Source organism: Pseudomonas sp. MWU13-2517, from assembly GCF_023242545.1.
GTDB lineage: Bacteria > Pseudomonadota > Gammaproteobacteria > Pseudomonadales > Pseudomonadaceae > Aquipseudomonas.
Genome location: NZ_JALMFA010000002.1, coordinates 453,818 through 509,404, shown reverse-complemented (window position 1 = coordinate 509,404; position 55,587 = coordinate 453,818). Strand labels below are relative to the sequence as shown.

Here is a 55,587-nt window from a genome sequence, read left to right as displayed (position 1 = left end):
AGGCGGGTAACGATAACGGCGTCCAAACCGCAGCCCTTGGTGTAATGATTGCCGCACTGTTCGTTGCGCCGATCGGTATTGTCCACGCAGGCACCGCGCTACTGACACCGGCGTTGATTCCTGTCGCCATCGGTGTCGCCATTCTATCCACCGCCTTGCCTTACACCTTGGAAATGGTCGCCCTCACGCGCCTTCCCGCCCGCACCTTCGGTACCCTGATGAGCATCGAACCCGCTTTCGGTGCACTTTCCGGCCTGTTCTTCCTGCATGAGCACTTGTCCCTGGCGCAATGGCTTGCCATCAGTTGCATCATCCTGGCTTCCGTAGGCGCCACGTTGACGATGCGCAACGACTCCAAACCGTTGGTACCGGCCGATTGATCCGCTCAAAAGGTAGCTCTGGTATTTACCGTTCATTTAGGCCATGTTTAGCCGGCAAACAAATGTCATCTATGGAGAATTTCGACAAGGACAGCCTGAACGCTACAATCGAGAGCGAGTAAAGCCTGCATCGAGCCTTTTGCGAAGCGGCTATAAGGATAGGAATGAAACGAATTTTGATACTGTTAGTGATCGTCGGCATAGCTGGCTGTGCTGCGACCACCAAGAGAGAAGTGAAACGGGGCAAAAAAGGGCTGCATATCAACTGTTCCGGCCTGTCCTCCTCCTGGGACCAGTGCTACACCAGTGCATCCAATTCATGCGGCGCCAAGGGCTATCGGATCATTGCCAAATCCGGTGACAACTCCGAGGAGCCGGGGGATTATCCCTTCGGAATCAACCCGGCCGGCTATACCAGCCGTAGCATGATTGTGATCTGCAAGTAACGCCCCGAGCAGTCCCACGTCGACTGCTCTTATTAAACTCCTGTCACGACCCTGCCCCTTCGCACGCTGCGTCTAAACTCCTGCTCGACCCCTTGAGCCAACGGAGTTCTCATGATGCACAACAAGAAAATCGTATTGGTAGTAGGCGCCGGCGACGCCACTGGCGGCGCCATTGCCAAACGCTTCGCCAAAGAAGGCTACGTGGCCTGCGTCACCCGCCGAAGCGCCGACAAACTACAGCCTCTGGTAGACAGCATCCGCTCCACGGGCGGTGAAGCCCACGGCTTTGCCTGCGATGCGCGCAAGGAAGAAGACGTTATCGCACTGGTCGAACAGATCGAAACCGAGCTGGGGCCCATCGAAGCGTTCGTCTTCAACATCGGCGCCAACGTGCCTTGCAGTATCCTGGAAGAAACCGCGCGCAAGTACTTCAAGATTTGGGAGATGGCGTGCTTCTCCGGCTTCCTGAATGCCCGCGAAGTGGCCAAGCGCATGGTGACCCGCAACCGCGGCACGATCCTGTTCACCGGAGCTACCGCCGGTTTGCGCGGAGGCGCCGGGTTTGCCGCATTCGCCGGCGCCAAGCACGGCATCCGGGCGCTCGCGCAGAGTATGGCGCGTGAACTGGGCCCCAGGAATATCCATGTTGCCCACGTCGTAGTAGATGGTGCTATCGACACTGACTTCATTCGCGAGAATTTCCCACAGAAGTACGCGCTTAAAGATCAGGACGGCATCCTCAACCCTGAGCACATCGCCGACAATTATTGGTACCTGCACAGCCAACCAAGGGATGCCTGGACCTTCGAACTGGACCTGCGCCCCTGGAATGAACCCTGGTAAGCACGCCCCATAACAACAAACAGCGAGCCTCGACCATGAGTAAAACCCTGGAGTTCTTCTTTGACCTCGGCAGCCCCGCCACCTACCTGGCCTACACCCAACTGCCCGCGCTGTGCACCGACACCGCTACGCAACTGGTGTATCAACCGATGCTGCTGGGTGCTGTATTCAAAGCTACCGGCAACGCGTCACCGATTACTGTTCCTGCCAAAGGTCGCTATATGCTTGATGACCTGGCCCGATACGCCAAGCGCTACAACGTGTCGCTTAAGTTCAACCCGCACTTCCCGATCAACACCCTGGTATTGATGCGCGCAATTACCGGCATACAAATGCGCCACCCCCAACACTTCCAGACCTTTATTGACTGCCTGTTCCGTGCTCTGTGGGTGGAAGGCCAGCACTTGGGCGATCCCGCCGTCGTAGCGCGCGTACTCACCGAACACGGTTTTGATGCAGAGGAGGTGCTGGCCCTGGCCAACGATGAGGAAGTTAAAGCTACCCTCAAGAACAAAACCGAACAGGCCATTCAGCGCGGCGTGTTCGGTGCACCCAGCATGTTTGTAGGCAACCAGTTGTTCTTCGGTCAGGACCGTCTGGAATTTGTACGCGAGGCCCTAAGCTAGAACTCACCACCAGCCTCGGGGCGAGGCGTTGGTCGACTACATCGCCGACGCTTTTACCCAGCCCCGCGAACCGCAGCCGCTCAAATAGCGGCTGTACGTACCCGTAGCCACTCCAGCGCGGCACCACTGAGCAGTGGGCTCAAGCGCTCACGCACTTCAGCATGATAGGCGTTGAACCATTCACGCTCGTCCGCCGTCAGCAACGACGGTTCCAGGCAACGGGTGTCGATCGGGCATAAGGTCAGGGTTTCAAACTTGAGGAACTCACCAAACTCAGTCTTGCCCGCTTCACGGTTCAACACCAGATTCTCGATGCGCACGCCCCAACGACCTGGTCGATAAGTACCTGGCTCGACCGACGTAATCATGCCTGGCTGCATAGCCGTTTGCGGTGCAGTGGCGGCTTGGTAGGCGATCACTTGCGGGCCTTCATGCACATTCAGGAAATACCCTACGCCGTGACCCGTGCCGTGGCCGTAGTCCACACCCTCGGCCCAGATCGGCGCACGCGCGATCGCATCCAGCAATGGCGACAGAATGCCCCTGGGAAAGTGCGCCCGCGACAAGGCGATCACGCCCTTGAGCACGCGCGTGCAATCACGCTTCTGCTCATCGCTCGGCGTGCCGATCGGGACCATTCGCGTGATGTCCGTGGTGCCGCCCAGGTACTGGCCGCCCGAATCGATCAGCAGCAGGCCATCACCTTCAATGACTGCATGCTCCTCTTCGGTCGCATGGTAATGGGGCATGGCGCCATTGGCGTTGAATGCAGCGATGGTGTTAAAGCTGAGCGACACATAATCCGGACGGCGGGTACGCGCAGCCGTCAGGTGTTCATCAATGGTCAGCTCGGTAATACGTTCGCGACCCAGTGCGCTGTCGAGCCAGGCGAAGAATTCGCACAGTGCGGCGCCGTCCTGCTCCATGGCTCGGCGGATATGCTCCGCGTCGGCCAGGCTCTTGCGAGACTTGGCCAAGGTGGTCGGGTTCAGACCCTCCACCAGCTTGACGCCAGCATCGAGGTTGTCCAGCAAACCAGCGGTCACGCGCGCCGGATCAATGAGCAGGCTTGCCCCCGACGGTACGGCACGCAGCGCTTGCGACACTTCGCTGTAGTCGCGCAGCGTCACGCCATCCTGCCCCAATACCGCACGCAGTGCGTCATCGACCTTGTCCAGCGCAACAAACAATGTGGCCTGCACCTGGTTGATCAAGGCAAAAGACACAAATACCGGGTTAAACGACACATCGCCGCCGCGCAGGTTGAATAACCAGGCGATGTCATCCAGGGTGGCGATGAAATGCCAATCGGCACCCTTTTCCTTCAAGCTGGCGCGAAGCGCCGCGAGTTTTTCGCCACGGCTGACAGTGGCTTGCGGCGGCAAGTGTGGGTAGAGCGGCTGGTTCGGCAGCGCTGGGCGGTCTTTCCAGACTTCATTCAGAAGGTCGATATCCGTGCGCAAGCGCGCGCCCCGCTCTGCCAGCTTTGCGCTCAACGTCCGCGCCGAGGCCACGGCCATAACCGCGCCATCCACCGCCACCACACCGCCTTCCGGGGTCTGCTCGGCGAGCCATTCCAATGGGCCGGGTTGGCCTGGCTGCAACTTCACCAGTTCAATGCCACTGCCCTTGAGTTCCTTGGTCGCCTGCTCCCAATACCGGCTATCGGCCCAGACACCGGCAAAATCCGCCGTGACAATCAATGTTCCCACCGAACCATGGAAGCCGGACAGCCATTGGCGCCCCTGCCAGTAACCCGGCAAGTATTCGGACAAATGCGGGTCAGCCGACGGCACCAGCAAAGCATGAATGCCCTCGCGGCTCATCAGTTCACGGGTATGCGCCAGGCGCTGGGGAACCGTTCCATGGGTCAAAGGCTGCGTACTCATTGTGTCTCCTGCTAACCACTAATAATTGTTATGTGAATCAAACCGTCCAAAACGCGGGTGCACTGGCAAGGGCTGCCTTGATCAGTTGCACGGCCGCGTCGATATCCTGCTCGGTGGTGAACCGCCCCAGGCTCAAGCGAATCGTGCGACCGGCGCTGCGAGCGTCATGGCCCAGCGCCAGGAGCACGTGAGAGGGCGCATTGCTTGCCGAATTGCATGCCGAGGTTGCCGAAAATGCGATGCCCGCACTCAATGCACCTGGGTTGAACTCCCCTTCAGTGAAGGTAAGGCTGAGTGTATGGGGAATGCGCTGTGTCGGGCTGCCATTGAGGCACACGCCTGCAACAGATGCCAATTGGTCGAGCAGACGCTGACGCAACGCGACGATCAGGTTTTTTTCTTCAACAAAGGACTGCGCAGCCAACGCGAACGCCGCCCCCATCCCCGCGATCTGGTGAGTCGCCAGCGTGCCGGAGCGCAAGCCGCCCTCGTGGCCACCGCCGTGAATCTGCGCCAACACTTTCTGCTGCGCACGCGGGCCGACATACAACGCGCCGATACCTTTAGGGCCGTAGAGTTTGTGTGCGGAAAACGACATCAGGTCCACCGGCCAATCAGCCAGGTCAATGGCGACCTTACCGGCGCCCTGCGCCGCATCCACATGCAACAGCGCGCCATGTTCACGGACGCGCGCGCCGATGGCCGGGATATCGTTCAAGGTGCCCAGTTCATTGTTTACCAGCATCAGCGACACCAGAAAGGTGTCCTCGCGTAACGCTTCACTCACTGCATCGGCGCTGATCAAGCCCTCGGCATCCGGCACCAGGTAGGTCACGGCCACCCCGGCTTCCTGCAACTGCCGCGCGGTGTCCAGCGTAGCCTTGTGCTCGATCTGGCTGGTGATGATATGCCCACCCGCCACGCCGCGCGCCTGGGCCACGCCCTTGATCGCGAGGTTGTTGGATTCGGTGGCACCGGAGGTCCAGACGATCTGCTCAGGGCTGGCACCGACCAAATCAGCCACTTGGCCACGCGCCAGTTCAACCGTTCGCCGGGCCGCCTGGCCGAACGCATGGGAACTGGACGCCGGATTGCCGAAATTGGCATGGAAACCCAGACACTCGACCATCACCTGGATAACCCGCTCATCCACCGGCGTGGTAGCGGCGTAGTCGAAATACAACGGACGTTTATTCATGACGTTAAAGACTCGCAGAGCGTGTTCCCGAGAGCAACGTCTCAGGGGCATCGATGGGAACAGAGGTCGTCAGGTTTAACCGATCGAATGCCATTGAAGAAGGATCACTGTAGGCAAATGTGCGTAGGAACGCTCCTGAAATCCAGCTTAACAGGCTGAAGTGACGTCATGGCAAACAAAAAGCCCGAGGTTCCTTGTGGGAAACCTCGGGCTTTTTGCCACTGGGCGCGGGCTCAACTGGGACGACCATGCAGGGTCACGGCGCGCTCGGCATTCATTTCGCCCTGGCGGTCGAAGCCGAAAGGCTTCTGTGGTTGGCCAGTCAAAGCGGCACGCTGCTGTTGATATTCATCAAACGACAGGCCGCGACGGCTCAGTGCTTCCAAGGCCAACTCCTTGCTCTCTTCAGCGGTGTACGGGCGCAGCTCAGGCGAAGGATGAGTCGCACAACCGGCGAGCACGGAGCTGACAACCAATAAGCAAACAGCGAGTAAACGGTTCATGGCGGAGGTCCTGGGAAGAGGTTTCAAGTCGATGAACACAGGCTACTCCCGCCCTTGCACGGTTAAAAATCATCGCCCGTGATAGTCGCTATCAGCCATTCAGGCACCTTCGATAGCATCCGTAGATTATTCAATATAGCTATATAAATATGGAAATATGTTCGTTTACGGAATAAAAAACACTCTCTATAAATGACTGCACAGCGCCACCAACTGTTCGTCAGGCAACTGTTGCCCAGGCAACAGCCATTCAACAAAAGATCAGGCACACAACAGTTTCGTTTTCAGCAGCGTGGCCGCAGCCCTTTCCCCTCAAGGCTTGCAGCCGTTGGTACAGCTCTTGCTCAACCCATCGCACTGCCCCGAACCTCGTTGAAAAAGGAACTTGCTCATGACCCGTCCCCTGAATGTCGTCGCCCTGTCCGGTGGAACCTGGCGTCCGTCCCGTACCCTGGTGCTGACCCGAGCCCTGCTGGCCGAACTCGCCACTTTGCTGCCGATCCAGACCACCCTGATTGAACTGGGCGACATTGCCCGACCGTTAGGCGGTGCGCTGTCGCGTGATGAATTGCCGGCCGAGGTCGAATCCCAACTGTTGGCCATCGAACAGGCCGACCTGCTGATCGTCGCCGCGCCGGTCTATCGCGGCTCCTATCCGGGATTGCTCAAGCACCTGTTCGATCTGGTCGGCCTCAATGCGCTGATCAACACGCCCATCCTGCTCGCCGCCACTGGCGGCAGTGAACGTCACGCACTGGTCCTCGATCACCAACTACGCCCGTTGTTCAGCTTCTTCCAGGCGTTGACTCTGCCGATTGGCGTGTACGCCACCGAAGCAGACTTCACCGACTACCACATCACCAGCGAGCCGTTGAAAGATCGCATCCGCCTTGCCGCAGAACGCGCAGCACCTTTGTTCGCCGCCCACGCTCCTTCTCTGCTGAAAATCGCCTAAGGAGTGGTCATGGACGTTTTCTGGTTTCTACCGACCCATGGCGACGGCCACTACCTGGGCACCGCCCAGGGTGCTCGCCCCGTCACGCTCAACTATCTGAAGCAAGTCGCCCAGGCCGCCGACAGCCTGGGTTACCACGGCGTGCTGATTCCTACCGGGCGCTCGTGTGAAGACTCCTGGGTCATCGCCTCGGCGCTGGTGCCACTGACCGAGCGCTTGCGTTATCTGGTGGCGATTCGCCCGGGCATCATCTCGCCCACGGTCTCCGCGCGCATGGCAGCCACCCTGGATCGCCTATCCAATGGTCGCCTGCTGATCAACGTGGTCACCGGCGGCGACCCTGACGAGAACCGAGGCGATGGCAGCTTCCTCAATCACAGCGAACGCTATGAAGTCTCCGACGAATTCCTCAGAATCTGGCGCCGCGTGTTGCAGGGCGAATCGGTAGATTTTGAAGGCAAGCACCTGCGCGTGCAGAACGCCAAGGCCCTTTACCCACCGGTGCAGAAGCCTTATCCGCCGCTGTACTTCGGCGGCTCATCCGACGCCGCCCACGACCTGGCGGCCGAGCAAGTGGACGTTTACCTGACCTGGGGCGAGCCGCCTGCCGCCGTCGCGGAAAAATTCGCGGATGTGCGGGAACGTGCCGCCCGTCATGGCCGTACCCTGAAGTTCGGTATTCGTCTGCACGTGATCGTGCGTGAAACCGAAGAAGACGCCTGGAAGGCCGCCGACAAACTGATCGAACACATCAGCGACGAGACCATCGCCGCCGCGCAAAAATCCTTCTCGCGCTTTGACTCCGAAGGCCAGCGCCGCATGGCTGCCTTGCATGGCGGACGCCGCGACAACCTGGAAATCGCCCCCAACCTGTGGGCCGGGGTCGGCCTGGTACGCGGCGGTGCCGGCACCGCATTAGTGGGCAACCCCCAGCAAGTGGCCGAGCGCATTAAGGAATACGCCAACCTGGGGATCGACAGTTTCATCTTCTCTGGCTATCCGCATCTGGAAGAGGCTTATCGCTTTGCCGAATTGGTGTTCCCGTTGCTGCCGCAACCTTATGCCAGCCTCGCCGGGCGCGGCGTCACCAACCTCACGGGGCCGTTTGGCGAAATGATTGCCAACGATGTATTGCCCGCCAAAGCCTGAAGACGATGCGTTCGACTTTGCGCCTCATTGCAGAAAAATTGAGGAATACCGTGTGACAGCCAAACCCCACAGCGTCCTGCCCTCCCCCCTGCAGACCGCCAAGTTGCTGGCCGCCGAATTCGCCCTCACCGCTGTCGAGCGAGACGAACGCGGCGGCACGCCCAAAACCGAACGTGATGCCTTGCGTCAGAGCGGCTTGCTCGCACTGAGCATTCCCACCCAATACGGCGGCCTCGGCGCACGCTGGAGTGAAACCCTGGGGATCGTGCGCGAATTCGCCAAGGTCGACAGTTCCATCGCCCATGTCTTCGGCTTCCACCATTTAATGCTCGCCACTGTGCGACTGTTTGCCCGCCCAGACCAATGGCAACCCTGGTTCGAACAGACCGCGCGCAAAAGCTGGTTCTGGGGTAATGCCCTCAATCCTCTGGACACTCGCACGGTGGTCAAGGATTTCGGCGGCTGGCGAGAATTCTCCGGTAAGAAAAGCTTCTGCTCCGGCGCCAGCGATTCCGAAATGCTGATTGCCTCGGCGGTGGATGAAAGCGCCGGGGGCAAGCTGCTGATTGCCGCCATCCCCAGCGGGCGCAGCGGCATCACGCTGCATAATGACTGGAACAATATCGGCCAGCGCCAGACCGACAGCGGCAGCGCCAGCTTCGAGCGGGTGCGCGTCGAGGAATCGGAGCTGCTGCTCGACCCCGGGCCGCTGAGCACACCCTTCGCCTGCCTGCGCCCGCTGATCGCCCAGTTGACCTTCACCTATATGTTCCTTGGCATTGCCGAAGGCGCCTTTGAAGAAGCACGTCATTACACCCTCACCGAAGCCCGGTCGTGGCACAAATCCACGGCCGACGACGTGCGCCAGGATCCTTACGTGCTGCATCACTACGGCGATTTCTGGGTGGCGCTGGAGGGTGTACGCCTGCTGGTGGAGCGCGCCGGCGAGTTGCTCGACCAGGCCTGGGCCAAAGGTCCTAGTCTGAGCGAACACGAGCGCGGCCAATTGGCCATTGCGATTGCCACCGCCAAGGTCGCTACCACCCGCCAGGGCCTGGATTTGTGCAGCCGCCTGTTTGAAGTCACCGGCGCACGATCGACCCACGCCTCGCTACGCCTGGACCGCCACTGGCGCAACCTGCGCACCCAGACCCTGCACGACCCGGTGGACTACAAACTCCATGAACTGGGGGACTGGGCATTGAACCAGTCCCTGCCGATTCCGACGTTCTACTCCTGAGAGAGGTGCCCATGCAGCTTTTAACCCTACCGCCCTCGCCCGCCCTCGCGACCTCGATCCGCGCCACGGCCCAGGTCTTCGAAGACCCCAAATCCCAGGCGCTGCTCGACCACATCCAGCAAGTCGCCCCCAGTGAAGCCAGCGTGTTGATTATCGGCGAGACCGGCACCGGTAAAGAGCTGGTGGCGCGGCATATCCATAACCTCAGCGCACGGCGCAACCGGCCGTTCGTGGCGGTGAACTGCGGGGCGTTCTCCGAATCCCTGGTTGAAGCCGAACTGTTCGGCCACGAAAAAGGCGCGTTTACCGGCGCCCTCAGCGCCAAGGCCGGCTGGTTCGAAGAGGCCGACGGCGGCACCTTGTTCCTGGATGAAATCGGCGATTTGCCGATGGCAATCCAGGTCAAGCTGTTACGCGTCCTGCAAGAGCGCGAAGTCGTACGCCTGGGCTCACGCAAGAGTATTCCGATTGACGTGCGCGTACTCGCCGCGACCAATGTGCAATTGGAAAAAGCCATCAATGCCGGGCATTTCCGCGAAGATCTCTATTACCGCCTCGACGTGGTCAGCCTGGAACTCAGCCCATTGCGCGAGCGCCCCGGCGATATCCTTCCGCTGACCCGACACTTCATCGAAGCCTACAGCCAGCGCCTGGGCTACGGCCCGATCACCATCAGCCGCGAGGCCGAGTACAAGCTCAAGAGCTACAGTTGGCCGGGCAATATTCGTGAACTGGAGAACGTGATTCATCACACACTGCTGATCTGCCGTAACGGCGTGATCGAGCGTGACGATTTGCGCCTGTCGAACATGCGCATCGAACGCCAGGACGACAGCCAGCATGCCACCGACAACAGCGCCAACGCGCTGCTGGAACGCGCTTTCCAAAAACTCTTCGAGGAGCAGGCAGGCGCGCTGCATGAGAAAGTCGAAGACGCTCTGCTGCGCGCCGCCTACCGTTTCAGCCATTACAACCAAGTACACACCGCGAACTTGCTGGGCCTGAGCCGCAACGTCACGCGCACACGCCTGATCAAGATCGGCGAACTGGCGGTGAACAAGCGCCGCCCGGGGGAAAATGTACAGGGCGAGCGGATGCTGCACCTATCCATTTAAACGGCAATGCAAGGCGTTGTCGTGGCTACGCTCGAAGCTGCGCAACACCTGGAACGAACCGAAGGTCACCGCCGTGGCCTGATGGGCGCGGATCAATGTCCAGAAATCTTCTTCGCCGTGCTCAAAACACTTGAACGCCGCCTCGCCGTCTTCCCGCGAGCGCCACTGCAGGTAATTGAGCACTCGCCGCCCATCGTCACTGACTTGCACACTCGCATTGATAAAGCCGCCATGGCGCTGGGCCAGGCGCTCGCTCTGAGTGGACAAGGCCGCCACCAGGGCGAGTTGTTGCCGGGGTTCGATCTGAAATTCGATCAATTGAGTGAAGCTGCGATTCTTCTCTGATACCTGCATGAACACTCCCCTTTCTCTGTAGGCAGAATCTTGCGATTCGATGTCCCGCAGGGTAAAACCTCTAGTTAGGTCAAGGTCAAGCGCGAATTCGGAGATTGTCATGCTCAACAAAGAACTCACCGTCGGCCAGTTGGCTGCCCGCAGCGGCGTGGCCGTCACGGCCTTGCACTTCTACGAGACCAAGGGGCTGATCACGAGCAATCGCAATGCCGGCAATCAACGGCGTTACCCAAGGGATGTGTTGCGGCGTGTCGTGGTAATCAAGATCGCCCAACGCCTGGGCATTCCGCTGGCGACGATTGGCGAAGCGCTGCAAACCTTACCCAACGGGCGTACGCCCACCGCCGAGGATTGGGAACGTTTGTCGGCGTTGTGGCGGGAGGACCTGGATGAGCGCATCAACAAGCTGATGCTGCTGCGGGACAAACTCAGCGGCTGTATTGGCTGCGGGTGTTTGTCGCTGCAGGCGTGCCCGCTGCGCAATCAGGACGACAAGCTCGGTGAGTGCGGCCCGGGCGCTCAATTGCTGGAGCCCACGCCCTGAGCCTTAGAGAGTGGACGCGGAGCGTGGAGGTCGGCAATCCACGCCAATCGACCGTTCACCATTGCCTGGCCGACATCTCGTCGGTTGACCGCAGGCCACGGTTGGCGTGGCCTATAGTGAAACAGCCGTACCTCCCTGAACCACCACCTGAGGAGAACGAGATGAGCGTTAAACCTATTCCTGAGGGTTTTCATACCCTCACCCCCTACCTGGGCGTCGAAAAAGCCGTCGAAGCCATTGAGTTCTACAAGAAAGCATTCAACGCCACTCAAGTCATGCGCCTGGATATGCCCGATGGCAGGGTTGGTCATGCTGAACTACGCATTGGCGACTCGCCGATTATGCTCGGCTCGCCGTGCGATGAAAGTCCCTTCGGTAGCCCGCGTGACGGCTACACCAGCGTCGGCCTGCATTTATATGTGAACGATGTCGATGCGCAGTACAAACAAGCCATCGCCGCCGGTGGTATTGCGGTCTCCGAACCCAAGGACCAGTTTTATGGCGACCGCAGCGGCACGCTGAAAGACCCGTTCGGTCATATCTGGTTTCTGGCCACGCACAAAGAAGACCTCACCGAAGCGCAAATCCACCAACGCGCCGAAGAGCTGTTCAAGCAAAGCTGAGCCCGCAGGAGCGAGCTTGCTCGCTCCTGAATCACACTTCATGAACACCCCCTCCACGTTTTCCTCCTTGCCCCGGGCGCGGTGTGATTCCAGGATGCAGGCAATCATCACAAGGAGTCATTCCATGTTCGCCGGATTCCAAAAAGACCAGCGCCACGTCAACGGCGTCAACATCAGTTACCGCAAAGGCGGTAGCGGTCCCGGCCTGCTCCTGCTGCACGGGCACCCGCAAACCCATGTGATCTGGCACAAAGTCGCCGAACAGCTGGCCGCGCATTTCACCGTGGTGGCCGCCGACCTGCGCGGTTATGGCGACAGCAGCAAGCCGCCCGCCAACGAAGGGCACACCCACTATTCAAAACGGGAAATGGCCAGAGACGGCGTTGAGCTGATGCAGGCGTTGGGCTTCGACACCTTCTCGGTACTGGCCCATGATCGTGGCGCCCGTGTCGCCCATCGCCTGGCGCTGGACCATCCCCAGGCAGTGCAACGCATGGTGCTGCTGGACATCGCACCGACCTTGTCGATGTACGCACAAACCGATGAAGCCTTCGCCCGTGCCTACTGGCACTGGTTCTTCCTGATCCGCCCGGCGCCACTGCCGGAAGCGCTGATCGAGAGCAATCCCGAGCTGTACCTGCGCAGCGTGATGGGCAGCCGCAGCGCCGGGCTCAAGCCATTCACCGATGAAGCCTTCGCTGAATACCTGCGCTGCCTGAAGCTGCCCGGCAGCGCCACCGGCATTTGCGAAGACTACCGCGCCGCCGCCGGTATCGACCTTGAGCATGACCAGGCCGACATCGACGCCGGCAACCACCTGAACCTGCCATTGCTGGTGATGTGGGGCGCCGAAGGCACTGTCGGACGTTGTTTCGAGCCGCTCAAGGAATGGCGCAAAGTCGCTACCGATGTACGCGGCAAGGCTCTGCCGGCCGGCCATTACATCGCCGAAGAAGCGCCTGAATTATTGCTGGGCGAAGTCCTGACCTTCCTTCGCTGAAGCCCTGATCCACCACCCCCCGCGCAGGCGCGCCAACGCCTGCGACGGGGTCTGCTTGCCCAAAAAAGACCGCGAGATAATAACAATGACAATCAGAAAACTGCTGGGAACCCTGTATGTGCAGGTGCTCATCGCCATCGCGCTGGGCGTGTTGATCGGCCATGTATGGCCCCAGATCGGTATCGACCTCAAGCCGTTGGGCGACGGGTTTATCAAGCTGATCAAAATGATCATCGGCCCGATCATCTTCTGCACCGTGGTCAGCGGCATCACCAGCATGCACGATGTGAAACAGGTGGGCCGGGTCGGTGGCAAGGCGTTGCTGTACTTCGAGATCGTCTCCACCATCGCCCTGCTGATCGGTGTCCTGGCCGCACACCTGCTGCACCCGGGCGTGGGCTTCAACATTGACGTAAAGACCCTCGACAGCTCGGCTATCGCAGGGTTTGTCGGCCAGGCCGAACATGGCGAAGGCATCACCGGGTTTCTGCTGAACGTGGTCCCCACGACGTTCTTCGACGCATTCTCCAAGGGGGAAATCCTGCCCGTGCTGTTCGTCTCCGTGCTGTTCGGCATTGGCCTGGTGATGGTCGGCGAAAAGGGACGGCCACTGGTCGGCGTGATCAATCAGGCCAGCGAAGTATTTTTCCGCATCGTGGGCATCATCAGCCGCGTGGCGCCCATCGGTGCCTTCGGCGCCATTGCCTTCACCATCGGCAAATACGGCGTGGGTTCGCTGCTGCCGCTGCTCAAGCTGGTGGGCACTTTCTATGTCACCGCGTTTTTCTTTGTCACCCTGGTGCTGGGCAGCATTGCCCGCTACGCCGGGTTCAGCATTTTCAAGCTGCTGGGCTATATCAAGTCGGAGTTGTTGATCGTGCTCGGTACCAGTTCTTCGGAATCGGCGCTGCCGCAATTGATCCAGAAGCTCGAAAGCCTGGGCGCGTCCAAGGGCGTGGTGGGTATCGTGGTGCCGACCGGCTACACCTTCAACCTGGACGGCACCAACATCTATATGACCTTGGCGGTGCTGTTCCTGGCGCAGGCCACCAACATCCACCTGCCGCTGGAACAACAACTGACCCTGCTCGCGGTCGCCATGCTGACGTCCAAGGGCGCCGGCGCGGTGGTCGGCGCGGGCTTTGTGGCGCTGGCGGCAAGCCTGGCGGTGGTGCCGACCGTGCCAGTGGCGGCGATGGTGCTGATTCTCGGTGTCGACCGCTTCATGGCCGAATGCCGTTCGCTGACCAATATCATCGGCAACGCAGTCGCCGCCCTGGTGGTGGCTGCCTGGGAAGGTGAGCTGGATCGCGACAAGATGGCGCCGATTGCACTCAAGCATGGCCGCCATGCCCGAGCTGCAGCACGGGCGAAAATCGCCGCCGAGTAAGCGGTGCTATTCTGGCGGCTCATGCCGCCAGGTCTGCTTTTTGATGACTCATAAGAAAGATACCGTGCCCCTACCCGAAGACCTGCGGGTGTTCCTGACCGTCATCCGCAAGGCCGGCTTCGCCGCTGCCGCCGATGAGCTTGGGCTGTCGCCGGCGTATGTCAGCAAACGCATCCAGATCCTCGAAACCACCCTGGCCACCCGCCTGCTGCACCGCACCAGCCGCCGCATCGCCCTGACCGAAGACGGCGAGCGGGTACAGCGCTGGGCCGTGCGCATCCTCGAAGATTTCCAGCAATTGTCCGATGAGCTGTCCGACGCCCACGGCAGCCCCCGCGGCCATCTGCATCTGTGCAGCAGCTTCGGCTTTGGCCGCAACCATGTGGCCCCCGCCCTGTCGTTGCTGGCCGAGCAGTACCCGGACCTGGAAGTCCGCCTGGACGTATTCGACCGCGTGGTGGATATCGTCAGCGAAGGTTTCGACTTGGAGATTCGTGTCGGCGATGACATTCCCGGCCAACACATCGGCCGGCGCCTGGTGAGCAATCGCCGCGTACTCTGCGCCGCGCCCGCCTACCTGGAACGCCGAGGCACGCCGCAACACTTGAGTGACCTGGAGCAACACGACTGCCTGGTCCTCAAGGAGCGCGACAACCCGTTCGGTATCTGGAGCCTGGAGCGCGACGGCAGCCATGAAAGCGTGCGCGTACGCGGGCCGTTGTCCTCCAACAGTGGCGAAATCGTGTTGCAGTGGGCATTGGATGGGCGCGGGGTGCTGCTGCGCTCGATGTGGGATGTAAAACCGTTGCTGGAACAAGGCAAGCTGGTGCAGGTGCTGCACGGCTACACCCAGAGCGCCAACGTGTGGGCGGTGTACCCGACACGGTTGGCTTACTCCGGGAAGTTGAGGGCGTGTGTAGAGTTTTTAGAGGAGCACTTCAAGGATCTTTCGATCTAAATACGCCGTGTGCCCCCACCAAACAATGTGGCAGCTCAGTTGAGCCAGGGGTTGGCCGCGAGGTGTCGGCGTTCGAAAGCCTTGATCTCATCACTGCGCTGCAATGTACTGCCGATTGCATCCAGCCCCAGCAACAACGCCGTCTTGCGCAGGCTGTCGATCTGGAACGGGATCACCTGGCCGTCGGCCAAGCCAATCTCTTGAGTTTCAAGGTTGACGCTGATCTGCGCCTGATCGGGATGGCTGACGATTTGCCCGAGTTTCTGTAACACCGCGGCTTCCAGGGTAATCAGCAATACCCCGTTGCGCTGGCAGTTGTCATAGAAAATCCCGGCAAAGCTGCTGCCGATGAGCGCACGAATGCCCATCTGCTTCAGGCCCCACACGGCGTGCTCACGGCTGGAGCCGCAGCCGAAATTCGGCCCCACGACCATGAAGCGTGCGCCCTGCCAGGCCGGTTGGTTGAGCACAAACTCAGGGTTGGGTTCGCCGGACGCCAGAAAGCGCAAATCGAAAAACAGCCCTCGGTCCAGGCCACTGCGGTCGATGCCCTTGAGAAACTGCTTGGGCATGATCACGTCGGTGTCGATATTTGCCGCCAGCATGGGCGCTGCCTTGCCGGTGATCAGGGTGAACGGTTGCAGGCTCATAGACGGTCTCCAAAGTGACGTATATCGGTGAGGCGGCCGGTGACGGCGGCGGCGGCGACCATCGCCGGGCTCATCAGGTGGGTGCGTGCACCGGCCCCCTGGCGGCCTTCGAAATTGCGGTTGGTGCTGGAGGCGCAGCGGTCGCCGGGGGCCAGCACGTCGTCGTTCATGGCCAGGCACATCGAGCAGCCCGACTGACGCCATTCGAAACCTGCCGCGATAAAGATCGCCGCCAGCCCTTCGGCTTCGGCCTGGTCGCGTACTTCAGTGGAGCCCGGCACGATCATCGCCCGCACGTGCTCGGCCACGTGTTTGCCACGCACCACTCGGGCCGCGTCGCGCAGATCTTCAATACGGGCGTTGGTGCAGGAGCCGATAAACGCATGGCTGATCACGATATCGCTCAACGGCATGCCGGCCTGCAGGCCCATGTAGCTGAGGGCTCGGCGCATGTCCTGGCGCAAGATCGGGTCGCTGATGTCTTGCGGGTCGGGCACGCGGGCGCCGATGGGCGCGGCCTGGTCGGGGCTGGTGCCCCAGGTGACCATGGGTTCCAGCGTGCCGGCATCCAACTGCACTTCCTGATCGAACACGGCGTCGGCGTCCGAATACAGCTGGCGCCAGCTCACCAGGGCCTGTTCCCACAATTCGCCCTTGGGTGCGCGGGGTTTGTCTTTGAGGTAGGCGAAGACTTTTTCGTCCGGCGCCATGAATGCGCCGCGCGCGCCCGCCTCCACGGCCATGTTGCAGATAGTCATGCGCGCTTCGACGCTTAATGCATCGAGGGTGGAACCGCAAAACTCAATGGCGTAACCGCTGGCGCCGGAGGCGCCGATCTTGCCGATCAACGCCATGATCACATCCTTGGACGTCAGGCCCGCGCCCAACGTACCGTCGACGGTCACCCGCATGCTTTTCAGGCGTTTGTAGACCAGCGTCTGCGAGGCCAGCAGGTGCTCGATTTCAGAGGTGCCGATACCAAAGCCGAACGCGCCCAGCGCACCGTAGGTGGTGGTATGGCTGTCACCGGCGGCAATCACCATGCCCGGCAGGATAAAGCCCTGCTCCGGCGCGATAACGTGTTCGATGCCCTGGCGTTTATCGAGAATGTCCAGCAACTCGATGCCGAAGTCCCGGCAATTTTGCGCCAGGTAAGACACTTGGCGCGCACCGCCCGCATCCGGCATCGCCGCAATGCGCTTGGGCGTGGTGGGGTTGACGTGGTCGACCACCGCCAGCGCCGTGCCTGGGCGCCACACGGTGCGCCCGACCTCGCGCAGACCGCTGAACGCCTGGGGGCTGGTGTATTCGTTGATCACTTGACGGTCGATATACAGCAGGACATGGCCCTGATCATCCAGGGCACACACCGTATGGGCGTCGATGTGTTTGTCGTAGAGGGTTCTGGCAGTCATTTTTCTCAAGGCTCACTCAACGGTATACGCCCATCCTACGCAGCGCCCCGGCCCCATCAATGGCAACCGGGTGATGGCTGGGAACATGTTTCGTGTTCAATCCAGGCTTGAATACGCAGGAAACTCGAACCAGAAACATTTTCTTTCATTTCCCGCTTAGGGATTTCCCATTCTCATTCGTCTTAATTTAGATACAGCCCGTCGCGTCAGCAAAAGCTACGACCGGCCTTTTCCGGGCCTCCTTTGCCCCTCCGTTCAAGACCCGCATTCACATGTCGAAGAAGTCACGCTCAAAACTCTGGTTTCTCATACACAGCTGGCTGGCATTGCCCATCTGGTTCTTTGTGCTGATCGTCTGCGTCACCGGCACCCTGGCGGTGGTCAGCCAGGAGATCGTATGGCTGGCCAACCCGGATATCCGCGCGAGCAAACCGTCGGATGACGCCCAACTGCTGAACTTCGACCAGGTGATCGCCGCGATCAAACAGGCCGAACCCCAGGTTATCGTGCAGTCGATCATCCGCCCGGATGAATCGCACTTCGCCCTGAGCGTCGGCCTCACCTACCCCGACGGGCGCTCGGTGGAGGCCTACGTCAACCCGTATTCCGGGGCAATCCAGGGCCTCAGTCCGTCATTCGATTTCAAGCAATTCACCCGCGCCCTGCATGGCTGGTGGCTGGTGCCGTTCACCAACGGCTACAGCTGGGGCTGGTACCTGGTTTCGCTGCTCGGCCTGCCGCTGCTGGCATCACTGGTCACCGGGCTGGTGGTGTACAAGCGTTTCTGGAAGGGCTTTTTCAAACCGACCCTGCGCATCCGCCACGGCGCGCGGATCTTCTGGGGCGACTTCCACCGCCTGAGCGGGATCTGGTCGATCTGGTTCATTGCGGTCATTTCCATCACCGGCACCTGGTTCCTGATCCAGGCGATCCTGGCTGACAACCAGATTTCCATCTCCAGCGAACCTATCGTGCCAGTGATTGCTCGCGAGAAAGTGCCGCTGTCGGCCCCCGGCGTGCCGGCGCCCATGATCACTCTGGACGACGCAATCAGGATTGCCGGCGAGCGTATCCCGGGGCTGGACGCCACCTTTGTGTTCCTGCCCAGCAATGCCTACAGCCACCTGCAGATCGGCGGGCGCGGCTGGTACCCCTTGATGTTCCAGACCGCACAGTTGAATCCCTATAACGGTGAAATCGGCGTCTCGCACCAATTGTCCGACCGCACCGCGCTGGAGTTCGTCACCGAGTCCATGCGCCCGCTGCATACCGGCGACTTCGGCGGCCTGTGGATCAAACTGATCTGGGCGCTCTTCGGCCTGGTGCTGAGCATGATGGTGTTGAGCGGCCTGCTGATCTGGACCAAACGCACGGCCCTGGCCACCCTCAATGCCCTCAGGCGCGAGGCCAAGGCCCCGCGGCGATCGGCGCTCATTCAAGCGTTGCAGGTTGAAACCACGGAGGGCAACTGATGAGCAAGACCGTCCCAGCCGCACCGCCTTCGCCACTGCGGGCCCTTTGGCTGAAATGGCGCTTCCATATCAACATTCTGCTGATCCTCGTGCCGCTGGGGTTCATGCCCCGCTACTTTTCCGAAGCGGCCCTGTTTCGCGGAGACGCCGGTATCGGCGAGCGAGTGGCCGCAGACGTGCAGGTCGGCCCCTGGAGCCTGACCCTCGCCGAATTTCGCAACGAAGGCCCGCGACCGGACCCGGCCGGCCCGATGAAACAGTTCAACGCCGCCCTGTGCGCCACGTGCATCGAGCAGGTCAAGGCCACCTACCTGCGCATCGGCAAACCGCGCAGCCTGCGCGCCGCCGGGGTGATCTTCTTCGGCACGCCCTACCGCATGGGCGCGCTGTTGCCGGTGCCGGAACGCACGCCGCCCGACGCCGAACTGTGGATCACCATGGAAGGCTGGGACGGCAGCATGCACCAGGGTTCCATCCCGCTGAGCCAGGCCTCGCCTGCCACCATTGCCTGGCTGAACAAGCAAGGAGTCAAACCATGATTTTGAAGCGTCTATCCCACGCAGTGCTGGTGCTCTGCGCCGGTTTCAGTAACGTGGCCCTGGCCCACAACCCGATGTGCGAATGCAAGGAAATCCCCGGCGAGCAGATCCAGTGCACGGGTGGTTTTTCTGACGGCAGCGGCGCCCCGGGCGTGACCCTGGACGTGATCGGCTACGACGAAACCATCCTGCTGCCCGGCAAGCTTGGCCAGGACTCGACCCTGACTTTCAAGAAGCCCTCCGCCGAGTTCTACGTGCTGTTTGACGCCGGCCCCGGTCACGTCGTGGAAATCGACCAAGCGGACATCCAGCCACAATGAGTACCACACAGGTTGTACGCCCCGCCGGGGCCGGCCACGAAACCCTCTACGTGTTGCTGCTGTGCCTGATCATCCTCGCAGTGGCCGGCACGGTGGTGTCCCTGCATGGCGAACCCCAGGAGATTGCCGCGGTGCCCAGCCACCAGTTGGATGCCCGTCGCGACCTGAGCGCCGCCGAACAAGGCATCTACGCCGACCTGCGGGTGACCCTCGATGAAATCCAACTGCTGCAGCAAGAGCAGAACGCCCTGCCGACGCCCGAACACCTGGCCGAAGAAGGTTTTGCGCCATTTGCCCAGGACGCCAGCTCAGTCAGCCGCGGCGGCCATCGCTGGCAATTGCTTGAGCCGGCAGCCTATCTGGGCTTGAGCCAGGTGCCCGGCACCAGCGGTTCATTGTTGATGCGTGTGCACGGCGCCGAGCCGGATGTGTGGATCAACCGTCAAGCCAATCTTGCCGCCCCTACCGACCTGACCGACCCGGCCCTGATTGCCGCCGGTTGGCGGCAGGTAGTTACGCAATTCGATGCCGGCGTGACCCGCCAGCACCGTCACTGAACGAGAAGACCGATTACCCATGTCTATTTCATCGCCCCTGTTACGCCTGTTGCTGGTTGGCCTGTTGAGCCTGATGCTTGCTCCATTGGCCAACGCCGAGGCAGCCAAACGTCTGCGCGTCGGCATCACCCTGCACCCTTATTACAGCTACGTGGCCAATATCGTCGGCGACAAGGCCGACGTAGTGCCGTTGATCCCGGCCGGTTTCAACCCCCACGCCTACGAGCCGCGCGCCGAAGACATCAAGCGAATCGGCACCCTGGACGTGATCGTACTCAACGGCGTCGGCCATGACGATTTCGCCGATCGCATGATCGCCACCAGCGAGCGACCCGACATCCCGGTGATCGAAGCCAACGCCAACGTACCGTTGCTGGCCGCCACCGGTAACGCGGCACGTGGCGCCGGCAAGGTGGTCAACCCGCACACTTTCCTGTCGATCAGCGCGTCGATTGCCCAGGTCAACAACATCGCTCGCGAGCTGGGCAAGCTCGACCCGGACAACGCCAAGACCTACACCCAGAACGCGCGTGCCTACGGCAAACGCCTGCGCCAGATGCGTGCCGACGCGCTGGCCAAGCTGACCAGCGCGCCCAACCCGGACCTGCGCGTGGCTACGGTGCATGCGGCCTACGACTACCTGTTGCGCGAATTCGGTTTGGAAGTCACCGCCGTGGTCGAACCGGCGCACGGCATCGAGCCCAGCCCCAGCCAGTTGAAAAAAACCATCGACGAACTGCGCGCCCTGGATGTGAAGGTGATCTTCTCGGAGATGGATTTCCCGTCCACCTACGTCGAGACCATCCAGAGGGAATCCGGGGTGAAGCTGTACCCGCTGTCGCACATTTCCTACGGTGAATACACACCTGAAAAGTACGAAGTGGAGATGACCGGCAACCTCAACACCGTGGTGCGGGCGATCCAGGAGTCCGGGGCATGACGGCGGCGGAGCAATTGAAGGTGGCCAGCATCGGCCCGACCCTCGATTTCGACAAGGTGTCGTTGACCCTGGGCCGCACGACGATTCTTGACGATGTGAGCTTCCAGGTGCAGCCAGGCAGTATTCATGCGTTGGTCGGCCCGAACGGCGGTGGCAAGAGTTCACTGATCAAGACCCTGCTGGGGCAAACCCCGCACCAGGGCCAATTGCGCCTGCACTGGCCGACCACGCCCGGCACCATCGGCTATGTGCCCCAAGCCCTGGAGTTCGACCGGGGCTTGCCGATGACCGTCGATGACTTCATGGCCGCCATGTGTCAGCGGCGTCCGGCGTTTCTCGGCCTGTCCCGGCATTATGCCGGCGCGATAGGCGAAGCTCTGCAACGGGTGGGCATGCAGGACAAACGCAAACGGCGCATGGGCGCACTCTCCGGCGGTGAGCGCCAACGTGTGCTGCTGGCCCAAGGGCTGATCCCGGCGCCGCAATTGCTGGTGCTGGATGAACCGATGTCGGCGCTTGATGAAGCGGGTATCCAGGTATTCGAACGCCTGCTCAATGACTGGCGCCTGGCCGGTATCACGGTGTTGTGGATCGAACATGACCTTGAAGCCGTGGGCCGCCTGGCCGACCGCGTCACTGGCCTGAACCGGCGTGTGCTGTTCGACGCCTCGCCCAAAGAAGCGCTGACCCCGGATCGCCTGCTGACCCTGTTCTCCACTCACCCTCGGAGCGCGGCGCAATGAGTTATGAAGCTTTTCGCTTGATGGTCCAGGGCTGGGCCTCTTCCGGGTATCTGCCGGAAGCGCTGGCCTACGGTTTCGTGGTCAACGCCTTGCTTGCCGGTTTGTTGATAGGCCCGGTGTTGGGCGGCCTGGGCACGCTGGTGGTGGTCAAACGCTTTGCATTTTTCTCCGAAGCCGTCGGCCACGCCGCCCTGACGGGTGTGGCCGTGGGCATCCTGTTGGGCGAGCCCTACACCGGGCCCTACGGTGCGCTGTTCGGCTACTGCCTGTTGTTCGGCATCCTGCTCAACTACCTGCGCAACCGCACCGGCCTGGCGCCGGATACCCTGATCGGGGTGTTCCTCTCGGTGTCGCTGGCGTTGGGGGCGAGCTTGCTGCTGATCCTGGCGGGCAAGATCAACGTGCACATTCTGGAAAACGTATTGTTCGGTTCAGTGCTGACCGTCAATGGCAATGATTTGCTGGTGCTGGCAGTGGTCGGCGCACTGGTCATGGCCCTGGCGTTGCCGCTGTACAACCGCATCATGCTGGCCAGCTTCAACCCTCAGCTGGCAGCGGTACGCGGGGTGGCGGTGAAGACCCTGGATTACCTGTTCGTGATCCTGGTGACACTGATCACCGTGGCGGCGGTCAAGGTCATCGGCGCGATTCTGGTGGGTGCGCTGTTGGTGATTCCGGCCGCAGCGGCACGCCTGCTGAGCCAGTCGCTCAAAGGGTTCTTCTGGGTCTCAGTGGCGATCGCCACGGTGAGCACGCTGTGCGGCATCCTGTTGCCGATCATCTTCGACCTGCCCATCCCATCCGGTGCCGCGATCATTTTGACGGCCGGCATCGCCTTTGCCTTTGCCGCCATCGCGCGCGGCACTGTGCCCAGCCTCAAAGGGAATCTTGGATAATGCACCCAGTCTTTCGTCCACTGGCCTTGGCCATCGCGTGTTTGATCAGCACCTCGGTATCGGCAGCCGTCGATGGCGTCGAGCCCAGGCACGTCAAAGTCAACCAGGGCCTCGGCCAAGTCGCCCAGACCCAGGCCCAGAAGCCGGTCAAGGTCCTGGCCTCACTGCCGATTACCTACGGTTTGGCCGACGTGCTGCTCAAAGGCTCCGATGTGCAGCTCGAGCGCGCCGCGCCGGCCAACCTGCCCGGCTCGCGGCAAGTGTCGTATTTCACCGGCCGCGGCGCACAGGCTTTGAACGCCCTGGCCCAGGACGCCGACGCCGCCATCGGCCTGCGCTCACTGTGGGCAGATGATCCGCTCTATCCCGTGGCGCGACGCAGCAACATCCGCATCGTCGAAATCGACGCCGCACGTCCGGTGGACGGTGGTTTGCCAGGTATCGCCGTACAGCCTGGCGCCACCGATGGCCTGAACAGCCAGCCGTGGCAGTCGAGCAACAACATGGGGCGCATGGCTGATGTGATGGCCGCCGACCTGAGCCGTCTGGCACCTGCCGCCAAGCCGAAAATCGACGCCAACCTCGCCGCCCTCAAGCAGCGCCTGCTCAAGCTCACCGCCGACAGCGAGGCAAGATTGGCCAAGGCGGACAACTTGAGCGTGTTCAGCCTGAGCGATCACTTCGGATATCTGGTCAGCAGCCTGAACCTGGAAGTACTCGGCACCGACGCGCGGCCTGATACAGAGTGGACACCCGAAGCCTTGCAGCAATTAAGTGCCCGCTTGAAGGACGGCGATGTGGCTGTCGTGCTGCATCACCGCCAGCCCAGTGACGCAGTGAAAGCAGCAGTGATGGCAGGGGGTGCGCAGTTGCTGGTATTGAACGTTGATGGCACAGACCCGGTGGCGGAGTTGGAAACCAACGTGGATCAGGTGATCAAGACGCTGACCCCATGACATCCACCCCCACATGAATCGCATCGTGCCGCCAGAACTCCAGGTCGCAGTCGATCAACCGCTGATGCTGGTCATAGTTGACCCGGGCAATCCGCAGGCCCGGGCTGCCCACCGATACGCGCAACGCGGCGGCGGCTTCCACCGGCAACGAGGTGGGTACGATCTCGAAGCGTACGCGGCCGTAATGCAGATCGTATTTGCGCGCGTACAGCTCGGTCATTGACTGGTTCAGGTCACACGCCAGAATCCCAGGGAAGTACTGCGGGTTCAGGTAATGCTCCACATACAGCACCAAACGCCCATCAATGCGTCTACCCCGGCAGATCTGGATCACGCTGGACAGCGCCGGCAACTGCAACCACGCACACACGGCTGCCGAGGCCGGTTGCAAGCGAGCAGAAATCACTTCGGTCGACGCCACCCGCCCCTGGTCGCCAACCATCGCGTGAAAGTGGCTGCGCTGCATCAGGTTGTAGGCCAGCCTCGGCGGCGAGACAAACCAGCCGCGTCGCTCCTCACGATAGATCTGCCCCTGGGCTTCCAGCTGTAACAAGGCTTCCCGCACGGTAATGCGGGTGGTACCAAACAACTCGCTGAGCTTGCGCTCGGCGGGCAATTTACTCGCGGGCGCCAACAAGCCATGGTCGATCTGCTCTTGCAGCGCCAGGCCGATGGATGTCACCGCCTTGATTGCCTCATCACGCATCAACGTTACCTATCTGGACTAGACCAGCACCGTTCAGGTGCACAAACCGTGCTGTATTTGGGCTTCCACTGTTGCCTGTCAGCGTAGGCACTGCAGATGACCGGCAGATGACAGCCCGCGCCCACCCCTGGTCCATACCCTGCAATACATCGGCCAAGTCCAAGGCCAGCGGGCACTTGAGCATGGTCTACGCTGAGTCTGAAGTGAGCGACATCCACGATGTAAAAACGACATCGACATGAAACTGTCATCCAGTACGCCTAGATTGGCTCAGGTATTGCTGACCTAGACCAACACCACCGCAAACGTCGATAAAAAACGCAGCGTTGAAAACGCCCAAAGGAGCTTCGGATGAAACAGCTTTTCCTGGCATCACTGTTAGGCTCGACCATTGCCATGTGCACCGCCGCCATGGCAGCTGATACCGACTTGAAAACCTTGGAAGCCGCCGCGAAAGCGGAAGGCGCCGTCAACAGCGTCGGCATGCCCGATGACTGGGCCAACTGGAAAGGCACCTGGGATGACCTGGCCAAGACCTACGGCCTCAAGCACATCGACACAGACATGAGCTCGGCCCAGGAAATCGCCAAGTTCGCCGCCGAAAAAGACAATGCCAGCGCCGATATCGGTGACGTCGGCGCCGCCTTCGGCCCGATTGCGGTGAAACAGGGTGTGACCCAACCTTACAAACCCACCACCTGGGACCAAGTCCCGGATTGGGCGAAAGACAAAGACGGCAACTGGGCACTGGCCTACACCGGTACCATCGCCTTCATCGTCAACAAGAAGCTGCTGCACGGCTCCGAAGCTCCCAAAAGCTGGGCTGACCTGAAGACCGGTAAATACAAGGTCTCCATCGGTGACGTCAGCACCGCCGCACAGGCCGCCAACGGCGTATTGGCTGCTGCCCTGGCCAACGGTGGCGACGAAAAGAACATCCAGCCTGCGCTGCTGATGTTCGCTGAGATCGCCAAGCAGGGTCGCCTGTCGCTGGCCAACCCGACCATCGCCACCATGGAAAAAGGTGAAGTGGAAGTCGGCGTGGTCTGGGACTTCAACGGCTTGAGCTACAAAGCCAAGATGGCCAACCCGGATGATTACACCGTATTGATCCCATCGGACGGCTCGGTGATTTCCGGCTACACCACCATCATCAACAAATACGCCAAGCACCCGAACGCCGCCAAGCTGACTCGCGAATACATCTTCAGCGATGCCGGCCAGACCAACCTGGCGCGCGGCAACGCACGTCCGATCCGTGCCGAGCACCTGACCCTGCCCGCCGAGGTTCAGGCCAAGTTGCTGCCGAACGAGCAGTACAAAAAAGTCACGCCGATCAAAGACGCCGATGCGTGGGAGAAGACTTCCAAGGCACTGCCGCAGAAGTGGCAGGAAGAAGTCATCATCAATATGCAGTAAGGCTTCAGCCCACATTGGATGTCCACCGGAGATCCAATGTGGGAGGGGCTTGCGTGGAAGGGGGCTGGCTCCCGATAGCGGTGTGTCATTGAACACCCACACTGGCTGATCCTCCGCTATCGGGAGCAATCCCCCTCCCGCACGTTTATCCCGTTTTACAGGCATACCCATCCAAGCCCATCGGAGCTCCAGTCCCTATGAAGCACAACGTCATCCTTGTGGTGCTTGATGGCCTGAACTACGAGGTTGCCCGACATGCCATGGGGCACCTCCAGGCCTACATCGGCGCAGGACGCGCAGCGCTCTACAAACTGGAATGTGAATTACCGTCGCTCTCGCGGCCCCTGTATGAATGCATCCTCACCGGCGTACCACCGGTCGACAGCGGCATCGTGCACAACAACGTTTCACGCCTGTCCAATCAACGCAGCATTTTCCATTACGCCACTGACGCCGGGCTCACCACAGCGGCGGCGGCTTACCATTGGGTCAGCGAGTTGTATAACCGCACGCCCTTCGTCGCCTCCCGTGATCGTCATACCGACGACAAGGCGCTGGCGATCCAGCATGGGCATTTCTACTGGAATGACCACTACCCCGATTCCCACCTGTTTGCCGACGCGGAAAGCCTGCGCTGCAAGCACACACCGAATTTCCTGGTGGTGCACCCGATGAACATTGATGACGCTGGCCACAAACACGGCCTCGACACCGCGCAGTACCGCAACAGCGCACGCACGGCCGACATTATCCTCGCCGATTACCTGCAAGGCTGGCTCGACGCCGGCTACCAGGTACTGGTGACTGCCGACCACGGCATGAACAACGATCGCTCCCACAACGGCCTGCTGCCGGAAGAACGGGAAGTGCCGCTGTTCGTACTGGGTTCGGCCTTCAATTTCAGCCCCACTGCGCGCCCGAGGCAAACCGAACTGTGCGGCACCGTCTGCGAACTGCTCGGCGTGCCCCACGACAAACCTGTATGCCGGGAGCTGCTGAAGTGAACGCCCTGACCCGCGGCAAATGGCTGGCGATCCTGTGCCTGATGCCGTTTGCACTGTTCTTCATCGTGTTTGAAATCGCACCGCTGGTGTGGGTAATGATCAATAGCCTGCAGTCGGAGGAGTTCGGCTGGGGCCTGGCCAACTTCAGCAAAATCTTCAGTTCGAAGTTCTACCTGCAGGCCATCCAGTACAGCCTGGAGATCAGCTTCTACTCCAGCGTGTTCGGGATCATCATTTCGGTGCTTGGCAGCTATTCGTTGCGCCGCGTGGACTCGCCCCTGCGCAACTTCGTGACGGCGTTCGCCAACATGACGAGCAACTTTGCCGGCGTGCCCCTGGCCTTCGCGTTCATCATCCTGCTGGGTTTCAACGGCAGCATCACGATCATGCTCAAGCAGGCCGGGATCATTCAGGACTTCAACCTGTACTCCAAGACCGGCCTGATCATTCTCTATACCTACTTCCAGATTCCGCTGGGCGTGCTGCTGCTCTACCCGGCCTTCGATGCATTACGTGAAGACTGGCGCGAATCGGCCTCGCTGCTCGGCGCCAGCGGCTGGCAGTTCTGGCGGCACATCGGCCTGCCGGTGCTCACCCCGGCGCTGCTGGGCACCTTCGTGATCCTGCTGGCCAACGCCCTCGGCGCCTATGCCACGGTGTACGCACTGACCACCGGCAACTTCAACGTGCTGCCGATTCGTATCGCAGCGATGGTTTCCGGCGACATCTCCCTGGACCCCAACATGGCCAGCGCCCTGGCCGTGGTGCTGGTGGCGCTGATGACGGTAGTCACCGTGGTCCATCAACTGCTGCTCAAGAGGAGCTACCATGTCTCGCGCTGAAGCCGGCCCGGCCTCCCTCTACCATCGGGTCGTGGTGTACCTGCTGTTTGCGATTCTGGTGCTGCCGCTGGTGGGCACCTTTGTCTACTCCATCGCCAGCAGTTGGTCGGCGACGATCCTGCCCGCCGGGTTTACCGTGAAATGGTATGTGCAACTGTGGAGCGACCCGCGTTTCCTGGCGGCCTTCGGCCAGTCGTTGTTGGTGTGCGTGGGCGCGCTGATCCTGTCGGTGGTGCTGATTCTACCGCTGCTGTTCGTGGTGCATTATCACTTCCCCAAGCTCGACGCATTGATGAACATCCTGATCCTGCTGCCCTTCGCGGTGCCACCGGTGGTGTCCTCGGTGGGTTTGCTGCAACTCTACGGCTCGGGACCGATGGCGATGGTGGGCACGCCGTGGATCCTGATCGGTTGCTACTTCACCGTGGCGCTGCCTTTCATGTATCGGGCGATCACCAACAACCTGCAAGCCATCAACCTGCGTGACCTGATGGACGCCTCCCAACTGCTCGGCGCCAGCACCTGGCAGGCGGCAATCCTGGTGGTGCTGCCGAACCTGCGCAAAGGCCTGATGGTGGCGTTGCTGCTGTCGTTCTCATTCCTGTTCGGTGAGTTCGTGTTCGCCAATATCCTGGTGGGCACACGCTACGAGACCCTGCAGGTGTACCTGAACAACATGCGCAACAGCAGCGGTCACTTCACCAGCGCCGTCGTCATTTCCTATTTCTTCTTTGTGCTGGTGCTGACCTGGGCCGCCAATATCTTGAACAAGGACAAAAGCCAATGAGCTTCGTCAGCGTCCAACATCTGCAAAAAGGCTACGCCGGCACTCCGGTGTTCAGTGACATCAACTGCGAGATCGCCAAGGGCGAGTTCGTCACCCTGCTCGGCCCGTCCGGTTGCGGCAAATCGACCTTGCTGCGCTGCATCGCCGGGCTGACCTCAGTGGACAGTGGGAAAATCCTGCTGGACGGACAGGACATCGTCCCGCTGAGCCCGCAGAAGCGAAACATCGGCATGGTGTTCCAAAGCTATGCGCTGTTTCCCAACATGACCGTGGAACAGAACGTCGCCTTCGGCCTGCGCATGCAAAAGGTCAACGCCGATGACAGCCACAAGCGTGTGCAGGAAGTGCTGCAACTGGTGGAACTCAAGGACCTCGCCGGCCGCTACCCGCACCAGATGTCCGGCGGGCAATGCCAGCGTGTGGCCCTGGCTCGCTCCCTGGTGACCCGCCCGCGCCTGCTGCTGCTGGACGAACCACTGTCGGCACTGGATGCACGGATTCGCAAGCACCTGCGCGAGCAGATCCGTCAGATCCAGCGCGAACTGGGCCTGACCACGATCTTCGTGACCCATGACCAGGAAGAGGCACTGACCATGTCGGACCGCATCTTTCTGATGAACCAGGGCAAGATCGTGCAAAGTGGCGACGCCGAAACCCTCTACACCGCACCGGTTGACGTATTCGCCGCCGGCTTTATCGGCAACTACAACCTGCTCGACGCCGACAAGGCCAGCCAACTGCTGCAACGCCCGATCAAAGGGCGCATCGCGATTCGCCCCGAAGCCATCGAACTGAGCCGCAGCGGCGAGCTGGACGCCATGGTGCGCAGCCACAGCCTGTTGGGCAACGTGATTCGCTATCGCATTGAAGCGCGTGGCGTGGAGCTGGTTGTGGACGTACTCAACCGCTCGGCCGACGATCTGCACCCGGACGGGCAACGCCTGGCACTTTCCATCGACCCCAGTGCGTTGTGTGAAGTAGCCTGATGCAACGATTTACCTGAGAGAGTGTAACGGATGGCATTGGTAATTTTTGATCTGGACGACACCTTGATCCACGGCGACTGCGCCACCCTATGGAGCGAACAGATGGGCCGCCTGGGCTGGGTCGACCCTGAGCCCTTCATGCGCAAGAACAACGAACTGATGGACGCCTATAGCCAGGGCAAGCTGTTGATGGAAGATTTCATGAAATTCAGCCTGGAGCCGATGATCGGCCGCACGCCGGAAGAAATCGAGCATCTGGTGGAGCCGTGGGTCGAAGACGTGATCGAACCGCTGATCTACAGCGATGCCACCAAGACCATCGCCCGCCACCGCGCGCAAGGCGACCGGATTCTGGTGATTTCGGCATCGGGCACACATCTGGTGAGGCCGATTGCGGCCCGCATCGGTATCGATGAAGTGCTGGGGATCGATCTGGACATCAGCCATGGCGTGTACAGCGGCCAGACCGTGGGTGTGCTGACCTATCGCGAAGGCAAGATCACACGCTTGCTGGCCTGGCTGGAACAGACAGGCGAAACATTGGAGGGCGCGTACTTCTACTCGGATTCGCGCAATGATCTGCCGTTGTTGAGCAAGGTCGAGTTCCCGCAGGCGGTCAATCCCGAGCCGGTGCTGCGGGCCCATGCCGAACAGGCAGGCTGGCCGATCCATCATTGGATCTGATGGCGGGTTTTCTGGATTAAAAAACCATCACCTGTGAGCGCATTCCAATTGGGGCCTGATTTTCATCAACCCGGGACAAACGCTCGAAAACGTCGCTATTGAGTCGTACAAATGCGAACTTGGCCTACGTTACGGGTAGGACCGGGCCCCTATAACCACGCCACATGACCTCCAACGCCTTGCAATGCTTTCACAGTGCCTCCATAGTGAGTCCGGACTGAGCCCGTAGCAGTAGCGCCGGGCTTTTTGCATTATGCGACCGGCCCATATGGAACCGGCGACTTCAAAGACGGCCTAATATGCGTTATCAATTGCCCCCGCGTCGAATCAGCATGAAGCATTTGTTCCCCAGCACCGCCCTCGCTTTTTTCATTGGTCTCGGCTTCGCGTCGATGTCGACCAATACGTTCGCAGCCAACAGCTGGGACAATCTTCAGCCTGATCGCGATGAGGTGATTGCCAGCCTTAACGTCGTCGAGTTGCTCAAGCGCCATCACTACAGCAAGCCGCCGTTGGATGACGCTCGCTCGGTGATCATCTACGACAGCTACCTCAAGCTGCTGGATCCATCGCGCAGCTACTTCCTGGCCAGCGATATCGCTGAGTTCGACAAGTGGAAGACGCAGTTCGACGACTTCCTCAAGAGCGGCGACCTGCAGCCCGGCTTTACCATCTACAAGCGTTACCTGGACCGCGTCAAAGCGCGTCTGGACTTCGCCTTGTCAGAGCTGAACAAAGGCATCGACAAGCTCGACTTCACCCAGAAGGAAACCCTTCTGGTGGACCGCAAGGACGCGCCTTGGCTGACCAGCACCGCCGCTCTCGACGACCTGTGGCGCAAACGCGTCAAGGATGAAGTGCTGCGCTTGAAGATCGCCGGGAAAGATCCAAAGGCCATCCAAGAGCTGTTGACCAAGCGCTACAAGAATCAGCTGGCACGTCTGGATCAGACCCGTGCCGAAGATATCTTCCAGGCCTATATCAATACCTTTGCGATGTCCTACGACCCGCACACCAATTATCTGTCGCCGGATAACGCAGAAAACTTTGATATCAACATGAGTCTGTCGCTGGAAGGCATCGGTGCCGTCCTGCAAAGCGACAATGACCAGGTCAAGATCGTGCGTCTGGTGCCGGCAGGCCCGGCGGACAAGACCAAGCAGGTCGCTCCGGCCGACAAGATCATCGGCGTGGCCCAGGCCGACAAGGAGATGGTCGACGTGGTCGGCTGGCGCCTGGACGAAGTGGTGAAACTGATCCGTGGGCCGAAAGGCAGCGTGGTGCGCCTGGAAGTAATTCCGCACACCAATGCACCGAACGATCAGACCAGCAAGATTGTGTCGATCACCCGAGAAGCGGTGAAGCTCGAAGACCAGGCCGTACAGAAGAAAATCCTCAAGCTCAAGCAGGATGGCAAGGATTACAAGCTGGGTGTGATTGAAATCCCGGCCTTCTACCTGGACTTCAAAGCCTTTCGAGCTGGCGATCCGGACTACAAGAGCACCACCCGCGACGTTAAGAAAATCCTGACGGAACTGCAGAAAGATAAAGTCGACGGCGTGGTCATCGACCTGCGCAACAACGGCGGCGGTTCTCTGCAGGAAGCGACCGAGCTGACCAGCCTGTTTATCGACAAAGGCCCGACCGTGTTGGTACGCAACGCCGATGGCCGTGTCGACGTACTGGAAGACGAGAACCCGGGTGCCTTCTACAAAGGACCGATGGCGTTGTTGGTCAACCGTCTTTCGGCGTCGGCTTCGGAGATTTTCGCTGGCGCCATGCAGGACTACCACCGCGCGATGATCATTGGCGGCCAGACCTTCGGTAAAGGCACCGTGCAGACCATCCAGCCGCTGAACCATGGCGAGCTCAAGCTGACGCTGGCCAAGTTCTACCGGGTTTCCGGGCAAAGCACCCAGCATCAGGGCGTGCTGCCGGATATCGATTTCCCGTCGATTATCGACACCAAGGAAATCGGCGAGAGCGCCCTGCCCGAAGCCATGCCGTGGGACACCATCCGCCCTGCCATCAAGCCGGCGTCGGACCCGTTCAAACCATACCTGGCGCAGTTGAAGGCTGACCATGATGCTCGTTCCGCCAAGGATGCCGAGTTCGTGTTCATTCGCGACAAGCTGGCTCTGGCCAAAAAGCTGATGGAAGAAAAAACCGTCAGCCTCAACGAAGCGGATCGCCGTGCGCAGCACACCGACATCGAGAATCAGCAACTTGCACTGGAAAACGCCCGCCGCAAGGCCAAGGGCGAAGACCCGCTCAAGGAACTGAAGAAAGAAGATGAAGATGCACTGCCGGCCGAAGCGGAAAAAACCAAACCGGAAGACGACGCTTATCTGGCCGAAACCGGCAGGATCCTGCTGGACTACCTCAAGCTCAGCAAGCAGGTGGCCAAGCAGTAAATGATAGCGATTTAATATGAGCACTCCCCAGAGTGTCATCATATAGACATCATTCTGTCGTGAAATGAAGGACCGCAGGCTCAGCCTGCGGTCCTTTTTTTTCGATCGAGATCGCCATGACCATGACCGAACAGCTGAATGCATTGGGCTCTATTCTCGCTCATGGCAGTCTGCACAGCTTGTTCCAACCTATCATCTGCCTGTCCGAACGGCGCATCCTCGGTTATGAAGCCCTCAGCCGAGGGCCATCCAACAGCCCATTGCACTCCCCCGTCGCCCTGTTCTCGGTGGCCAGCCAAGCGGGGCGCCTCAGTGAACTGGAAATGGCTTGCCGCGAAAGCGCATGTCGACGCTTCAGCGAGCAGAAGCTGCCGGGCAAGCTGTTCCTGAATATCTCGCCGGAATCCTTGATGGAAACTGCGCACCAGCCGGGACGTACCCTGCAATTGCTGCGCGACTTCGGCATTCCACCCAGCCAGGTCGTCATCGAACTGACCGAGCAGACCCCCACCAACGACTTCGCCCTTCTGCAAACCGCCCTGCACCATTACCGCCACATGGGCTTTGCCATTGCCCTGGATGACTTGGGCGCCGGGTATTCCAGCCTGCGCCTGTGGTCGGAACTGCGCCCGGACTACGTGAAGATCGACCGGCACTTTATCGACGGCATTCACCAGGACGCACTCAAGCGCGAGTTCGTCGGCTCCATCCTGCAAATCGCCAAGGCGTCCCATGCCCAGGTCATCGCCGAGGGTATTGAACTGCCTGAAGAGCTGGCGGTGTTGACGGAGATGGGCGTCGACCTGGTTCAAGGCTATCTGCTCTGCCGGCCGCAGGAACAACCGCCGCAGGAAGCGCGCGTGATGCTACCCAAGCACGACAGCGCCAATACCGTTCTCAGCGAAGAAGGCAGCGACCTCAGCGCCCTGCTCAATGAACAACCGGCCGTGGATCAGGACACGGCCACTGCCCAGGTGCTGGAGTCCTTTCGCCGCCAGGCCAACTTGAACTCGCTGGCCGTGCTGGACCGGCGCGGCCACCCGGTCGGCATTGTGCATCGACACTCGCTTTCCGATGCGTTGCTCAAGCCCTTCGCTACCGACCTGTTCGCGCGAAAGCCCATCAGTCGCTTGATGAGCGATGACTTCCTGGCTGTGGAGTTGAGCCAATCGCTTCAGCAAGTCAGCCGCTTGTTGACCAGCCGCGCACGCCAACGCATCGAAGAAGATTTCATCATTACGCTCAATGGAGATTACTTGGGCCTGGGCCGGGTGATTGATGTGCTCAAGCTCATCACCGAGCTGAAAATCCAACAAGCACGCTACGCCAACCCGCTGACCCTGCTACCGGGCAACGTGCCAATCCAGCAGTGCCTGACGCGGTTGTTGCAGCAACAGCGTGAGTCCGTGATTTGCTACGTGGATATCGACAGCTTCAAGCCGTTCAATGATATCTACGGCTACGGACGCGGGGATGAGGTGCTGCTGTGCCTGGCGCAGTGCCTGAACGACCGGATCGACCCCAGCCGGGACTTCGTCGGACATATTGGCGGTGATGATTTTTTGCTGGTGCTCGGTCCGCAGGATTGGCGCAAGCGGCTCAACCAGTTGCTGGATGATTTCCACACCCAGTGCCGACGCTTCTATCGCGCCGAACACCTCGAGGCCGGCTGCTTCGTGGCGCTGAACCGCCAGGGCATAAGGCAGGAGTTTGCGTTGCTGTCGTTGTCCATCGGCGTGGTGCACCTGTATCCGCAGGCCTGTGGGCAACTGGATGCCAGCCAGTTGGCGGAACTGGCCTCCCAGGCCAAACACCATGCCAAGAATGTGGCCGGCTACAGCATCCATGTGATCGACAGCGCGGATATGCTGCCCCAGGCGCTTTAAGCTTCGGCGGATTCCGGGTATTCGTATTCGAACACCCGCACTACCTCCGAGGCGTGCCAGGAGGCTGCGGCCACGCCGTCGGAGGGGCCACTGAACCGTCCCAGGCGCTCCACACACTCAAAGAAACCGGTGCGTGGCAAGCGGCTGGCCCCCTGGCTGATCACCAGGGAGCTGCGCAGTGGCTGCTCGGCCTTGGCATCCAACGCCGCCAGGTGTTCGAGTGCGGCAGCCAAGGTTTGCATGGCGGGTGTAGGAAACTGCAGGCGCTCCAACAGCGCGCGGTAAGTCAGCAGGTGGCGCTGGCGGCGCGCCTGGTCCAGCTCGTTGAGTAATCCATCCCAGTGTTGACGGCTGATACGTAGGCTCAAGATTCATCCCTCCAACCTGCAACGCCCAATTCCCAGGCCAGGCTGCGGCGGATAGCAGCATCCGGCTGGCGCTCACCACTTTCAATCAATCCAAGGTACGAAGGGCTGATACCCACCGTGCGGGCCAGGGCTTCGATGGCCAAGCCCTTGCCCTCACGCAAGCCACGCAGCTCGGCGAGCGCGCGCAACGCGTGATCGGGAGACACCTGGGCGGCAGAAGACAGAGTCGGAGCGGGTTGTTGCTGGCCGGCAGCTTTAAGCAGCGCCTGGTACTGGTCCCATGGCAACACCGCGTATTCGGGTTCGCCATCGCGTGAAATGATCTGAATATCCATGACTGCCCCGTAGGATAACAACACTTACTAAGTAAGTTCTTTCCTTAGAAGTGTAATCCTAACAGCCACAAAGTCGCAGGGGGATATAAACGCCGTCAGTTTTTTTGCGGGTTCTCCTGGGCCAGCAGCGAAGGCGTCGCCGGCAGGCGCTCAACCACCGCCAGCTTTTCCGGGCGCTGGGCGTCGCGCCAGGCACGAAAAGCGCTGAGTTCGCCATCCAGGGTCTTCATGATCCATGCCAGCACGGCGATGTCATCCAGCATGCCGAATACCGGGATAAAATCCGGGATCGCGTCAATCGGGCTCAGGAAGTACATCAGCCCCGCCACCACGGATACGAGTGCCTTCGGGCTGATCGCGCGGTATTCGCCACGCCAGTAGGCCAGGCAGAGGGCCTGGAGCAGCTTGAAATCATCCTTGAGCTTGCCGAGGCGATTGCCCTGGCTTGAGCCCTTGGCAGCCACGGCAAACAGCAACGTGGGCAAGCGACCACGACCGAGCAGGCGCGCGGCCATGGGCAGGAAACGGGTGAAATTGAAGGGTGGTTTCATTCGTCACTCCAGTTCCAGATGACAGAAAAGGTTATCCACACAAATTGTGGATAACCTTGTGAACAGAGCCTTTTTTCATGGCTGAAACCCGCTGTTTACAAGGCTTTCAGTTAGATCGGGCGTTTTTTGCGCACCTAAAAAAACCCAAGATTTCATTGACTTGACGCTGATGTGCGGCTGGCCACGCTCGAGTCTTTCATCAGACTGCGCTGCACAACAGGCGTTCGATCAGATTAACGGCAGGCGTGAGGGTTCGCGTTTCAGCAATATGCAGATACAACAACGCCCCGTCAAAGCGGGGCGTTGTATGTTCAGGCGCCGATTACTTCTTGGCGGCTGGTGCAGCAGGTGCGTCAGGGGCTTCAGCCTTGGCTGGGTCCTTGATGCCCAGCAGCTCCAAGTCGAATACCAGCACGGAGTTGGCTGGAATCGCCGGGCTCGGGCTCTGTGCGCCGTAGGCCAGGTCCGACGGGATGTACAGCTCGACCTTCTCACCCACGTGCATCAATTGCAGGCCTTCGACCCAACCCGGGATCACGCCGCTGACCGGCAGGTCAATCGGGCTGCCGCGTTCCACGGAGCTGTCGAAGGTGGTGCCATTGGTGAGCTTGCCGGTGTAGTGAACAGTCACTACGTCGGTCGGCTTAGGCTGAGCGCCGTCGGCCTTCTTCACGATCTTGTACTGCAGACCGGAAGCAGTGGTGACAACGCCTTCTTTCTTGGCGTTTTCTTCGAGGAATTTCTTGCCGGCGGCTGCCGACTCTTCGCTCATTTTAGTCATGCGTTCTTCAGCACGCTTTTGCAGTGCGGCAAACGCTTCGACCAGTTCGTCGTCTTTCAGCTTCTGTTCTTTCTTGCCGACGGCATCTTCGATACCTTGGGCTACCGCTTTGGAGTCCAGGTCATCCATGCCTTCTTGAGCAAGGCTTTTGCCCATGTTCAGGCCGATACCGTAGGAAGCTTTCTGCGCCGGGGTTTTCAGCTCTACGCTGGTTTGCGAATCACAACCCGCAAGTACCAGGCTAACCAGGGCCACCGCCGCCGCCAACCGATGCTGTTTCATGCTATTTCCTTGTTCATGCGCCAAAAGGGCAATCGAATTAAAGTCGCGAGCTTATCAGGCGGCCACGACCAATGGCTACCGGCATCTGAGCGGGAAACGTCGGATAAGTTCACGTGTTTAAAAGCATTTTCATTCATTATAGGGGTCCGCGAAGGATCGCGGGACCACCTGTAACCGTGCTCATGGCTACTTGCCGCTCCCGTGGGGTGATGGCATAAGAGCGCTACCACTCGACAAGGATAGTTATCTTGCGCATTTTTTCCCGTGCTTTACTCCTGATACTCGTTGCCCTGGGCGTGCTCCTCGCCGTGGTGCTCTATTACACCGCCAATCCCAAGTTGCCGGACTACGTACCCGTGGAGCAGGTGCACTACCAGGACCAATGGAGTGCCGCCGACCGCCAGACCTACTACTTCACGCCCCAGGGCACTCAAGTAAAAGGCCTGCATTACAAGTGGTTCACGGCCCTGGAGTTGCCCTTCTCGGAGCAACGCTTCGCCACGCCGGAATACCTGGCACGCTTTGGTTTTCTGGTCGATCCCAAGCAAGTTCGCACCGCGCAGAATCCCGGCAACCTGCCCGTGGGGTTCGCCCGGCATCAGAACGCCGACAGCAAAGTTGAATACCTGGATATCACCTGCGCCGCCTGTCACACCGGCGAGCTGCATTTCAAAGGCCAGGCCCTGCGTATCGACGGTGGCTCGGCGCAACATGTATTGCCTTCCAGCGTGCCCACCTTGCGCGGCGGCAGTTTCGGCCAGGCACTGGTGGCCAGCCTTGCCGCCACGTATTACAACCCGTGGAAGTTCGAACGCTTTGCCCGTGAAGTGCTCGGTTTCGATTACGACGACAACAACAAAAAGCAGCTGCGTGTGGACTTCAAGCAGTCCCTGGACCAGTTCCTCAAAGTTGCCTGGAACGATACCCACCGTGGCCTCTACCCTACCGAAGAAGGTCCCGGCCGCACCGATGCATTCGGCCGTATTGCCAACGCCAGTTTTGGCGACGCGATTTCGCCGGACAATTACCGCATCGCCAATGCCCCCGTGGACTACCCGCATCTGTGGGATATCTGGACCTTCGACTGGGTGCAATGGAACGGCTCAGCCCAGCAGCCCATGGCGCGCAATATCGGCGAAGCCCTCGGCGTCGGCGCTACCCTGAATTTCTTCGACAACGCCGGCCAGCCGCTTCAGGGCGATGCCCGCTACCCCTCCAGCGTTCGCGTGCGTGACCTGAACCTGATTGAAGAGACCCTGCAGCGCCTCAAGCCGCCGACCTGGCCGGAAGACCTGTTCGGTGCCATCGACAAGCCTCTCGCAGCCCAGGGCCGCGCCCTGTTCGCCGAGAACTGCGCCGCTTGCCATGTGCCCGCCGTCAGCCAGGAAAATGGTCGCCCGGTGCAGCAACTGAAAATGCTTGCGGTGGAGTACATCGGCACCGACCCAGGCGCCGCGAGCAACATTGCCGACCACCGTTATGACCTGAGCGCCCTGCAATGGGACCCGGTGGAACTGGCCAAGCTCAATGTCCAACTGCACCCGACACCGACCGAGCCGCTGGACCTGAAAAAAATGTCCGTGGCCCAGGGCCTGGCCTACGTCACCGCCTTCGTCGAAGAGCACGCCTACCGCGCCGCCGGTGTGACCCCGGCCGAACGCCCAGGCCTGGACGGCTTCGGCCTGCCCATCGGCGTGCGTGAACTGCGTGCCTACAAGGCACGTCCGCTGGCCGGCGTCTGGGCCACCCCGCCGTTCCTGCACAACGGTTCGGTGCCGACGATCTACCAACTGCTCTCACCCCAGGACGAGCGCAGTACCACGTTCTATAAAGGCACCTTCAACTACGACCCGCGTCACCTGGGCTTTGAAACCGGCGCGTTCAAGAACGCCTTCCTGTTCGATACCAAAATCACCGGCAATCACAACAGCGGCCATGAATTCCGCGCCGGCAAACGCGGCAACGGTGTGATCGGCCGCAGCCTGCAACCACAAGAACGCTGGGCGCTGCTGGAATACCTTAAAGTGCTGGGCGGCCCGCTGGAGCAACAACTGCCATGATGATTCGATCCCAATACAACGAACGCTCCCTGCTCGCTCGTCTCTGGCTGCGCCTGGGCCGTTTTCTCGGCAAAACCCTGTTGTGGCTGATCGGCCTGGGCTTGCTCGGCTGGCTGCTAGCCACCGCGTGGTTCGCCTGGCAGCACAGCGGCCCGGTGTCGCCGGACGAGCAGATCCCCCCCGATGAAGCGGCCATGACCCAGGGCATCATCCAGACGGCGGTACGGATCGTCGACCAGCACCGCGAAGGCACACGCTACCTGCGCGATGCCCACGCCAAGGCCCACGGCTGCGTGAAGGCCGAAGTCAGCGTGCTCGCGGACCTCGACCCAGCCTTGCGCCAAGGCGTGTTCGCCGAGCCGGGCAAGACCTGGCAGGCGCAGATACGGCTGTCCAACGGCAATGCCTATCCGCAGTTCGACAGCATTCGCGATGCCCGGGGCATGGCGCTCAAGCTGCTGGATGTACCGGGTAAACAACTGATGGCGGACCAGCAAGCGCGCACGGAGCAAGACTTCGTGATGTTCAGCCATCCGAATTTCTTCGTCAGCAATGTGGCGGAATATGCACAGAACATCGGCGCCCAGGCGGACGGCAAGAAGGTCCTGGCATTCTTCCCCACAGTCGACCCACGCAGCTGGCAAGTACGCCATCTGTTTATTGCCCTGGCGACCTTGGCACCGGCACCGACGAGTCCGACGCAGGCGACCTATTTTTCAGTTTCGCCCTACAAATTCGGCGCGGCTAATGCCAAATTCCGTGTCGCCCCCGACCCACAAAGCTGCCCGGAATATGTAATACCCAAGCAGAACCAGGACCTGCCGAATTTCCTGCGCAGCGCCTTGAACCAGCAACTGTCTACCGACCGTGTGCCTGCCTGTTTTGTGCTGCAGGTTCAGCGACAGAACCCGCAGAAATTCATGCCGATCGAAGACACCAGCATCGAGTGGAAGGAAAGCGATGCCCCCTATGAAACCGTGGCCAAGGTGCGGATTCCTGCGCAGGACTTCGATACGCCTGCCTTGAATCTTGCCTGCGATAACCAGTCGTTCAACCCCTGGTTCGGGCTGGAGGCACATCGGCCGATTGGAGGGATCAACCGGTTGCGTAAAGCAGTGTATGAGGCGGTCAGCGACTATCGGCATAGTCGTAACCTGTAGTTTTCTTTGGGGTGGTACATATCCGTTGCCTCAACAACGGATATGTACACGACAACCCGTAAAGAACACGTATGGATCGCCCACCCGCCATAAAGACTACGTCGTGCCTATTGAGCGTCGAACCCGCACATCCTACCGTCACTTCCTACCCACAACTCCCGTAGGAAGTCATCATGGAAAGCTCAACTCTAGGCATGGTCGTGCTGTCGTTGATTGCGCTCTTCGGTACCGCCGCGTTTTGCTTTGAACACCTTGCCACCCGCGACGAGAAGAAAAAGAAAGCCAAACAAGCTGATCGCTGAAATCAGCAGCCCCCGGGCATCAGGGGATCCCTTCTTCGTTCGCCCCGCCAACGCCAATCCATATACGCCTCGATGGCGACTCTGCAACAACGCCGGAAGGCAGCCCACCACGCAGCCGTGGCAATTCATCGCCCAATTGCAGATGGGCTGGCGGTTGATGGGCTTGTGAACAGGCGTGCGGCGGCAGAGTACTCGTTCAGCACGGTCTCCAGCCGTTGCCTGCAATGGCTGGCAGCACTCACCTCGCTCACGGCGACGGTTGTTTTCGTATTCCTGGGCCGGCGGGACATCACGTCGATAGCAGATCAGCAAATCCTTAAATCGCTGAGCTGAATTGCAGGCACAAAAAAGCCCGCTCGATGAGCGGGCTTCGTGTGGCGACCTGGCGTTCAGTGTTCCAAGTTACCGAATATGGCGCAGCGGACGGGACTCGAACCCGCGACCCCCGGCGTGACAGGCCGGTATTCTAACCGACTGAACTACCGCTGCGCGTAACACATGAAGCGAATGGTGGGTGATGACGGGATCGAACCGCCGACCCTCTGCTTGTAAGGCAGATGCTCTCCCAGCTGAGCTAATCACCCTTCGTTTCGGTGTGGGCGCATCATACACCAAAAAATCGTAATGTCTTGATTTAAATGCAATTTATTTAAAAAAATTTTATCCCACGATTTTTTGCCATATTTTGGACAGAAAAAAGCCCGCTCGATGAGCGGGCTTTTTCTGGTGACCTGGCGTTCAGTGTTCCAGGTTACCGAATATGGCGCAGCGGACGGGACTCGAACCCGCGACCCCCGGCGTGACAGGCCGGTATTCTAACCGACTGAACTACCGCTGCGCGTAACACTTGAAGCGAATGGTGGGTGATGACGGGATCGAACCGCCGACCCTCTGCTTGTAAGGCAGATGCTCTCCCAGCTGAGCTAATCACCCTTCGTTTCGGTGTGGCGCGCATTCTACGGAGCGACCCAAGGTCTGGCAAGCACTTTCTTAAATCTTTTTTTTGAGCCCTTCCAATGGCTTAGGCAGGGTTGGCCTGGGACGCTATCAAGAGAATAATGCCCTCCTTTGTATAAAGGAGAGACTCGCCCCATGTGGTTCAAGAACCTGCTTATCTATCGCCTGACCCAAGATCTGCCTGTTGATGCCGAGGCGTTGGAAGCGGCCATGGCCACCAAACTGGCGCGCCCTTGTGCAAGCCAGGAGTTGACCACTTACGGTTTCGTCGCGCCTTTCGGTAAAGGCGAAGACGCTCCCCTGGTGCACATCAGCGGTGACTTCCTGCTGGTCGCCGCGCGCAAGGAAGAACGCATCCTGCCGGGTAGCGTGGTACGCGACGCAGTCAAAGAGAAAGTCGAAGAAATCGAGGCCGAGCAAATGCGCAAGGTCTATAAGAAGGAACGGGACCAGATCAAGGATGAAATCATCCAAGCCTTCCTGCCACGCGCCTTTATCCGTCGCTCGTCGACATTCGCCGCTATCGCGCCGAAGCAGGGCCTGATCCTGGTGAACTCGGCAAGCCCCAAGCGCGCCGAAGACCTGCTGTCGACCCTGCGTGAAGTGATCGGCACTCTGCCGGTTCGCCCGCTCACCGTTAAAACCGCACCAACCGCAATCATGACCGACTGGGTCACCACCCAGAAACCGGCCGATGACTTCTTCGTCCTCGACGAATGCGAACTGCGCGACACCCACGAAGACGGTGGCATCGTGCGCTGCAAGCGCCAGGACCTGACCAGCGAAGAAATCCAGCTGCACCTGAGCACCGGCAAAGTCGTGACCCAATTGGCGCTGGCGTGGCAGGACAAGCTGTCCTTCATGCTCGACGACAAGATGACGGTCAAGCGCCTGAAGTTCGAAGACCTGCTGCAGGACCAGGCAGAACAGGACGGTGGCGACGAGGCACTGGGGCAACTGGATGCCAGCTTTACCCTGATGATGCTGACGTTTGGCGATTTCCTGCCGGCGTTGGTTGAGGCACTGGGCGGCGAAGAGACTCCGCAGGGCATCTAAGCCCTGTTAAGTTCAAAAAGTGCGAGGGGCTTGCTTCCGATTGCAATGTGGCCAGCCAATGCCTATCGGCTGAGCCACCGCAATCGGGAGCAAGCCCCTCTCCCATTTGATCGTATTGCAACTCAAAATCTAACAACAAAGGCCCTTTCCTATGCGCGCACTCGCCGCCTTGAGCCGTTTTGTCGGCAATACCTTCGCCTACTGGGTGTTGATATTCGCCGTGCTCGCCTTCCTCGAGCCCAGTTGGTTCATCGGCCTCAAAGGTGCCATCGTCCCGCTGCTGGGTCTGGTGATGTTCGGCATGGGCCTGACCCTCAAACTTGAAGACTTCGCCGAGGTCGCCCGCCATCCCTGGCGCGTGGCTCTGGGCGTGGTTGCGCACTTTGTGATCATGCCGGGTGTGGCCTGGCTCTTGTGCCAGGCCTTCCACCTGCCGCCGGAGATAGCCGTCGGCGTGATCCTGGTCGGCTGCTGCCCAAGCGGCACATCGTCCAACGTGATGACCTGGCTGGCCCGCGGCGACCTGGCACTGTCGGTGGCCATCGCCGCCGTCACTACCCTCCTCGCCCCGCTGCTCACCCCCGCGCTGATCTGGTTACTGGCCTCGGCCTGGTTGCCGGTGTCGTTCATGGAGTTGTTCTGGTCGATCCTGCAAGTGGTGCTACTGCCCATCGTGCTTGGCGTGGTGGCGCAGCGCGTACTGGGCGAACGGGTGCGCCATGCGGTAGAGGTGCTGCCGTTGGTGTCGGTGGTCAGCATCGTGATCATCGTCGCGGCGGTGGTTGCGGCGAGCCAGGCGAAGATCGCCGAATCCGGCCTGCTGATCATGGCCGTGGTGATGTTGCACAACAGCTTCGGTTACCTGTTGGGGTACTTCACCGGCCGCTTGTTCAAATTGCCATTGGCGCAGCGCAAATCACTGGCGCTGGAAGTGGGCATGCAGAACTCCGGGCTGGGTGCTGCATTAGCCAGCGCGCACTTTTCGCCGTTGGCAGCTGTGCCAAGCGCGCTGTTCAGTGTCTGGCACAACATCTCTGGAGCGTTGCTTTCGACTTATTTCCGTCGCATGAGCGAGAAGGAAGACCGCCGCGCGTTGGAGCCTCAACCGAAAACTTGATAGCCCGGTCCATTTTCGGCAGTCTATCGAGCTTCGCGGGGACGACCTCGCGACGCGTTAAAGCGTTCAACCCGGGGACGACCCCACCTATAGATGGGAGATCAACATGTCCTGGGTCATTTTATTTTTTGCCGGCTTGTTCGAAGTCGGCTGGGCCGTCGGTTTGAAGTACACCGACGGTTTCAGCAAACCGATGCCTACCGCGCTGACCATTGCCGCCATGGCCTTCAGCCTCGGTTTGCTGGGATTGGCCATGAAGGAACTGCCGTTGGGCACTGCCTATGCGATCTGGACTGGCGTGGGGGCAGTGGGTACGGTGATTGCCGGGATTATCCTGTTTGGCGAATCCATGGCGTTGTTTCGGCTGGTCAGTGTGGCGCTGATCATCTGCGGGCTCATCGGGCTCAAGATCAGCGCGTAGGCCACTGCCGTCAGCGCAAACAAGGCCCCTCCCACAGGCTGGAATGCATTCCAACCGTGGGAGGGAGCTTGCTGGTGAGGCCAGTATCCAACCCCAAGCTACCTGACATTCCCCCGCAACACGCCCACCACTTCCTGCAACCGCGCGGGCGTCGCCGCTTCCACCGCCACCGGCTGACCCGCGACCAGCACCACCCGCGACCAGATCCGATGAAAGAACCCCTTGTTCGGATCGCGACTGAAGAAGCTCCCCCACAACCCCTGCAATGCCATTGGAACCACCGGAACCGGCGTCTCCTCCAGAATGCGCGTCAGCCCGCCACGGAACTCATTCATTTCACCATCAGCCGTCAACTTGCCTTCCGGGAAGATGCACACCAACTCCCCATCCTTCAGATACTGGGCAATCCGCGTGAAGGCTTTTTCGTAGATCTGGATATCTTCATTACGACCCGCAATCGGAATCGCCCCGGCAGTGCGGAAGATAAAATTCAGCACCGGCAAGCGGTAGATCTTGTAGTACGTCACGAAGCGAATCGGCCGACGCACCGCGCCGCCAATCAGCAGCGCATCGACAAACGACACGTGGTTGCACACCAGCAACGCCGCACCTTCATCCGGAATGGCTTCCAGGTTGCGATGCTCGACGCGGTACATGGAATGGCTGAGCAGCCAGATCATGAAACGCATGGTGAACTCGGGGACGATCCTGAAGATGTAGGTGTTGACCGCGATGTTGAGCAGCGACACCACCAGGAACAACTCGGGGATCGACAGCTTGGCCACGCTCAACAGCAGGATCGACACAATCGCCGACACCACCATGAACAGTGCGTTGAGAATGTTGTTGGCCGCGATCACCCGGGCGCGCTCGTTCTCGGCAGTGCGCGACTGGATCAGCGCGTACAGCGGCACGATATAAAAGCCACCGAATACGCCGAGGCCGAGGATATCGAACAATACCCACCACGCCTGACCGTAACCGAGCACGGCCAACCAGTCGTTGGCCTGCACGTTCTGCGCAAAGCCGCCGGAGTGCCACCACAGCAGCAAGCCAAACACCGTCAGGCCAAATGAACCGAACGGCACCAGACCGATTTCGACCTTACGCCCGGAGAGTTTTTCGCAGAGCATCGACCCCAGCGCGATGCCCACCGAGAACACCGTGAGAATCAGCGTCACCACGGTTTCATCACCGTACAGCCACTCCTTGGCATAGGCCGGGATCTGCGTCAGGTAGATCGCGCCGACAAACCAGAACCACGAGTTGCCGACGATGGAACGCGACACCGCCGGCGTCTGCCCCAGGCCCAGGCGCAAAGTGGCCCACGACTCGCTGAAGATATTCCAGTTCAAGCGCAACCCTGGCGTAGAAGCCGCTGCCCGCGGAATGCTGCGGCTGGCCAGGTAACCCAGCACTGCCACGCCGACGATCGCCACCGACACCACCGGCGCGTACTGGGTGGACGACATCATGATGCCGGCGCCGATGGTGCCGGCCAGGATCGCCAGGAACGTGCCCATTTCCACCAGGCCGTTGCCACCGACCAACTCATCTTCATGCAGGGCCTGGGGCATGATCGAGTACTTCACCGGGCCGAACAGTGCCGAGTGCGTGCCCATGGCAAACAGCGCCAGCAGCATCAGTTCCAGATGATTGAACAGAAAGCCCGTGGCGCCCACGGTCATGATCACGATCTCCCCCACCTTGATCGCGCGGATCAACGCATCCTTGTTGAATTTCTCGCCAAACTGCCCAGCCAATGCCGAGAACAGGAAGAACGGCAGGATGAACAGCAGCGCACAGAGGTTGACCCAAATGGAGCGGTCACCCTCGATAGTGAGTTTGTAGAGAATGGCGAGGATCAGCGATTGCTTGAAGATGTTGTCGTTGAAGGCACCCAGCAACTGGGTGACAAAAAAAGGCAAGAAGCGCCGCGTGCGCAGCAAGGTGAATTGCGAGGTGTGGCTCATCGTCCGTGTTCCTGCGTGGCCTAATCGTTATCAGGCCACGACTTTACCTAAACCCGCTTACTTATTCGCTAGTCCTGCAATGCACGGTGAAACAAAAAGTTCGCCTTTATAGGCGCCCTGCACGGTGCGCTTGGCGACGATCAGCCACATCAGCGCCAAAGCCAGCACCAGCACGCTGCCAAATACGCTGAAGAACCCGAGATGCAGCACGTTCGCCAGCTTCAGTGTGGCCAGCGCATAAACCCCCAAGGGAAAGGTAAAGCCCCACCAGCCGAGGTTGAATGGAATGCCGGCGCGCAGGTAACGCAGGGTGATCAACACCGCTATCAGCATCCACCACAAGCCGAAGCCCCACAGCGTGATACCCGCCACCAGGCCCAGGCCGTTGGCCATCTCGCCGACACCGGGCAAGCCATTGGCCGCAAAGATCGCCGGCGCATCACCGCCCAGCAGCAACATGCCGAGTGCGCCGGTACCGATAGGGCCAAGGGCCAGCCAGCTCGACGCAGCCATGTTGGCGTGCGGCAACTTATGCAAAGCCATGCGCAGCATCAGGATGGTCAAGATGCTGAATGCCACCGGCAGCGAAAATGCCCACAACACGTAGCTGGTCACCAGCATCACCAGTTGCCCATGGGCGTCGAGCAAGTGCGGCGCCAGCAGGCCACCGCTGGCGGCGGCAACTTCGGCCGCCACTACCGGCAGCAGCCATACGGCAGTCATCTGGTCGATGCTGTGTTCCTGACGGGTAAACATCATGAACGGAATCAGTACACCGCAAGCCAGGGCCATCGCCACGTCCAGCCACCACAGGGCTTGCGCCAAAGGCACCACATCACTGCCCCAGCGCGGCAGGCCGAACAACAGCAAACCGTTGAGAATGGTCGCCAGGCCCATCGGAATGGTGCCGAAGAACATCGAAACCGTAGAGTGGCCGAAGATTCGCCGCGCCTCGTGGAAAAACATGACCCAGCGCGTGGCGTACAACACGCTGAACACCACAAACAGACCGATGGTAAACATCCACAGCCCTTCGGCGACGGCATGCAGCCCCGGCACACTGATCGGCAGTTGTGCCAGCGCAAGCGCCAGCACGCCGGTGCCCATGGTCGCGGCAAACCAATTGGGCGTGAATTGACGAATCACTTCCCGAGGTCGGGTCAGGTGGCTGAAAGGTTTGTAGCTAGGGGTATTCGCGCACGTCATGGTGGTCATCCTCTTCCTCATATGAGGTTGAAGCCATCATAGAACCTGATCGAATATCTATATAACGGGTAATATCTCTATCTGTTATCTATTTTGCCAATATAAGGATATTAGCTACACCGCTGGCCTGGTCCGCGCCGTCGCCTGCCATAGCAATCCGGCCAATGCACCGAGTGCCAAAACGATGAGCACAGCACCGTAGCCGTCGGTGGTTGCGATCAAGCCATAGACCCGGCTCAGGTTACCCGCAAGCAGCGCCGGCAGGCAGAACGCCAGGTAGCTCAACACATAGAACGCCGACATCAGACCCGCCCTTTCATGGGGCAACGCCAAGCCGACGATACTGCGCACACTGCCCATGAACCCGCCGCCGAAACCGAAGCCGGCGATCACACTGGCGACAAAGAACAGCCACAGGGCGGCGCTCTGCACCGCCACCAACAACAGTGCCACCCCAGTGGCCAACAATGCAGCCGACAGGCGCATGACGTTATCTGCCGGGCGGTCACGCAGGCTGTAGATCATCACCGCACCACTGAGCGTCACCACCGCCACCAGCCCACCACCGATCAGGTGCGAGGTCGACCCCGTTGCAGCCCGTACCAGCGAAGGCGCCAGGGAGGAAAAGAAACCACCCAATGCCCATACCGCCACATTCAATGGCATCGCCAGCCACAAGGCACGACGCGCCTGTTGGGGGACGTGCAGGGTCGGCGCCAGCGACTTCAAGGCACCCGGTATGCGGCTGACGGTTTCCGGCAAGCGCCATACATACAGCGCCTGCAGCAGCATCAGTGCCAGCATCGCGAAATAAATCAATTGGGTCGGCCGTGGTGCAAATTCCACCAGCAGGCCACTGCCCAAACCACCGCTGGCCATACCCAGCAGCGGCGCAAGGCTATTGAGCATCGGGCCACGGGTACGGTCGGTGTCGAGCAAGGTCGCACTCAATACCGCTGTCGCCATGCCAGTGGCGAAACCTTGCAGAGCGCGGGCGGCAATCAGGTACGCGGTGCTGTCAGCATTGATAAACAGCAGCATCGCCAGCATATTCAGGATCAATGCCGCGAAAATCACCGGTTTTCGTCCCAGGTAATCCGACAGCGAACCCACGGTCAGCAACGCTGCCAGCAGGCTCACGGCATACACGCCGAAGACCACCGTCAACATGGCCGCCGAGAAATGCAGGTTGTCTTGATACACCTGATACAACGGCGTGGGTGCGCTGGACGCAGCGAGAAAGGTCAGTATCGTCACCACCAGGAACGCCAGATTGGAACGATGGGAAGTAAGGCTGGACATGGGCACGCTCCGCTAAAGCTAATATTTTGCTTTTTCGGAGTGTGCTACCAGAAAGCGCTTAAAGCAAATTCTTTGTGTTAAGGTTTTACGCATGGCGATAAAAGAAGGCCTTCGCCCGGGAGGCCGTAGTGCCCGGGTCCAAGAATCAGTGCACAACGCGGCCCGGCAATTGCTGGAAGCCCATGAGCGCTCCAGCGTTACCGTGCCAATGATTGCGGCACGGGCAGGCGTCACGCCGTCCACCATTTACCGGCGTTGGGGTGACCTGTCCGCCCTGCTCGCCGACGTGGCCCTGGAACGCCTGCGCCCTGACGGCGAACCCGCCAACACCGGTAGCCTGCGCGGCGACCTGCGCGCCTGGGGCGAACAATACCTGGATGAAATGAGTTCGGAGCTGGGGCGCAATATGATGCGCGACGTGCAGTGCAGCCATCCCAGGGACTATTGCAGCAACATTCTGATGGGCCAGTTGCAGATCATTCTTGATCGTTACCAAAACACTGCCGACCCACTACCGACCCTGGACAGGTTGCTGAACCTGATTGCCGCGCCGACGGTGTATCGCAGCCTGTTTTCCAGCGCACCGCTGCCGGTTGAAGAATTGCATGAGCTAATCGAACTGGCGCTGCGAGCCTGAAGCCTCTGCAGAACCAAATGTAAAAGGGGGCTTGCTCCCGATGGCAGTGTGTCAGTCAGTGAATAAGGACTGAGCCACCGCCATCGGGAGCAAGCCCCCTCTCACATTTTACTGCCTGCATTCAGTCAATCAGGTGCGCATCCCGCGCCCGCTCACCAGCAACCGCGCGCAACCGATATACAGCACCACGGTTGCGATCAGCATGAAGGTGATCGCCACGCTGATCTTGATATCCGACACGCCCAGGATGCCGTAGCGAAACGCGTTGACCATATGCAGCACCGGGTTGGCCAGTGACACGGTCTGCCAGAACGGCGGCAGCAGGGTGATGGAGTAGAACACCCCGCCCAGGTAGGTCAGCGGCGTCAGCACGAAGGTCGGGATGATCGAAATATCATCGAAGTTGCGTGCAAATACGGCGTTGATAAACCCCAGCAGCGAGAAAATCGTCGCCGTCAGCACCACCACCAACAGGGTGACCCCAAGGTGATGCACCTGCAGGTGGGTGAAGAACAACGACAGCAAGGTCACGATCACCCCGACCATCAAGCCCCGCAGTACGCCACCCAGGGTGTAGCCGATCAGAATGGTGTGGGGCGATACCGGCGATACCATCAGTTCTTCGATGGAGCGCTGGAATTTGCTGCCGAAGAAACTCGAGACCACGTTACCGTAGGAGTTCGTGATCACCGACATCATGATCAGCCCGGGCACGATGTACTCCATGTAGGTAAAACCACCCATGTCGCCGATCTGGCGGCCGATCAGGTTACCGAAGATCACGAAGTACAGGACCATGGTGATCGCCGGCGGCAGCAGGGTCTGCGGCCAGATCCGGGTAAAGCGCTTCACTTCGCGATAGACGATGGTTTGCAGGGCAACGAGGTTGGGTTGCAGTTCGGAACTCATACCGCCACCTTCGCCAGATTTTTCTCCACCAGGGACACGAACAACTCCTCAAGGCGATTGGTTTTGTTACGCAGGCTCAGCACTTCAATGTTCTGAGTCGCCAATTGGGTGAACAGCGCGGTGATGCCCATGGCCTTGTCCACCTGGACTTCCAGGGTGTGGCCATCGACCAGCCGGCTTGGGTAACCAAGCAACTGCGGCGGCGCCGACAGGTTGTTTTTCAGATCCAGCAGGAAGGTTTCCACATGCAACTGGCCCAGCAGGTTACGCATGCTGGTGTTCTCGACGATGGTGCCGTGGTCGATGATGCCGATGTTGCGGCACAGTTGCTCAGCCTCTTCCAGGTAATGGGTGGTGAGGATGATGGTAATGCCCTGCTCGTTCAGCTCGGTGAGAAAGGTCCACATCGAGCGACGCAGTTCGATGTCCACGCCTGCGGTCGGTTCATCGAGGATCAGCAGGCGTGGTTGATGAACCAGCGCACGGGCAATCATCAAGCGGCGCTTCATACCCCCGGACAGCGAGCGCGATGGCACGTCGCGCTTGTCCCACAAGCCCAATTGGGTGAGGTACTGCTCGGCGCGCTCCTTGGCGACTTTGGCCGGGATGCCGTAGTAGCCGGCCTGGGTCACGACGATGTCGAAGGTCTTTTCGAACTGGTTGAAATTGAACTCCTGGGGTACCACGCCGATGGAGCGCTTGAGCGCCGCCGGGGATTTGTCCAGGTCATGACCAAAGATATTCACGGTACCGCTGGTCTTGTTGACCAGGGTCGAGAGAATACCGATGGTGGTGGACTTGCCGGCGCCGTTGGGGCCGAGCAAGGCGAAGAAGTCACCTTCGGCAACGTCCAGATCGATACCACTCAAGGCCTGGAAACCGTTGCCGTAGGTTTTGGTTAGCTGCCGGATGGACAGAGCGGAACTCATATCGGATTACGCACCAAAGAAGGGAATAGAAGAAATAGATGAGGGCGCATCGCAGGTAGTTCAACCCGCGATGCACGGGCATGGTGCGTGCCCACGTCGCACAAGTACAGTCACCCGTATTAATAGTAGGTATTAAGTCAACGCGGTCATTACCGCTTTGCGGTAGGCCGGGCGTTGCTGCAAACGCTGGTACCAGGCTTCCAGATGGGGCATTGCAGGGCGCTCGATAGGCATTTCGAACCAGGCATAAACGAAGCAGCCCAGGGGAATATCGCCCATGCCGAATGCGTCGCCGGACAGGTAAGGCTGTTCGGCCAGGGCCTTGTCCACGGTAGCCAATGCATCGATACAGGCCTGGCGCCCAGCGTTGATGCTGTCCCAGTTCTGTTTTTCCGCCGGGGTACGCACGATGCCCCAGAACACTGCCTTGAACGGCTCGGCGAGGGTCGACGTGGTCCAGTCCATCCACTTTTCGGCATTGGCGCGGGCTTGCAGGTCGCTCGGGTAAAACGCCGACGCATGCTTGGCGCACAGGTAACGCACGATGGTGTTGGATTCCCACAGCACAAAGTCACCATCTTCGATCACCGGCACCCGGCCATTGGGATTCATTGCCCGGTATTGCGGCGTGTCGACCACACCAAAAGCCCCGCCCGCATCAATTGCCTCATAGTCCAGGCCGAGCTCCTCGGCGCACCAAAGTGCTTTCCTGACATTTGATGAATTTTTACGACCCCAGATTTTCAGCATGACCGCGCCTTATCGTGAATGAACATGGCTTGATGAATGCAGCAGCATACGCCGGTTCACCCGCGGCTTAAATCGCTGTGCATATCGCCCAGCACGGTCGGCATGTCCCCGGTAAACAGGTGTGGGTAACACTGCTGAATGTGGGCGAAGAAAAGCGCTTCGGGCACGTCGGCAAACTGCCCGTGGTCCAGCACGTATTCCATCGAACGCCGGCCCTGGCGGTTGAACGCGTGGAACACGCTGTCGTGAATACCATCGAACTCCAGCGGCGGTACATCGAACAACTCGCACAGTTGCTGGTTGAACGCCGGCGTCGCCTTGACCCAGCGGCCACGCAGGTACAACTCGGTGTAGCCATGCATGGCGAACACATCACTCTTGAGCAGCGCGATCAGGCGGGGGGTCGACAGATGATTGCGCACATCCGCCAGGCCGATGCGCGCCGGGATACCGCAGTGGCGAGCACAGGCGGCAAGCAAGGTGGCCTTGGGCACGCAGTAGCTCTCGCCGGCGGCCAGGGCGAAGCTGGCCTTGAGGCTGTCAGGATCATGGCTGAATGTGTAAGGGTTATAGCGAATCGCCTCACGCACGGCGTAATAAAGACTGACTGCCTGGTCACATAAATCCGCGCTGGGACCGCGATGTTTTTCGGCGAACTCCACCACTGCGGGGTGGTCACTATCGATGAAGCGGCTGGGACGCAGGTACGTATCCATAAGCGTTATCTCCGAGACAAGCCTGGAGTCTAACGACAGGGCTGCCCTGGCGATAACGACGATTCGGCCAAATGTCGGCGCCTGGTGAGGGTGCTCCCAGTACAACTCGTTACACCCTGATCACCGCGCTTTTTCGGATGCCGACTAAGCTCCAAGGTGGTTTCGCCCCTGGTTTCACGGAGGATTGAATATGCTGTTGTTGTGGATACTGGTTCTAGTGCTCGGCATTGCCTACCTGGCACACCGTCGCACCGCGCCCCTGCCCGCCTTGGGCGTGGTCGCCGTTTACCTGCTGGCGATGGGCGCCTGGAGCCACGCACCGGGCTGGCTGCTGCTGATTTTCTGGGTACTGATCGCGGCCGTGGCCGCCCCTCTGCTGCTGCCCGACCTGCGCCGCCAATACTTCACCAAGCCGCTGTTCAACTGGTTCCAGAAAGTCCTGCCACCGATGTCCGAGACCGAGCGCGATGCGATCGATGCCGGCACCGTGTGGTGGGATGGTGAACTGTTCAGCGGCCGCCCCGACTGGGACAAATTGCTGGCTTATCCCAAGGCGCAGTTGACTGAAGAAGAACAGGCGTTCATTGACGGCCCCACCGAAGAACTCTGCGCCATGGTCAGTGACTGGGAAATCGGCCAGGCCATGGACTTGCCGCCCGCCGCCTGGGAGCACATCAAGACTCATGGCTTCTTCGCGCTGATCATCCCCAAGGAGTACGGTGGCAAAGGCTTCTCTGCCTATGCCCACTCCCAGGTGGCGATGAAGCTGGCCACCCGCAGCGGCGACCTCGCCTCGACCGTGATGGTGCCCAACTCCCTCGGCCCGGCCGAGTTGCTGCTGCATTACGGCACCGACGAACAACGCAACCACTACCTGCCGCGCCTGGCGCGTGGCGATGATATTCCCTGCTTCGCCCTGACCGGCCCGTTGGCCGGCTCCGACGCGGGCGCGATGCCCGACACCGGTGTGATCTGCAAGGGCGAATGGGAAGGCAAGGAAACACTCGGCCTGCGCCTGAACTGGGAAAAACGCTACATCACCCTCGGCCCGGTCGCGACACTGCTCGGCCTGGCCTTCAAGGCTCATGACCCGGACCATCTGCTGGGTGAAGAAGAAGACCTGGGCATCAGCCTCGCGCTGATCCCCACCGACACTCCGGGCGTGGAAATCGGCCGCCGCCACTTGCCCCTGGGCGCCGCGTTCATGAACGGCCCGAACTCCGGCAAGGATGTGTTCATTCCGCTGGAATTCCTCATCGGTGGCAGGGAAATGCTCGGCAAAGGCTGGATGATGCTGATGAACTGCCTGTCGGTAGGCCGTTCGATTTCGCTGCCTGCCGTGGGCACCGGCGCCGCCAAGTTCACCAGCCTGGTGACCGGCCAGTACGCTCAGGTACGCGAACAGTTCAACGTACCGCTGTCGGCCTTCGAAGGTATCCAGGAAGCCCTGGCGCGCATCGGCGGCAACGCCTGGCTGATGGACAGCGCACGCATGCTTACCGCCAACGCCGTGGACCTGGGGGAAAAACCGTCGGTGCTGTCGGCAATCCTCAAGTACCACCTTACCGAACGCGGTCGCGAGTGCATCAGCCACGCCATGGATGTGCACGGCGGCAAGGGCATCATCATGGGCCCGAACAACTACCTGGGCCGTAGCTGGCAGGGCGCGCCGATTTTCATCACCGTCGAAGGCGCGAACATCCTGTCGCGTAACCTGATGATCTTCGGCCAGGGCGCCATTCGCTGCCATCCGTTCGTGCTCAAGGAAATGGCCCTGGCCGGTCGCGAAGACCATGACCAGGCACTCAAGGAGTTCGATGACCTGCTGCTGCAACACATCGGTTTCGCCGTGAGCAACGCCGCCAGCACGCTGGTCCTGAACCTCGGTGCAGGGCATTTCGAGAAAGCCCCGGGCAACCGTTTGAGCCAGGGTTACTTCCGCGCCTTGAACCGCCAGGCCGCTGCGTTCGCCCTGCTCGCCGACTTGAGCATGATGCTGCTCGGCGGCGAATTGAAACGTCGTGAACGCCTGTCGGCACGCCTGGGAGATGTGCTGAGCCATATGTACCTGGCATCGGCCGCGCTCAAGCGTTATCACGACCTGGATTCGCCGGACCACCTGGAGCCGCTGTTCGCCTGGGCCATGGAAGAAAGCCTCGGTAAGTCGGAGCGTGCACTGGATGAGCTGTTGAGCAACTTCCCGAACAAAGTACTCGGTTGCCTGTTGCGGGTGATCGTGTTCCCGTTCGGGCGTCGCCATACCGGGCCGTCCGATGCGCTGGATGCCGAAGTGGCCGCAGTGATCGGCCGTGCCAAGGGCGATCCGACCCTGGAGGAGTTGCTGGCCGGCTGCTACCGCCCGCAATCGGCGGACGATCCGGTGGGCGCACTGCAACACGCCTACGACCTGCTCGGTGCCAGCCATCCATTGCAGAAAAAACTGCACGCAGCACTCAAAAGCGGCCAGGTCAGGCCGACTGCGGGCGAACACGTCATCGATGCCGCGCTGAACGCGGGTGTGCTGCAGGCCGCCGAAGCGCAGACGCTGCGTGAGGCTGAAGCCGCGCGGCGCAAGGTGATCGACGTGGACGACTTCAGCAAGGAAGAACTGGCCAAGGCTGAGGGTAAAGTTCGCTGAGTCGAGCGGTCATATAATTACGGGCGCTTGAGCTATATACTCTCGCGCCCGTTTTTTGCTTTAGAGGACTTATCTCGTGTCCAACGCCGTTGCCGATCATCTCGTCTTGCTCGATCACCTGCGCAGCATCCTGGTTGCCGTCGGCGAAGCCGAACAGGTACCCGAGGAAAGCCATGCGCTGTTCCTTGAGCGTTTCGACGAACTGCGCGCCCTGCTGCCGGTCGACCCAATCGAAAGCCAGTACCTGGGCCAGGACCTGATGAGCCAGGTCATCCTGCGTTACCCGCAAATTGCCCATCTGGTGCCGCGCGACCTGCTGTGGTTCTTTGGCGGCGATTGCCTGCACTTCATGCCGGACGAAGAGCTGGAGATGTACCAGGCCCTGGAAGAGCGTCGCTATGAGGCCGAACAGAACGACGAACCGTTCGACTGGAACCAGGAAAAGCAACTGCTGGCCATGCCGGATGACCAAAGCAAGCACTGATCTTCAGGCCGTCACAGACTGCATGCGTAAGGGGCTTGCCCCCTTACGCATTTTCAACCGCGCTTCTAGCGTCGACGCAATGTCGGCTCAGTCGCCATGCACTCCACCAGGTAATCAATAAACACGCGCAATTTCGGCGGCAGATAGCGCGTCGGCGAATGCAGCAACCACGCCTCGCCGTGGTAGGACGCAATAAAATCCCACTCCGGCAGTACCTGTACCAA

The 55,587-nt window shown here is 60.2% G+C and carries 57 protein-coding genes and 4 tRNA genes (2 of these 61 only partly in view); 38 read left to right on the top strand and 23 right to left on the bottom strand.

Annotation, left to right across the window (positions count from 1 at the left end; all coding sequences use genetic code 11):
* The 4 genes from rhtA to M5B97_RS05010 all read left to right on the top strand — a co-directional run.
* Window positions 1–380, top strand: the end of a protein-coding gene (gene rhtA, locus M5B97_RS05025) for a threonine/homoserine exporter RhtA (RefSeq protein ID WP_248730910.1). It extends 508 nt beyond the left edge of the window; 380 of the gene's 888 nt are visible here — the last part of the coding sequence; its start codon lies off the left edge, out of view; the stop codon is at window positions 378–380.
* Between the two features lie 164 nt (window positions 381–544).
* Window positions 545–826: a hypothetical protein gene (locus tag M5B97_RS05020; RefSeq protein WP_248730909.1), complete on the top strand. Its 282-nt coding sequence runs from the start codon at window positions 545–547 to the stop codon at window positions 824–826.
* A gap of 114 nt (window positions 827–940) precedes the next feature.
* Complete coding sequence (locus M5B97_RS05015) at window positions 941–1,669, top strand: SDR family oxidoreductase (RefSeq protein ID WP_248730908.1); 729 nt, start codon at window positions 941–943, stop codon at window positions 1,667–1,669.
* A 35-nt stretch (window positions 1,670–1,704) separates the two neighbouring features.
* Window positions 1,705–2,295 carry a 2-hydroxychromene-2-carboxylate isomerase gene (locus M5B97_RS05010; RefSeq protein WP_248730907.1) on the top strand — a complete coding sequence of 197 codons (591 nt, stop codon included), beginning with the start codon at window positions 1,705–1,707 and terminating at the stop codon, window positions 2,293–2,295.
* Window positions 2,296–2,375: 80 nt separating this feature from the next.
* Here the strand turns inward: M5B97_RS05010 and M5B97_RS05005 are convergent, their stop codons facing one another.
* From M5B97_RS05005 to M5B97_RS04995, 3 genes are all read right to left on the bottom strand, one after another.
* Entirely contained in the window at window positions 2,376–4,184 is a 1,809-nt protein-coding gene (locus tag M5B97_RS05005) for an aminopeptidase P family protein (protein WP_248730906.1), read from the bottom strand.
* Window positions 4,185–4,221: 37 nt separating this feature from the next.
* Complete coding sequence (locus M5B97_RS05000; protein ID WP_248730905.1) at window positions 4,222–5,382, bottom strand: aminotransferase class V-fold PLP-dependent enzyme; 1,161 nt, start codon at window positions 5,380–5,382, stop codon at window positions 4,222–4,224.
* A gap of 233 nt (window positions 5,383–5,615) precedes the next feature.
* Window positions 5,616–5,885: a hypothetical protein gene (locus M5B97_RS04995; RefSeq protein ID WP_123714381.1), complete on the bottom strand. Its 270-nt coding sequence runs from the start codon at window positions 5,883–5,885 to the stop codon at window positions 5,616–5,618.
* Between the two features lie 391 nt (window positions 5,886–6,276).
* Between M5B97_RS04995 and msuE the strand changes: the two genes are divergently transcribed.
* The 4 genes from msuE to M5B97_RS04975 are packed head-to-tail and all read left to right on the top strand — an operon-like array spanning window position 6,277 to window position 10,344.
* Window positions 6,277–6,840 carry an FMN reductase gene (gene msuE, locus M5B97_RS04990; protein WP_248730904.1) on the top strand — a complete coding sequence of 188 codons (564 nt, stop codon included), beginning with the start codon at window positions 6,277–6,279 and terminating at the stop codon, window positions 6,838–6,840.
* Window positions 6,841–6,849: 9 nt separating this feature from the next.
* A complete protein-coding gene (gene ssuD, locus M5B97_RS04985; RefSeq protein ID WP_248730903.1) occupies window positions 6,850–7,989 on the top strand; it encodes an FMNH2-dependent alkanesulfonate monooxygenase in 1,140 nt (379 codons plus the stop codon).
* Between the two features lie 52 nt (window positions 7,990–8,041).
* Complete coding sequence (locus M5B97_RS04980) at window positions 8,042–9,229, top strand: acyl-CoA dehydrogenase family protein (RefSeq protein WP_248730902.1); 1,188 nt, start codon at window positions 8,042–8,044, stop codon at window positions 9,227–9,229.
* A gap of 11 nt (window positions 9,230–9,240) precedes the next feature.
* A complete protein-coding gene (locus tag M5B97_RS04975; RefSeq protein WP_134660008.1) occupies window positions 9,241–10,344 on the top strand; it encodes a sigma-54 dependent transcriptional regulator in 1,104 nt (367 codons plus the stop codon).
* Here M5B97_RS04975 and M5B97_RS04970 read toward each other — a convergent pair.
* Entirely contained in the window at window positions 10,333–10,698 is a 366-nt protein-coding gene (locus M5B97_RS04970; protein WP_248730901.1) for an antibiotic biosynthesis monooxygenase, read from the bottom strand. The genes M5B97_RS04975 and M5B97_RS04970 overlap by 12 nt on opposite strands.
* A gap of 100 nt (window positions 10,699–10,798) precedes the next feature.
* On the opposite strand from M5B97_RS04970, the gene soxR reads away from it, so the two are divergent.
* The 5 genes from soxR (at window position 10,799) to M5B97_RS04945 (ending at window position 15,213) form a co-directional block, all read left to right on the top strand.
* Window positions 10,799–11,242 carry a redox-sensitive transcriptional activator SoxR gene (gene soxR / locus M5B97_RS04965; protein ID WP_134660007.1) on the top strand — a complete coding sequence of 148 codons (444 nt, stop codon included), beginning with the start codon at window positions 10,799–10,801 and terminating at the stop codon, window positions 11,240–11,242.
* A gap of 161 nt (window positions 11,243–11,403) precedes the next feature.
* Window positions 11,404–11,865, top strand: a complete 462-nt coding sequence (locus tag M5B97_RS04960) for a VOC family protein (RefSeq protein ID WP_248730900.1) — start codon at window positions 11,404–11,406, stop codon at window positions 11,863–11,865.
* A 124-nt stretch (window positions 11,866–11,989) separates the two neighbouring features.
* Window positions 11,990–12,865: an alpha/beta hydrolase gene (locus M5B97_RS04955; protein ID WP_248730899.1), complete on the top strand. Its 876-nt coding sequence runs from the start codon at window positions 11,990–11,992 to the stop codon at window positions 12,863–12,865.
* An 85-nt stretch (window positions 12,866–12,950) separates the two neighbouring features.
* Entirely contained in the window at window positions 12,951–14,255 is a 1,305-nt protein-coding gene (locus tag M5B97_RS04950; RefSeq protein ID WP_248730898.1) for a dicarboxylate/amino acid:cation symporter, read from the top strand.
* A 43-nt stretch (window positions 14,256–14,298) separates the two neighbouring features.
* A complete protein-coding gene (locus tag M5B97_RS04945; protein ID WP_123714373.1) occupies window positions 14,299–15,213 on the top strand; it encodes a LysR substrate-binding domain-containing protein in 915 nt (304 codons plus the stop codon).
* Between the two features lie 35 nt (window positions 15,214–15,248).
* Here the strand turns inward: M5B97_RS04945 and leuD are convergent, their stop codons facing one another.
* Window positions 15,249–15,863, bottom strand: a complete 615-nt coding sequence (gene leuD, locus M5B97_RS04940) for a 3-isopropylmalate dehydratase small subunit (protein WP_123714372.1) — start codon at window positions 15,861–15,863, stop codon at window positions 15,249–15,251.
* The gene (gene leuC / locus M5B97_RS04935; RefSeq protein ID WP_248730897.1) at window positions 15,860–17,278 is read right to left on the bottom strand and encodes a 3-isopropylmalate dehydratase large subunit; all 1,419 of its coding nucleotides are present in this window, start codon (window positions 17,276–17,278) and stop codon (window positions 15,860–15,862) included. Before leuC ends, leuD begins: the two co-directional genes overlap by 4 nt.
* 272 nt (window positions 17,279–17,550) lie before the next feature.
* Here leuC and M5B97_RS04930 point away from each other — a divergent pair, with 272 nt between their 5' ends.
* The 8 genes from M5B97_RS04930 to M5B97_RS04895 are packed head-to-tail and all read left to right on the top strand — an operon-like array spanning window position 17,551 to window position 23,701.
* A complete protein-coding gene (locus M5B97_RS04930) occupies window positions 17,551–18,750 on the top strand; it encodes a PepSY domain-containing protein (RefSeq protein WP_248730896.1) in 1,200 nt (399 codons plus the stop codon).
* Window positions 18,750–19,289, top strand: coding sequence for a thiamine pyrophosphate-binding protein (locus M5B97_RS04925; protein WP_248730895.1), 540 nt, complete (start codon window positions 18,750–18,752; stop codon window positions 19,287–19,289). Before M5B97_RS04930 ends, M5B97_RS04925 begins: the two co-directional genes overlap by 1 nt.
* Complete coding sequence (locus M5B97_RS04920; RefSeq protein WP_248730894.1) at window positions 19,286–19,609, top strand: hypothetical protein; 324 nt, start codon at window positions 19,286–19,288, stop codon at window positions 19,607–19,609. The genes M5B97_RS04925 and M5B97_RS04920 overlap by 4 nt, the downstream gene beginning before the upstream one ends.
* Complete coding sequence (locus tag M5B97_RS04915) at window positions 19,606–20,166, top strand: DUF6162 family protein (RefSeq protein WP_248730893.1); 561 nt, start codon at window positions 19,606–19,608, stop codon at window positions 20,164–20,166. Before M5B97_RS04920 ends, M5B97_RS04915 begins: the two co-directional genes overlap by 4 nt.
* A gap of 19 nt (window positions 20,167–20,185) precedes the next feature.
* Window positions 20,186–21,106 (top strand): metal ABC transporter substrate-binding protein, encoded by a 921-nt coding sequence (locus M5B97_RS04910; RefSeq protein WP_123714366.1) that lies wholly within the window; start codon window positions 20,186–20,188, stop codon window positions 21,104–21,106.
* Window positions 21,103–21,849 carry a metal ABC transporter ATP-binding protein gene (locus M5B97_RS04905; protein ID WP_248730892.1) on the top strand — a complete coding sequence of 249 codons (747 nt, stop codon included), beginning with the start codon at window positions 21,103–21,105 and terminating at the stop codon, window positions 21,847–21,849. The genes M5B97_RS04910 and M5B97_RS04905 overlap by 4 nt, the downstream gene beginning before the upstream one ends.
* On the top strand, window positions 21,846–22,745 hold the full coding sequence (locus tag M5B97_RS04900) for a metal ABC transporter permease (RefSeq protein ID WP_090365864.1): 900 nt from the start codon (window positions 21,846–21,848) through the stop codon (window positions 22,743–22,745). Before M5B97_RS04905 ends, M5B97_RS04900 begins: the two co-directional genes overlap by 4 nt.
* A complete protein-coding gene (locus M5B97_RS04895; RefSeq protein WP_248730891.1) occupies window positions 22,745–23,701 on the top strand; it encodes a zinc ABC transporter substrate-binding protein in 957 nt (318 codons plus the stop codon). Before M5B97_RS04900 ends, M5B97_RS04895 begins: the two co-directional genes overlap by 1 nt.
* Here M5B97_RS04895 and M5B97_RS04890 read toward each other — a convergent pair.
* On the bottom strand, window positions 23,682–24,407 hold the full coding sequence (locus tag M5B97_RS04890) for a UTRA domain-containing protein (RefSeq protein ID WP_123714362.1): 726 nt from the start codon (window positions 24,405–24,407) through the stop codon (window positions 23,682–23,684). The genes M5B97_RS04895 and M5B97_RS04890 overlap by 20 nt on opposite strands.
* A 351-nt stretch (window positions 24,408–24,758) precedes the next feature.
* Here M5B97_RS04890 and M5B97_RS04885 point away from each other — a divergent pair, with 351 nt between their 5' ends.
* The 8 genes from M5B97_RS04885 (at window position 24,759) to M5B97_RS04850 (ending at window position 34,429) form a co-directional block, all read left to right on the top strand.
* A complete protein-coding gene (locus M5B97_RS04885) occupies window positions 24,759–25,826 on the top strand; it encodes an ABC transporter substrate-binding protein (RefSeq protein ID WP_123714361.1) in 1,068 nt (355 codons plus the stop codon).
* Between the two features lie 197 nt (window positions 25,827–26,023).
* Entirely contained in the window at window positions 26,024–26,830 is an 807-nt protein-coding gene (locus M5B97_RS04880; RefSeq protein WP_248730890.1) for an alkaline phosphatase family protein, read from the top strand.
* Between the two features lie 41 nt (window positions 26,831–26,871).
* Complete coding sequence (locus M5B97_RS04875; RefSeq protein ID WP_248730918.1) at window positions 26,872–27,672, top strand: ABC transporter permease subunit; 801 nt, start codon at window positions 26,872–26,874, stop codon at window positions 27,670–27,672.
* Window positions 27,659–28,459, top strand: a complete 801-nt coding sequence (locus tag M5B97_RS04870) for an ABC transporter permease (RefSeq protein WP_123714358.1) — start codon at window positions 27,659–27,661, stop codon at window positions 28,457–28,459. Before M5B97_RS04875 ends, M5B97_RS04870 begins: the two co-directional genes overlap by 14 nt.
* Window positions 28,456–29,445: an ABC transporter ATP-binding protein gene (locus M5B97_RS04865; protein ID WP_123714357.1), complete on the top strand. Its 990-nt coding sequence runs from the start codon at window positions 28,456–28,458 to the stop codon at window positions 29,443–29,445. The genes M5B97_RS04870 and M5B97_RS04865 overlap by 4 nt, the downstream gene beginning before the upstream one ends.
* Before the next feature lie 30 nt (window positions 29,446–29,475).
* On the top strand, window positions 29,476–30,129 hold the full coding sequence (locus tag M5B97_RS04860; protein WP_248730889.1) for an HAD family hydrolase: 654 nt from the start codon (window positions 29,476–29,478) through the stop codon (window positions 30,127–30,129).
* 332 nt (window positions 30,130–30,461) lie between these two features.
* The gene (locus M5B97_RS04855) at window positions 30,462–32,543 is read left to right on the top strand and encodes a carboxy terminal-processing peptidase (protein ID WP_248730888.1); all 2,082 of its coding nucleotides are present in this window, start codon (window positions 30,462–30,464) and stop codon (window positions 32,541–32,543) included.
* Between the two features lie 116 nt (window positions 32,544–32,659).
* Window positions 32,660–34,429, top strand: a complete 1,770-nt coding sequence (locus M5B97_RS04850; protein ID WP_248730887.1) for a bifunctional diguanylate cyclase/phosphodiesterase — start codon at window positions 32,660–32,662, stop codon at window positions 34,427–34,429.
* Here the strand turns inward: M5B97_RS04850 and M5B97_RS04845 are convergent.
* The 4 genes from M5B97_RS04845 to M5B97_RS04830 form a co-directional block, all read right to left on the bottom strand.
* Window positions 34,426–34,797 carry a hypothetical protein gene (locus M5B97_RS04845; protein ID WP_005786715.1) on the bottom strand — a complete coding sequence of 124 codons (372 nt, stop codon included), beginning with the start codon at window positions 34,795–34,797 and terminating at the stop codon, window positions 34,426–34,428. The genes M5B97_RS04850 and M5B97_RS04845 overlap by 4 nt on opposite strands.
* Window positions 34,794–35,132 (bottom strand): helix-turn-helix transcriptional regulator, encoded by a 339-nt coding sequence (locus tag M5B97_RS04840; RefSeq protein ID WP_248730886.1) that lies wholly within the window; start codon window positions 35,130–35,132, stop codon window positions 34,794–34,796. Before M5B97_RS04840 ends, M5B97_RS04845 begins: the two co-directional genes overlap by 4 nt.
* Window positions 35,133–35,227: 95 nt before the next feature.
* A complete protein-coding gene (locus tag M5B97_RS04835) occupies window positions 35,228–35,683 on the bottom strand; it encodes a YkvA family protein (protein WP_123714352.1) in 456 nt (151 codons plus the stop codon).
* Window positions 35,684–36,005: 322 nt separating this feature from the next.
* Window positions 36,006–36,746, bottom strand: coding sequence for an FKBP-type peptidyl-prolyl cis-trans isomerase (locus M5B97_RS04830; protein WP_123714351.1), 741 nt, complete (start codon window positions 36,744–36,746; stop codon window positions 36,006–36,008).
* 248 nt (window positions 36,747–36,994) lie between these two features.
* Between M5B97_RS04830 and M5B97_RS04825 the strand changes: the two genes are divergently transcribed.
* The 3 genes from M5B97_RS04825 to M5B97_RS27620 all read left to right on the top strand — a co-directional run bounded on the left by M5B97_RS04825 (window position 36,995) and on the right by M5B97_RS27620 (window position 40,268).
* A complete protein-coding gene (locus M5B97_RS04825) occupies window positions 36,995–38,806 on the top strand; it encodes a di-heme-cytochrome C peroxidase (RefSeq protein ID WP_248730885.1) in 1,812 nt (603 codons plus the stop codon).
* Window positions 38,803–39,966 (top strand): catalase family protein, encoded by a 1,164-nt coding sequence (locus M5B97_RS04820; protein WP_248730884.1) that lies wholly within the window; start codon window positions 38,803–38,805, stop codon window positions 39,964–39,966. Before M5B97_RS04825 ends, M5B97_RS04820 begins: the two co-directional genes overlap by 4 nt.
* A gap of 173 nt (window positions 39,967–40,139) precedes the next feature.
* Entirely contained in the window at window positions 40,140–40,268 is a 129-nt protein-coding gene (locus tag M5B97_RS27620) for a hypothetical protein (protein WP_256657100.1), read from the top strand.
* 412 nt (window positions 40,269–40,680) lie between these two features.
* Here the strand turns inward: M5B97_RS27620 and M5B97_RS04815 are convergent.
* The 4 genes from M5B97_RS04815 to M5B97_RS04800 form a co-directional block, all read right to left on the bottom strand.
* Window positions 40,681–40,757: transfer RNA gene (locus tag M5B97_RS04815), tRNA-Asp, on the bottom strand.
* Window positions 40,758–40,776: 19 nt separating this feature from the next.
* A tRNA-Val gene (locus tag M5B97_RS04810) sits at window positions 40,777–40,852 on the bottom strand.
* 177 nt (window positions 40,853–41,029) lie between these two features.
* Window positions 41,030–41,106: transfer RNA gene (locus tag M5B97_RS04805), tRNA-Asp, on the bottom strand.
* A 19-nt stretch (window positions 41,107–41,125) separates the two neighbouring features.
* Window positions 41,126–41,201 (bottom strand) — tRNA-Val (locus tag M5B97_RS04800).
* A gap of 159 nt (window positions 41,202–41,360) precedes the next feature.
* On the opposite strand from M5B97_RS04800, the gene rdgC reads away from it, so the two are divergent.
* The 3 genes from rdgC to sugE all read left to right on the top strand — a co-directional run bounded on the left by rdgC (window position 41,361) and on the right by sugE (window position 43,819).
* The gene (gene rdgC, locus M5B97_RS04795) at window positions 41,361–42,281 is read left to right on the top strand and encodes a recombination-associated protein RdgC (RefSeq protein WP_123716854.1); all 921 of its coding nucleotides are present in this window, start codon (window positions 41,361–41,363) and stop codon (window positions 42,279–42,281) included.
* 151 nt (window positions 42,282–42,432) lie between these two features.
* Window positions 42,433–43,398, top strand: coding sequence for a bile acid:sodium symporter family protein (locus M5B97_RS04790; RefSeq protein WP_248730883.1), 966 nt, complete (start codon window positions 42,433–42,435; stop codon window positions 43,396–43,398).
* Between the two features lie 106 nt (window positions 43,399–43,504).
* Complete coding sequence (gene sugE / locus M5B97_RS04785) at window positions 43,505–43,819, top strand: quaternary ammonium compound efflux SMR transporter SugE (protein WP_248730882.1); 315 nt, start codon at window positions 43,505–43,507, stop codon at window positions 43,817–43,819.
* Between the two features lie 98 nt (window positions 43,820–43,917).
* Here the strand turns inward: sugE and M5B97_RS04780 are convergent, their stop codons facing one another.
* From M5B97_RS04780 to M5B97_RS04770, 3 genes are all read right to left on the bottom strand, one after another.
* Window positions 43,918–45,792 carry an MFS transporter gene (locus tag M5B97_RS04780; protein WP_248730881.1) on the bottom strand — a complete coding sequence of 625 codons (1,875 nt, stop codon included), beginning with the start codon at window positions 45,790–45,792 and terminating at the stop codon, window positions 43,918–43,920.
* Between the two features lie 57 nt (window positions 45,793–45,849).
* Window positions 45,850–46,998 (bottom strand): TDT family transporter, encoded by a 1,149-nt coding sequence (locus M5B97_RS04775; RefSeq protein WP_248730880.1) that lies wholly within the window; start codon window positions 46,996–46,998, stop codon window positions 45,850–45,852.
* Window positions 46,999–47,112: 114 nt separating this feature from the next.
* A complete protein-coding gene (locus M5B97_RS04770; RefSeq protein WP_248730879.1) occupies window positions 47,113–48,300 on the bottom strand; it encodes an MFS transporter in 1,188 nt (395 codons plus the stop codon).
* A 91-nt stretch (window positions 48,301–48,391) separates the two neighbouring features.
* On the opposite strand from M5B97_RS04770, the gene M5B97_RS04765 reads away from it, so the two are divergent.
* Window positions 48,392–48,937: a TetR/AcrR family transcriptional regulator gene (locus M5B97_RS04765; RefSeq protein ID WP_248730878.1), complete on the top strand. Its 546-nt coding sequence runs from the start codon at window positions 48,392–48,394 to the stop codon at window positions 48,935–48,937.
* 129 nt (window positions 48,938–49,066) lie between these two features.
* Here the strand turns inward: M5B97_RS04765 and M5B97_RS04760 are convergent, their stop codons facing one another.
* The 4 genes from M5B97_RS04760 to M5B97_RS04745 all read right to left on the bottom strand — a co-directional run bounded on the left by M5B97_RS04760 (window position 49,067) and on the right by M5B97_RS04745 (window position 52,241).
* Window positions 49,067–49,846, bottom strand: a complete 780-nt coding sequence (locus M5B97_RS04760; protein WP_060756954.1) for an ABC transporter permease — start codon at window positions 49,844–49,846, stop codon at window positions 49,067–49,069.
* Window positions 49,843–50,775: an ABC transporter ATP-binding protein gene (locus tag M5B97_RS04755; protein WP_123716847.1), complete on the bottom strand. Its 933-nt coding sequence runs from the start codon at window positions 50,773–50,775 to the stop codon at window positions 49,843–49,845. The genes M5B97_RS04760 and M5B97_RS04755 overlap by 4 nt, the downstream gene beginning before the upstream one ends.
* A 132-nt stretch (window positions 50,776–50,907) precedes the next feature.
* On the bottom strand, window positions 50,908–51,525 hold the full coding sequence (locus M5B97_RS04750) for a glutathione S-transferase (protein WP_123716846.1): 618 nt from the start codon (window positions 51,523–51,525) through the stop codon (window positions 50,908–50,910).
* 56 nt (window positions 51,526–51,581) lie between these two features.
* Window positions 51,582–52,241, bottom strand: a complete 660-nt coding sequence (locus M5B97_RS04745) for a transglutaminase family protein (protein WP_248730877.1) — start codon at window positions 52,239–52,241, stop codon at window positions 51,582–51,584.
* Window positions 52,242–52,431: 190 nt separating this feature from the next.
* Between M5B97_RS04745 and M5B97_RS04740 the strand changes: the two genes are divergently transcribed.
* Window positions 52,432–54,879 carry an acyl-CoA dehydrogenase gene (locus M5B97_RS04740; protein WP_248730876.1) on the top strand — a complete coding sequence of 816 codons (2,448 nt, stop codon included), beginning with the start codon at window positions 52,432–52,434 and terminating at the stop codon, window positions 54,877–54,879.
* 76 nt (window positions 54,880–54,955) lie between these two features.
* Window positions 54,956–55,363, top strand: coding sequence for a PA2817 family protein (locus tag M5B97_RS04735; protein WP_134659978.1), 408 nt, complete (start codon window positions 54,956–54,958; stop codon window positions 55,361–55,363).
* Window positions 55,364–55,428: 65 nt separating this feature from the next.
* Here M5B97_RS04735 and M5B97_RS04730 read toward each other — a convergent pair whose 3' ends face one another.
* On the bottom strand, window positions 55,429–55,587 hold the 3' end of the coding sequence (locus M5B97_RS04730) for a LysR family transcriptional regulator (protein ID WP_123716831.1). The gene runs 774 nt beyond the window's last position; the window shows 159 of its 933 coding nt (coding positions 775–933); its start codon lies off the right edge, out of view; it ends in the stop codon at window positions 55,429–55,431.

Bases quoted from the DNA above. Each gene is read 5' to 3' on its own strand.
- M5B97_RS05010 (WP_248730907.1), top strand. From the start codon at position 1,705: ATGAGTAAAACCCTGGAGTTCTTCTTTGACCTCGGCAGCCCCGCCACC.
- M5B97_RS04950 (WP_248730898.1), top strand. From the start codon at position 12,951: ATGACAATCAGAAAACTGCTGGGAACCCTGTATGTGCAGGTGCTCATC.
- msuE (WP_248730904.1), top strand. From the start codon at position 6,277: ATGACCCGTCCCCTGAATGTCGTCGCCCTGTCCGGTGGAACCTGGCGT.
- M5B97_RS04820 (WP_248730884.1), top strand. From the start codon at position 38,803: ATGATGATTCGATCCCAATACAACGAACGCTCCCTGCTCGCTCGTCTC.
- M5B97_RS04840 (WP_248730886.1), bottom strand. From the start codon at position 35,132: ATGGATATTCAGATCATTTCACGCGATGGCGAACCCGAATACGCGGTG.
- M5B97_RS04865 (WP_123714357.1), top strand. From the start codon at position 28,456: ATGAGCTTCGTCAGCGTCCAACATCTGCAAAAAGGCTACGCCGGCACT.
- leuD (WP_123714372.1), bottom strand. From the start codon at position 15,863: ATGAGCCTGCAACCGTTCACCCTGATCACCGGCAAGGCAGCGCCCATG.
- M5B97_RS04960 (WP_248730900.1), top strand. From the start codon at position 11,404: ATGAGCGTTAAACCTATTCCTGAGGGTTTTCATACCCTCACCCCCTAC.
- M5B97_RS04780 (WP_248730881.1), bottom strand. From the start codon at position 45,792: ATGAGCCACACCTCGCAATTCACCTTGCTGCGCACGCGGCGCTTCTTG.
- M5B97_RS04750 (WP_123716846.1), bottom strand. From the start codon at position 51,525: ATGCTGAAAATCTGGGGTCGTAAAAATTCATCAAATGTCAGGAAAGCA.
- sugE (WP_248730882.1), top strand. From the start codon at position 43,505: ATGTCCTGGGTCATTTTATTTTTTGCCGGCTTGTTCGAAGTCGGCTGG.
- M5B97_RS04740 (WP_248730876.1), top strand. From the start codon at position 52,432: ATGCTGTTGTTGTGGATACTGGTTCTAGTGCTCGGCATTGCCTACCTG.
- M5B97_RS04870 (WP_123714358.1), top strand. From the start codon at position 27,659: ATGTCTCGCGCTGAAGCCGGCCCGGCCTCCCTCTACCATCGGGTCGTG.
- M5B97_RS04925 (WP_248730895.1), top strand. From the start codon at position 18,750: ATGAGCAAGACCGTCCCAGCCGCACCGCCTTCGCCACTGCGGGCCCTT.
- M5B97_RS04995 (WP_123714381.1), bottom strand. From the start codon at position 5,885: ATGAACCGTTTACTCGCTGTTTGCTTATTGGTTGTCAGCTCCGTGCTC.
- M5B97_RS04970 (WP_248730901.1), bottom strand. From the start codon at position 10,698: ATGCAGGTATCAGAGAAGAATCGCAGCTTCACTCAATTGATCGAATTT.
- M5B97_RS05005 (WP_248730906.1), bottom strand. From the start codon at position 4,184: ATGAGTACGCAGCCTTTGACCCATGGAACGGTTCCCCAGCGCCTGGCG.
- ssuD (WP_248730903.1), top strand. From the start codon at position 6,850: ATGGACGTTTTCTGGTTTCTACCGACCCATGGCGACGGCCACTACCTG.
- M5B97_RS04860 (WP_248730889.1), top strand. From the start codon at position 29,476: ATGGCATTGGTAATTTTTGATCTGGACGACACCTTGATCCACGGCGAC.
- M5B97_RS04975 (WP_134660008.1), top strand. From the start codon at position 9,241: ATGCAGCTTTTAACCCTACCGCCCTCGCCCGCCCTCGCGACCTCGATC.
- soxR (WP_134660007.1), top strand. From the start codon at position 10,799: ATGCTCAACAAAGAACTCACCGTCGGCCAGTTGGCTGCCCGCAGCGGC.
- M5B97_RS04895 (WP_248730891.1), top strand. From the start codon at position 22,745: ATGCACCCAGTCTTTCGTCCACTGGCCTTGGCCATCGCGTGTTTGATC.
- M5B97_RS04765 (WP_248730878.1), top strand. From the start codon at position 48,392: ATGGCGATAAAAGAAGGCCTTCGCCCGGGAGGCCGTAGTGCCCGGGTC.
- M5B97_RS05000 (WP_248730905.1), bottom strand. From the start codon at position 5,382: ATGAATAAACGTCCGTTGTATTTCGACTACGCCGCTACCACGCCGGTG.
- M5B97_RS04885 (WP_123714361.1), top strand. From the start codon at position 24,759: ATGAAACAGCTTTTCCTGGCATCACTGTTAGGCTCGACCATTGCCATG.
- M5B97_RS04745 (WP_248730877.1), bottom strand. From the start codon at position 52,241: ATGGATACGTACCTGCGTCCCAGCCGCTTCATCGATAGTGACCACCCC.
- M5B97_RS04920 (WP_248730894.1), top strand. From the start codon at position 19,286: ATGATTTTGAAGCGTCTATCCCACGCAGTGCTGGTGCTCTGCGCCGGT.
- M5B97_RS04880 (WP_248730890.1), top strand. From the start codon at position 26,024: ATGAAGCACAACGTCATCCTTGTGGTGCTTGATGGCCTGAACTACGAG.
- M5B97_RS04890 (WP_123714362.1), bottom strand. From the start codon at position 24,407: ATGCGTGATGAGGCAATCAAGGCGGTGACATCCATCGGCCTGGCGCTG.
- M5B97_RS04760 (WP_060756954.1), bottom strand. From the start codon at position 49,846: ATGAGTTCCGAACTGCAACCCAACCTCGTTGCCCTGCAAACCATCGTC.
- M5B97_RS04915 (WP_248730893.1), top strand. From the start codon at position 19,606: ATGAGTACCACACAGGTTGTACGCCCCGCCGGGGCCGGCCACGAAACC.
- M5B97_RS04830 (WP_123714351.1), bottom strand. From the start codon at position 36,746: ATGAAACAGCATCGGTTGGCGGCGGCGGTGGCCCTGGTTAGCCTGGTA.
- M5B97_RS04835 (WP_123714352.1), bottom strand. From the start codon at position 35,683: ATGAAACCACCCTTCAATTTCACCCGTTTCCTGCCCATGGCCGCGCGC.
- M5B97_RS04910 (WP_123714366.1), top strand. From the start codon at position 20,186: ATGTCTATTTCATCGCCCCTGTTACGCCTGTTGCTGGTTGGCCTGTTG.
- rdgC (WP_123716854.1), top strand. From the start codon at position 41,361: ATGTGGTTCAAGAACCTGCTTATCTATCGCCTGACCCAAGATCTGCCT.
- M5B97_RS04770 (WP_248730879.1), bottom strand. From the start codon at position 48,300: ATGTCCAGCCTTACTTCCCATCGTTCCAATCTGGCGTTCCTGGTGGTG.
- M5B97_RS04930 (WP_248730896.1), top strand. From the start codon at position 17,551: ATGTCGAAGAAGTCACGCTCAAAACTCTGGTTTCTCATACACAGCTGG.
- M5B97_RS05015 (WP_248730908.1), top strand. From the start codon at position 941: ATGCACAACAAGAAAATCGTATTGGTAGTAGGCGCCGGCGACGCCACT.
- M5B97_RS04775 (WP_248730880.1), bottom strand. From the start codon at position 46,998: ATGACGTGCGCGAATACCCCTAGCTACAAACCTTTCAGCCACCTGACC.
- M5B97_RS04875 (WP_248730918.1), top strand. From the start codon at position 26,872: ATGCCGTTTGCACTGTTCTTCATCGTGTTTGAAATCGCACCGCTGGTG.
- M5B97_RS05020 (WP_248730909.1), top strand. From the start codon at position 545: ATGAAACGAATTTTGATACTGTTAGTGATCGTCGGCATAGCTGGCTGT.
- M5B97_RS04955 (WP_248730899.1), top strand. From the start codon at position 11,990: ATGTTCGCCGGATTCCAAAAAGACCAGCGCCACGTCAACGGCGTCAAC.
- M5B97_RS27620 (WP_256657100.1), top strand. From the start codon at position 40,140: ATGGAAAGCTCAACTCTAGGCATGGTCGTGCTGTCGTTGATTGCGCTC.
- leuC (WP_248730897.1), bottom strand. From the start codon at position 17,278: ATGACTGCCAGAACCCTCTACGACAAACACATCGACGCCCATACGGTG.
- M5B97_RS04755 (WP_123716847.1), bottom strand. From the start codon at position 50,775: ATGAGTTCCGCTCTGTCCATCCGGCAGCTAACCAAAACCTACGGCAAC.
- M5B97_RS04900 (WP_090365864.1), top strand. From the start codon at position 21,846: ATGAGTTATGAAGCTTTTCGCTTGATGGTCCAGGGCTGGGCCTCTTCC.
- M5B97_RS04790 (WP_248730883.1), top strand. From the start codon at position 42,433: ATGCGCGCACTCGCCGCCTTGAGCCGTTTTGTCGGCAATACCTTCGCC.
- M5B97_RS04850 (WP_248730887.1), top strand. From the start codon at position 32,660: ATGACCATGACCGAACAGCTGAATGCATTGGGCTCTATTCTCGCTCAT.
- M5B97_RS04945 (WP_123714373.1), top strand. From the start codon at position 14,299: ATGACTCATAAGAAAGATACCGTGCCCCTACCCGAAGACCTGCGGGTG.
- M5B97_RS04905 (WP_248730892.1), top strand. From the start codon at position 21,103: ATGACGGCGGCGGAGCAATTGAAGGTGGCCAGCATCGGCCCGACCCTC.
- M5B97_RS04855 (WP_248730888.1), top strand. From the start codon at position 30,462: ATGAAGCATTTGTTCCCCAGCACCGCCCTCGCTTTTTTCATTGGTCTC.